This is a genomic window from Bacillus sp. N13C7 (assembly GCF_026790065.1).
Classification (GTDB): domain Bacteria; phylum Bacillota; class Bacilli; order Bacillales; family Bacillaceae; genus Bacillus.
This window is the reverse complement of record NZ_JALAMO010000007.1, coordinates 702,038-751,631: the sequence shown is the minus strand read 5'-3', so window position 1 is coordinate 751,631 and position 49,594 is coordinate 702,038. Positions and strand designations below refer to the sequence as shown.

Genomic DNA, 49,594 nt, shown 5'->3' with positions numbered 1-49,594 from the left:
TACTTGACAGGGATAAGACCAAAGCCGGTCTTTTTTATCTTTCCCTCCCCTTTTTTTCTCTCATCCACGTTATTTTTTTCTGGTCTAAATTTTAAATTGACAAACACTTGAAACAGGAGTAAATTCTTGAGTGTTCAATTTCATAAAGTCTCTTTTACCGCTTAATCAAACACGAACGGGGGAACCAACGATTGGCTGTTTTATTAACAGCATTGGGGGTGAATCTTACTAGGTAAGAGGGGGTACTCTGAATCCCTAATCCGACAGCTAACCTCGTAGGCGTATACAGAGAGGAGGTCTATTATCGGCCATTCTTTGCAATGGCCTTTTTTGCTTCAAAAACGTTAATTCACTAAGGGAGTTATGAACATTGGGAAGAATTAAAAATAAGCAATTTGCCGTAATCGGGCTGGGCAGGTTTGGCGGAAGCATTTGCAAAGAGCTGCACAGAATGGGCCACGAGGTCCTTGCGATTGATATAAACGAGGAAAAGGTAAATGCGTATGCTTCTTACGCAACTCATGCGGTAATTGCCAATGCCACCGAAGAAAACGAATTGCTTTCATTAGGAATACGCAATTTTGAATATGTGATTGTTGCCATTGGAGCGAATATTCAAGCAAGCACGCTGACCACCCTTTTATTAAAGGAGTTTGATATTCCGAATATTTGGGTGAAGGCTCAAAACTATTATCATCATAAGGTGCTTGAAAAAATCGGTGCTGACCGCATTATTCACCCTGAAAAGGATATGGGCGTCAAAATCGCACAAAGCCTTTCTGATGAAAATGTTTTGAATTACATTGATTTATCTGATGAGTACAGTATTGTCGAGCTGCTGGCAACGCGCAAGCTAGATTCAAAGTCGATTATTGATTTGAACGTAAGAGCAAAATACGGCTGTACGATCCTGGCCATTAAACATCATGGAGATATTCGTCTATCCCCATCACCTGAAGACATCATTCACGAACAAGATTGCCTGGTGATCATGGGACACAAAAAGGATATTAAACGTTTTGAAAACGAAGGGATGTAGACAAAGGTGACACTGCAAAAGGATAAAGTGATCAAATGGGTTCGGTTTACACCGCCTCAAGTGCTTGCACTTGGTTTTTTTCTTACCATTATTATCGGTTCCGTGCTGTTATTGCTTCCGATTTCCACAACGAAGCCAGTGACATGGATAGATGCCCTTTTTACTGCGGCTTCCGCTACAACTGTAACAGGGCTTGCAGTTGTCGATACCGGCACACAATTTACACTTTTCGGACAAACGGTTATCATGGGGCTGATTCAGGTCGGCGGGCTTGGATTTATGACATTTGCCGTTTTAATCGTCATGATATTAGGGAAAAAAATCGGATTAAAAGAGCGAATGCTTGTCCAGGAAGCCTTAAACCAGCCGACAATTGGCGGTGTCATAGGCCTTGTCAAAGTCCTGTTTTTGTTTTCGATCAGTATTGAATTGATAGCAGCACTCATTTTATCCATCAGGCTTGTGCCTCAGTATGGCTGGTCATCCGGCTTGTTTGCCAGTCTGTTTCACGCGATATCTGCTTTTAACAATGCCGGGTTTTCGTTGTGGCCTGATAATTTGATGGGCTACGTTGGCGATCCTACAGTGAATCTTGTGATTACTTTCTTATTTATGACAGGAGGGATCGGATTTACGGTTCTGTTTGACATTATGAAAAATCGCCGATTTAAAGCTTTTTCTTTACACACAAAGCTCATGCTTACAGGAACGCTGATCTTGAATGCAATTGCTATGGTTGTGATCTTTATATTAGAGTACAGCAACCCCGGCACGCTTGGCCACCTGCATATAGGTGATAAATTATGGGCTTCCTATTTTCAGGCAGTGACGCCGAGAACCGCAGGCTTCAATTCCCTCGATTTTGGAAGCATGAGAGAAGGAACCATTGTATTCACTTTATTTTTGATGTTTATCGGAGCAGGAAGCGCATCTACGGCGAGCGGCATTAAGCTGACTACGTTTATCGTGATTTTAATGTCTGTGATTGCTTATTTGCGAGGTAAAAAAGAAACGGTTATTTTCCGCCGTTCCATTAAATATCCGATTATCATTAAAGCTTTAGCTGTCAGCGTCACCAGTTTGTTCATCGTGTTTTTAGGGATTTTTGCCCTGACTATCACAGAACAAGCGCCATTTATTCAAATTGTGTTTGAAACCTTTTCTGCATTCGGAACTGTCGGTCTTACAATGGGGCTTACTCCCGAACTGACGGCAGCTGGAAAGTGTATCATTATTGTCATCATGTTCATCGGAAGAATTGGTCCTTTAACGTTCGTTTTTTCATTTGCAAAAACAGAGCAATCAAATATTCGTTACCCTGACGGCGAAGTGTTTACGGGGTGATAACAAAAAATCCGGCGTCCAGGCGCCGGATTTTTTTATGATTCGATATGAGATTGATTTTGTCTTTTTTCCTGCTCTGCGATGATTTCGTTATCTTCCGCGTTGTCGCGGGTCACTTTTTGTGTAAGAATCGCACCGACTGCTACAAGTATCATAACGGCAATGTAATACCCTTTTTCATTGAGTTCCAGGTTATCAGCATTATAGAGTCCGATACTAAACAAAAATACTCCCGCAAAAAAAGTAAAATAAGCTAATACTGTAAAGGCAACCGTGTTTCTACGTCTATATTTCTGCACCTTTGTTCCCTCCTGAAAGCATAGTCAATAAGTGATAACTTCGTGGAATATTATACCTCAAATTCCCCGGAATGGAACAAAAAATTAAAAATACCAGTAAAAAGGGATCAGGTTGCTTCCTTTATTTCAACAGCTGAATCATCAACCCAGCCGATGAGTTTATCATTGATTTGAAATTGGTACCACACTGACTCGCCCTTCTGCTTTTTAGAAACAACCTTTATATCCTTGCCGACGTAAGATTGGGCAGAGGTCAATCTGATAGACTGATCATCAGTAGAGGGCTTGGACCATACGTCCTGAACGGCACTGTCTTTGATAGAGCCGTTTAAATCCACTGATTTCAGGGATGGGTTTACCTCATCGTACTTATCTAAATCGTATTTTTCCACAATGCCGCTGATTTTGTCAGCGTAGTCAGGGTCTGTAGCATATCCTGCTGTTTGCAAGGCGGTTGCCGCTTCCTTATAATTCTCAGCATCAAGCACCGGTTTATACTTCTTTTTATTCCACGATGTGCCGCGGACAAACAATTGGGCGTGGTCATCCATCGATTCAAAAAACGTGCTGTATTTGCGAAACTTCGCGCGAATGGTTTTTCTTTTCCCTTTTTCAAATTCATCCGTTTCCATCGTAACATGATGGCCTTTATAATTTCCTTTTACGCCAAAAAGGTTGTTGGCCTGAGCAGCAAGCTCACTGTTCCCCCAGTCTGACTCGAGAATGGCCTGAGCAATCGTAATGCTGGGGAGGACATGATATTTCTCATACAGAATTTGTGCATGTCCGGACAGGCTGTCAATAAATACTTGCTGTTCATCAATTTCTTCAGGTTCTTTCGATGTTTCAATCGGCTTTGATAAAGTTGTTGCTAAAACAAACAGGGCCAGCGGAATTGATACAATAAAAAATAGTGAAATGAAGAGTTTGCGTTTTTTTAGTTTTTTACGGGCCATGAAAACCTTCCTTTAAGTTAAAAGATTGCGAATGTAAAAGAATCTACCTTTTAGAATTTTACTTGCACTTCTAATATTTTTCAATTCTTTAGGGATATAGTCGGGAAAAGATTGCAAACAAAAAACCTTTTTCCTGATGGAAAAAGGTTTTGATCATGTATCTAATTTTGTCAGCCCGGGCTGTTTAAACTTTCTGAGTGCATTCCGATATTCTGTATCATGTATCACTTTATGAGAAAGTCCTTGTGCTGAAACGGCTGGCTTTTCCGCAGACGGTTTCGCTTTATCATGCGGTTTATGAGCAAGCTTGTGCCCCATACCAGTGGCGTTCATACAGAATGAGAGACAAACGAGCAGCACGCTCAGGACAAAAGAAATGAAGAAGAGATCATGATAAGCAGCCAGCATGGAATCCTGCAGAGAGCCGCTTTGTCTGGCAGCATCTTTTTTCGTGAAAAATCCGATGAGGATTGGCACTCCCATATAGACAAACAATCTGAAAAACTGAACAGCTGTCATTCTCTTGACCAAATCTGGCAGCGGTCCGCCCATAGCCGCTCCCATCAGCCCTGCGGCGACTGTCAGGCCTGTTCCCGCTGCAAGCATGATAAACAGTGCGGCGAACATATAAAGAGATGATCGATCCTGCATATGCAGCCATTGAAAATTCACAAACACGAGAATGAGTCCGCCGATAATACCGAGCATCCCTGGTCCGACTTTATCATAAAACAGAGCGCTCAAAATGGCAGCGATCGCCACGCCGATTAAAAGAGTCAAGTTTAGGAGAATGAGATGCGCCTGAGAAATATCATACACTTGACGGAGCAAGCCTTGAAAAGCAGACAGGCTGACAGCTACCGTGATCGTCCCTGCAGCGATGATAAATAATCCGAGCACCGGTTTTGGCAGCAGCATCAGTTTAATAGAAATAAACGGGTTTTTCACTTTATATTCCACAATCAATAAAGCAAGGAGCAAACATAATGCAATCCCGAAACCTGTCCATACATAACCTGATGAAAGCCCCCATTTTTGCAGAAAAATGAATGTAACCGCTGAGGTTGCGGCAAGGCAAACAGATAAAATGATTCCCGCACTATCGAGCGGCTGTTCTTGTTCTGCCGCCCCATGATGCTCATCATGAAGAAAGAAATAGCTCAACGCGACTCCGATCAGTGATAGTGCGCCAAAGATGCAAAACAGCCATCTCCAGTGGCCATAGCTTGTTGCAATTGTTCCTAGAATCGTACCGATGATAACAGAGCCATAAAATCCCCCGATCAGCACCAGCAGTGCATAGTTTCTGCGGTCAATCGGAAATGACAGAACAAGCATTGGAATCATAATCATTAGCATAACACCTGTAGCCGCTCCCTGTAAAAAGCGCCCTGCCGCCATCCATGCAACATCATTTGAGCATGCAAAGAGCAGTGAACCAAGTATAAAAACGGATAATGAAGTCAGATAGATCGGACGGGCACCGAATGTTTTCCTCAGCAGCGGTCCTGCCGGAACTAATAAAGCAAAGGCCATATTGCCGATCAATATTGGATTTACTGATAGGAAGCCGCTTGTTCCAACCGTCTTCTGAACAAGGCCTTGAACTGACGACAATGCTGTGTTAGACATCAATCCCGGCCCGACCGCTAAAACAGCGAGCAAAGAAATCACCCAATAATGTTTTGTCTTCATGTTGTCATTCCTTCCTATATGAATACATGCGAAACACATCATTTATTGGAACCAAAAGAAGCTAATAGATTTTGATACCATTAGCTTTCATTCTAATATTCTCCCTTTCGGGGGAAATGATATTATTTTATTATAATTATGTGAATGAATGAGCATATACTCAAACATTATTTCAAATCAATTGTGTTTTGTCAATGGAGTAAATTTCAAGCACAACATAATAAGTCTGAAAGCTTTCCCCCGATATTGTGTTTTGGAGCCAAGGGGGCTAGAACTGCACTTATGGATCTCTGCTCGTTACATCAAGCAAATTAAAGCAGGCCGTTTTACCCCTTTCAATCCACTATTCCAACTAATAAACTCGAATAAGTTGGTGATAAGACAACATTTTGGCTGCGCCGCACATTTTTTTGTGTTCACTGGGTGTTTGCCGCCTCTAAATTGTGGATGGGTAAATACCATGAATTAATCTGCGAAATACCCATTGCTAGTCAACTTTAAATCAACCGGGAGGCAAAAAAGAATGGAACTGCATGAGTGTATCCAAGACATTTTTAGCGGCTTAAAAAAACCATCGGTTAAAGATCTGACAACTTCATTAAAACAAATTCCAAACGCATCAACATTGATTCAGCCGTATATTAAGGAACCGGACCAGTACGCTTACGGCCGTAATGCGATCTTTAGAAACAACGAATTGGAAGTTATCGTTATTAACATTCCGCCACACAAGGAGACAGCAGTCCACGATCACGGTCAATCCATTGGTTGTGCAATGGTGTTAGAAGGAAAACTGCTCAATTCTATTTATCGCTCAACCGGCGATCAAGCAGAACTCTCCAATTCATACTTTGTCCACAAAGGAGAATGTCTTATCTCAACCAAAGGTTTAATTCACAAAATGTCCAATCCTGCATCTGAACGAATGGTGTCTCTTCATGTTTACTCCCCCCCTTTGGAGGACATGACGGTCTTTGAAGAACAAAGTGGTGTATTGGAAAAATCATAATTTACAGGTGAACGGTTGACTTTGACTTCGGATCATCCACAGAAGAGTTCGGCATTTTTCAAAACAAAAAAACCCTTATAGAATAAGGGTTTACAGGTATGGAGCCAAGGGGGCTCGAACCCCTGACCTCTACGCTGCCAGCGTAGCGCTCTCCCAGCTGAGCTATGGCCCCGTAAGTAACGTCATATTTATTATAGATGATTTTTTTTTGAAAAACAAGCTGTTTCCTCTTGAATGTGACAGAAAAAAATAAGGCTCCACAAGAGCCTTATTTTTCGATTTACATCATAATGAAAAGTAAAATCACACCGAGAATGATTCGGTAGATTGCAAATGGGACAAGTTTAATTTTGTTAATCAGTCTTAAGAAGAAACGGACGACAAACAATGCGACAACAAAGGCACAGATGAAACCGACGATGAAAAACGGCATCAGATCCGAGCTTAAGCTGTCCCAATGCTTCACGAGGCTTAAAAAGCTGGCTCCCATCATGATCGGCATCGCCATAATAAACGTAAAGTCGGCTGCCGCTCGGTGGTTTAATCCGAGAATAACGCCCCCGGAAATCGTTGAACCGGAGCGCGAGAAACCTGGCCAAAGGGCGAGACATTGGAATAAACCGACCCCTATCGCCTGCTTATAGGAAATGCGGTCGAGGGTGTCTGTTGCTGATTTCCGTTTATTTACCCAATCAGCAAACAGCATCAGGACTGCCCCAGCGATTAAACCGAAGGCCACAGTTTTAACGGAAAATAAATATTCATCAATGTAATCCTCAAACAAAAAGCCGAGAACAGCTGCAGGCACGAGCCCGACGGCAATTTGCGCAATGCTTAATTTATGTCCCTGTTCCTGGTCGCTTGTAATATTCTTTTTCAGACCGAGCAAATTCAAAATTCTGTCTTTAAAAACGATCGCTACTGCTAAAATGGAACCTAGCTGAATAACCACTTTGAATGAATTGGCAGCTTCTTCTGACATCAGATTGTTTGATTTCAGCCAGATATCGTCTACTATGATCATATGTCCTGTCGAAGAAACCGGCGCGTACTCTGTTAATCCTTCTACGATTCCTAAAATGGCAGCTACAAACAATTCCCATAGAGTCATGATTTTAATTCTCCCCATTAGACATTTATTTTTTACATGACGGGAGCTTTCCATAAATGGAAAGCCCGTCTTATATAACTATAAACGAAAATCACACTTTATGACCTGACGTATTTTCATTTTTTTCTTCATCGTATAAATGTGACTGCATTTTAAACCAGTCAAATAAATGTGTCGTAATGACTTTGGCAACTGCATAGCCCGGAATGGCCAGAATAATTCCAACAACACCAAACAACTTGCCGGCTGTTAACAGCAGAAAAATAATCGTAATTGGATGGATGTGAAGGTTTTTCCCCATAATTTGCGGAGAAATCAGTTTCCCTTCAATCAGCTGCACGATTGTCCATACAATGACCAGCTTAAGCAGCATGAGCGGCGATGTCACTATGGCGATGATAATCGCTGGCGTAATGGCAATCGTCGGCCCTAAATACGGAACGATGCTTGTACAAGCCGCAATGATGGCTAGCAATGAGGCATAATCCAGTCCGATAATCAAATAACCGATAAACAGCAAAAACCCGATACAAAAGCTGACAATGATTTGGCCCCTGATATAAGAGCTCAATCGATGATTCATTTCACTTAAGACTGTGTATGTCTGTTCCTTCAATCGCGTCGGCACAAACTTCAGTATGTAAACCGGCAATTTTTTTCCATCTTTCAGCAAATAAAAAAGAATAAACGGAACCGTGACGATCGAAATGATAATCTCAGTCAACGCGCCGATAAAATTTCCAACGCCGGTAAAGGTGCTGTTCACAATCGTCGCCGCCTGATCTGAAACCTTTGTTGCGAGATCAGATATATTGATGTTCATCGTTTGCTGGGTCTGATTGACAAAGTTGCTGCCGATCAGCTGTTTTGTTTGATTTTCAACGATATCCACATACCTTGGGATGTTATCGATCAAACTCATAATTTGTTCTTTTAAAAAGGGGATGATGGACACGATCGTAATCGTGATCAGCCCGATAATCAATAGATATAACAGCAAAATAGAATAGATTCTTCTGATTCTTCTTCTCTCAAGAAAATCGACGACTGGGTTTAACAGATAGAACACTATGCCTGTTAAAATGATCGGCAATGAAATCGTTTTGAGCAGAACAATAATCGGGGTGAAAATGAATGATGTTTTTGTAAAAACAAGAATATTTAAACCAATCAACAGCAGCACAAGCAAAAATAATACAAACTTATTGTCCAAGAAGAATCGCTTGAATCTGCCGCTCCATGTTTGCAACGTCTCCACTATCGTTCCTCCGTCATACTTAGTTTAATTAAATTGTACACTATCGTCCCTATAATGAAAAATAATAACCGCTAATTGCTGGAAAAACTTCCTTGCTCTATATATGTGATTTGATCTATCATGTGCTTTTCTTCTTTTTAAGCTATAATTTAGCTATATCATACAAAAGGAGCGATAAACGTGATACGATTTGCGATTATAGGAACCAACTGGATTACAGAGCGCTTTCTTGAGTCAGCAGGGGAAATCAAAGATTTTCAGCTGACAGCTGTTTATTCAAGATCAGCTGAACGCGCTGCTGAGTTTGCCGCTAAACACGGAGCTGAGCACACCTTCACAAACCTTCAGGAAATGGCGGCAAGCGACTGCTTTGATGCCGTATACATAGCCAGCCCGAATGCCTTGCACAAGGAACAAGCTGTTCTCTTTATGAACCATGGCAAGCATGTGCTTTGCGAGAAGCCGTTTGCTTCGAATGCAAAAGAAACAAAGGAGATGATTTCAGCGGCTAAGGAAAACGGCGTTGTCCTGATGGAAGCAATGAAGTCCACTTTCCTGCCGAATTTCAAAGAGCTGAAAAACCACTTACATAAAATCGGCACTGTCCGCAGATTTACCGCAAGCTACTGCCAGTACTCCTCACGGTATGATGCGTTCAGAAACGGAACCGTCTTGAATGCATTTCAGCCTGAGCTTTCCAATGGGTCATTAATGGATATCGGCGTCTATTGTATTTATCCTGCTGTCGTGCTGTTTGGTGAGCCGCGGGATGTAAAGGCGAACGGATATGCATTATCTTCCGGAGTGGATGGAGAAGGAACCGTCATTCTGTCTTACGACGGGTTCGAAGCCGTTCTAATGCATTCTAAAATCTCTACTTCCTATGCCCCGGCGGAAATTCAAGGTGAAGACGGAACGATTGTGATCGATACGATTCACCGGCCTGAACGTGTAGAAATCCGCTATCGTGACGGCCGTCTGGAGAACATTTCGATTCCCGACCCTAAACCGGCGATGTTCTATGAAGCAGAAGAATTTGTCACGCTCATAAAAGAGAATAAGCAGGAATCTGAAGAAAATACGTTTGAACGGTCTTTGATCACCGCCAAAATCATGGAAGAAGCAAGAAAGCAAATGGGAATTGTGTACCCTGCTGATCAAGCCTAAAAAAATCTGCCGCGTGCATATGCCGCGGCGGATTTTTTTATTAGACAATCGGAGTAGATGCCCTCCTTTTTAAAAGCACCTTTTGTTCATATTCTTTTATGTCATGAAGCCATGCCTCCTTTACCGGCACGCCCTGTTGCTCACAGTAGGAATCCCAGATGGCACCGAACGGATATGTTTTGAATTCCTCCATAAGGGCCAGCCTTTCTGTATAACGGCCCTCTTCCTGCAATTGTTTTAAATAGCCGTTCGGGAGAAGCAAGGCATATAATATAGCTTTGATCATATTTCTCGTCCCGATGGTCCAAGCGGCAACACGGTTAATGCTGGCATCAAAAAAATCGAGGCCGATGGCAACCTTCTCGAGAGCCTGATTGCGGACAATTTCAAGCGCGATTTCCCTCAGTTCATCATCCAGAACCACAACATGGTCGCTATCCCAGCGAACGGGACGGGATACATGCAGGGCGAGTTTGTCTGTGTAAAGCAGCATAGACGAGATTTTGTTTGATACCGTTTCAGTCGGATGGAAATGGCCTGTATCAAGTAAACAAAGCTTATGATTCGTCAAAGCATAAGCTAAATAAAATTCATGAGAGCCGACAACATATGACTCGGAACCAAGCCCGAACAGCTTGCTCTCGACCGAATCAAGATTGTGTTGTTCACTGATCTCCTCCGCGAAGATCCGATCCAGTGATTCTTTTAACTTTTTACGCGGTGTCAGCCTGTCACTCGGAATATCCTTATAGCCGTCGGGAATCCAAATATTCGTCAAGCAGGGGGTGCCTAATTCTTTCCCGAAATATTCTCCAATACGGCGGCACGCGATGCAATGCCTGATCCAAAATTCCCTGATGTTCGGATCGGGGTGTGAAAGGGTGAGTCCGTCTGCCGCTTTCTCATGCGAAAACAAGGTGGGATTAAAATCTAAACCGAGACCGAGATCTTTCGCCCATTTCACCCAGTTTTCAAAATGCTGCGGCTTCAATTCGTCTCGTTCTATCGCTTCCCCGTTTGTTTCTGCATATATCGCATGCAGGTTTACGCGGTGCTTTCCAGGAATGAGAGAAAGAGCCTTCTCCAAATCACTTCTTAATTCATCAGGGGTTTGTGCTTTGCCGGGATAATTGCCGGTTACGTCAATTCCGCCTGAAAGCTCACCCTTGTTTACCTCAAACCCTTCAATGTCGTCCCCCTGCCAGCAATGGATTGAAATGGGCACTTGCTCTAATTGCCGAAGTGCCTCTTCCACATCAACTCCCCATTTTTCATAGGCCTGTTTTGCACTGTCATAATTGGTCATATGGCTCTCTCCCTTTTTCAGTTTTTTAATCCAAATAAAAAACTTCCTTTAGATCTATAGAAACAGGGCTGAAATCCGGATTTGTTTTCATTAATGGCGACATTGATTTCCACCATCTCCGGCAAATTTCTGTGGCCGCCATCCTTCTCCACTTCTCTTCGTCCTCTATTTCTAAGTAAGCAAATAACCGGCCTGTTTCTTCATCTAAAAAAATGGAATAATGGTGCGCTCCATGAGCTTTGAGTGCTTCTGCCATTTCAGGCCAAATGTCATCATGCCGCTGTTTGTATTCATCGTATTTGTCTTGATGGACAAACATGATACTGGCTTTTCTTATCAAACCTGATCACCTCATAATCTTTTAGATAGCGCTTTCAAATCAACTTGGCAATATGACTGAATGATCGTGCTTCTGTCCATGTCTTTTGGTGTAAACACTTTGATCGGAAAAGAGTTTCTGACGGTTTCCCTTGCTTCTTTTATGTCTTTGACTTCTTTGGCAGCAATCATTTGCATCAGCACATTTCCGATAGCGGTTGCCTCTATGGGCCCTGCGTATACTGCTTTTCCGCTCATGTCTGCCGTTAATTGATTTAAGAAATCATTTTGGGCTCCGCCGCCGATGATATGAAGCTGCTGAATCGATTTTCCGGCGATCGTTTCCAGCTCTTGGATGGCTATCGCATAGATGATGGCTAAATTGCTGTAGATGCAGCAGGCAAGTTCGCCTGCAGTGCGGGGAATCTTCTGGCGGGTTTCTCTGCAATAATGTTGTATTTCCTCTATCATGCTTTCCGGATTCAGGAAACGTTCATCATTTAAGTTTATAAACTGCTGGAATGGTGCTGTTTTTCGGGCTTCTGCTGCTAGCTGCTGGAAAGAGTAATCTCCTTGTAGTTCCTTTCTTACCTCTTGTATTACCCACATGCCGATAATGTTTTTGAGAAAGCGAATGGTGTTGTTTGCGCCGCGTTCATTTGTATAATTGTTTTTTAAAGCCGAACTAGTTACTATCGGTGTTTTGCTTTCAACCCCGATTAACGACCAAGTCCCGCTGCTGATATATGCCCAGCCATCGTTGAGGCCTGGCGCTGCGATGACAGCCGAGGCAGTATCATGCGTTGCGACTGTCATCACTTTGCAAGCCGGCAGATCATAATCCGGGAACCAATCATTTCTCAGCATGCCGAGCTCACACCCTGGCTCAGTCAGCGGCGCAAATTGATGTTCTTGAATAGACACTGCTTTAAGTAATTCATGATCAAACTGTCCGGTTGAGACGTTTAAAAGCTGTGTTGTGGACGCATTTGTGATTTCTGTTACGGCTTTTCCGGTTAAACAATAGCCTAAATAATCAGGAACCATTACAATCCGATCTGTTTTCTTCAGCAGCTCTCTGTCATCTTCATACAATTGATAAATCGTGTTAAAACGCTGAAATTGTATTCCTGTTTTTTGATAGATTGTATCCTTTGACAGGATTTGTTCAAGTTTGCCCATGGTGTGTTCTGTTCTTCTATCCCGGTAGGACATCACTTCCTGCAAACGATTTCCTTTTTCATCCACCAAGACATAATCAACTGCCCAAGTATCAATGCCGACGGTGCATCGTTCATACCCAAGTGATTTCACCTTTTGCAGCCCTTGCAAGATTTGTTTTAACAAATCATCGATATCCCAAAAGCAATGTCCGTCTCTTTGAATGAAGCCGTTAGCGAATCTGTGGATCTCTTGTATGGCAAGCTTTCCTTCCTTCAGTTCACCAACCATGACCCTCCCGCTTGATGCGCCTATATCAATGGCGGTATAAATCATTCTTTCACCCTCTCTTCGGAAGGGGAACAGCTGTCACTTTCACCTTTTTGTTCTCCAGAGCTTTTACCGATGCCGGATCAAGCCCAGAATCCGTAATCAGGCGGCTGATATCTTGCAGCGAGGCGATATGTGAAAACTCGCGGTTCCCCCATTTGCTTGAATCGGCCATCAAAATGGTCTGATCAGACCTTTCAATCATCCGTTTTTTGAGCAGCGCCTGCCACTCATTTGAGTCACTCATCCCGTTGTTTACGTCAAATCCTTTACATGACAGAAAGGTTTTATTGACATGATAGGTCTCAAGCGAACGCTCAGCTAATGGGCCGGCAAATGATAATGATTTTGCCAGCAAAATGCCGCCTGTTGAAATGACTGATATGTTTTCTTTATTGCTGAGTTCAATGGCTGCCTTCATTGAGTTTGTTATGACAGTGAGCTCTATATCAGGGAGTATTTTCGCCATATACCAGGCGGTGGTGCTTGCATCGAGAATAATTCGGTCTCCGCTCTTTACATATTTGGCCGCTTCGTGAGCGATGGCTTTTTTTTCAATGACATTTGTGATTTCCCGTTCAGAAAAATGCACTTCTGATTCCTGCTGCTGAATACTGACCGCTCCCCCGTGGCTCCGGCTCAGTTTATGTTCTTTCTCAAGCTTCTCAAGGTCACGCCGAATGGTTTCTTCTGTGACAGAAAATATGTCACTTAATTCTGAAACGCGGATACTTGAACGCATATTTACTAATTCCACTATTTTTTGCTGCCGTTCTGCTACTAGCATTGGTAACGCCCTTCCTCATATGGTAATCCGTCTTATTTTTTTCTATCATAGCATACTTCTAACGCGTGAAAGCAGCAGGGACGCCGCCGTCTACCGTGAGCATGCAGCCTGTTGTCTTTTCGGCTTTAGAAGAAGCGAAGAATGCAATGGCTTCTGCAATATCCTGCGGATAAATATTGACGAGCAACGCCGTGCGTTTCCGATAATGTTCCTCCAGCTGATCTGGCTCAATCCCATACGCCGCGGCTCGTTCCTCCCGCCAGCTTGATCCCCAGATTGCTGATCCTTGAAGAACCGCATCAGGCAAAACGGAGTTGACCCGAATGCCGTATTCTCCTCCTTCTGCTGCGATGCATCTTGCCAAATGGGTTTCAAGCGCCTTAACCGAGCTGTAGGCAGAGGCGTTTTTCCCTGCATAAACCGAATTTTTTGATCCGACAAAGACCATGCTTCCCCCTCTGTTTTGCTGTTTCATCTGTTTAAATGCTTCACGGGCCACAAGAAAATAGCCTGTTCCTAACACATTCATATTAAGATTCCATTCTTTTAGACTTGTTTCGTCAAATGGGCTTGATGTGGCCAGCCCGGCATTATTGACAACGATATCAATGCCTCCGTAAGCAAGCGCCGCTTGTTCAAAGGCTGACAGTACGTCGTCTTCTTTTGTCACATCCATTTTGACAGCTATTGCCCGTCCTTCTCCGTATGCTTCGTTTATTTCCCCGGCAATTTTCTGCGCACCTTCTATATTCAGGTCAGCTGCGATCACGTGACCCCCTTCCGCTGCAAAGCGGCGGCATGCTGCACTGCCAATTCCGCCGGCTCCTCCTGTGATCAACGCTACTTTACGGGAAAATTCGGCTTCCGGCGGTGCAAGCGTGAGCTTATATAATTCTAGCGGCCAATATTCGACATGATAGGATTCATTTTCGTTTAAAGAAACAAAGCGGCCAAGAGCTGTTGACCCTTTCATGACGGCGATGGCTCTCCGGTATAAATCACCGCTCACTTTAGACATGGCATAACTTTTTCCCGTATTCACCATTCCAATGCCAGGAATCAATATCACCCGCGGGGCTGATTCAAAGATTTGATCCCCTTCCTGCTGATTGCGTGTAAAATAATCCTGATATTCTGATGCAAAACGCTCGACTCCTGATTTGATCAGATCCGCCAGCTTCTGCACATCTTGAGTTTCCGGATTCCACTCAATGTACAGCGGAACCCGCTTTGTATGAACAAGGTGATCCGGGCATGCTGCACCGATTTGCGAAAGCGCTGGCGCTTGGGCACTGTTGACAAATTCCAAGACGTCATCATGATCATCATAGGAAAGGATCATTTTCTTTTCTTCGCTTACAGCTCCTCTGATCACAGGCATGATGCCTGCCAAGATTTGTTTTCTTTGATCTTTCGGCAGGGGCTGATATCTTTTGCCGCCGAATATCTCATGCTGATTGATCCGATCGTTAATATACCGCTCAGCTTCTTGAATGATGGATATCGTTTTTTCATAACATGCTTCGGACGTCTCACCCCAAGTGACTAAGCCATGTTTCTCCATTAACACAAGCTCGGCATAGGGATTGTTCGCTACGCCTTCAGCGATCATTTTAGACAAAGTAAATCCCGGGCGTACATATGGCACCCATACAAACCGGTTTCCGTATATGTCTTCAGCGATTTGTTTTCCATTGTCAGCGCAGCAAATGCTGATAATCGCATCGGGATGGGTATGGTCAACATGATTGTATGGCAGAAAAGCGTGTAACAGCGTTTCAATTGAAGGACGGGGATGTTTGCTGTCTATCATACAATGAGACAAGTAGTCTACCATTTCTTCGTCTGACATCTGATCCCTTTCGATTAGCGGGCGGATGTCACCTAATTTCAAACCAGTAAAGTTATGCGCTTTCATTGTTGCCAGATCAGAACCGCTTCCTTTCACCCACATGACTTCTGTTTCACGCCCTCTGAAATCCTTTTCCGTTGTTTTCATAGACGTATTCCCGCCACCCCAGTTGCAGACAGTGCGATCTGACCCGATCAGATTGGACCTGTACACCAATTCCTCTACGCCTTTTTGCAGCTGTGCAGCATGTTCTGAATCCCATACTTGTTTCACCATCATGATATTCCTCCGTCCCTTTTATTTGTATCCGTTTTCATTATATATGATCTTTGTTTATTTTTGAATTCTTTTTGTTTATTTTTGTTTGCAATAAAAAAGAAAGCAGCAGATATGCCGCTTTCTCTCTCTATTATAATTCAATTTTAAATTTCTTCGTGATGTCCTGAAGTTCTTCCGCCATGTTTGCCAGCGTTTCAGCAGAAGAGCTGATTTCTTCCATGGACGCAAGCTGTTCTTCCGCCGAAGCTGCGATGTCCTGAATGCCTGCGGAGCTTTCTTTCGCCACTGCAGAAATGTCTTCAACCGCACTTGACACTTCCTGTGATCCGGCTGACAGCTGTTCCACCGTTGCGTTCAGGTTTTGCAATTCACTGGAAATTTGGGTTGCCATCTCATAGATTTGTTTGAAGCTTTCCGCTGTTTGGTCAGTAATCTGCAAGCCTTCCTTCACTTCATGATTCACAGATTGGAACATGGAAAGTGAGGTGCTGATTTCTCTGACAATCTCTTGAATTAACCCTTCAATTTCCTTGGCAGAGTCTGCTGATTGTACGGCAAGTTTTCTAACCTCTTCTGCAACTACTGAGAAGCCTCTTCCGTATTCTCCCGCTCTTGCCGCTTCAATCGCAGCATTTAATGCCAGCAGGTTGGTTTGGTCAGCAATGCCGTTAATCACATTCAAGATGCTTGTGATGTCTTGCGATTTTGTTTCAAGGCCCTTTACAACAGCCTCCGCTTTTTGAACGGATTGGTCGATTGTTTTCATTTGGCCGACTGTGTGCTCAACCAGCTTTTCTCCGCTGCCCGCTGCTTCAGAGGACTGGATCGAAGATTTCGTAATGGTTGAAGAGGCCTGAGCCACTTTTGAAATCCCGTCGTTCATTTGAGAAAGATGGTTTGAGCTTTCCTCCAGTTTCTCGCTTTGCGCCTCATTGCCATCTGAGAACTGTTCGATGGCGAGTGTAATGTGTTCAGTTGCTTTGCTCGTTTGGGCTGCGCTTGCTGTCAGCTCTTCAGAAGATGATGCAACGTTTTCTACAGACGTTTGAATGACACCAATGACAGAGCGCAATGAGGCAGACATTTCATTAAAGCTTTCGCCAAGCTGGCCAAACTCGTTTTTCGAGTGAATGTCAATCACTTCTGTGAGATCTCCGCTACTGATTTTAGCAGACGTTGAGACTAATTTTCTTAACGGCTTGGTGATGGCACGGATAATAAAGAGAATGAGTATGCCCCCGATCACAATTGACACACATAGAATGATAAGCGCTGTGTTCAGTACCGGACTTGAAGCATCTTGCAATTCACTGACAAAGTATGTCCCAGCGATTTTCCAGCCTGTCAGTTTATTAGTCGTAAAGGCCATTTTCTTTTCTTTGCCTTCGAAGGTATATTCAAAGGAGCCGTCTGCCTTAGAATATACTTGGTTTGTCCACTCGCCGGATCCAGTTGTCCCAGGCTTAATTGTTGGATGTGCGATATATTTTTTGTTGCCCGTTGTAATAAATGCAAAACCATTTTTGCCGATTTTGATTCTCTGTGAAGCAGTAAGCACTTCATCCAGATTTAAATCGAGCGCGATGACACCTGAGCCGTCTTTTAATTGTTTTGAAATGGTGACAACGATATCCCCTGTTGCTTCATCAGTATATGGTTCTGAGAAAACAGCCTGTCCTTTTTTCACAACAGCTTGTTTGTACCAGTCACGTCCTGTCGGGTCGAAGCCTTTGGGAACGCCGCTATCCGGATATTTGTAAAGCTGTTTGCTTTCGGAGGCTGCATAGATTGCTCCTACGTCGTCGTTAAGTGTTGTGTACTGCTTGAATTTCTCTTTCAGTAAGGTTTTGTTTTTCCCTTGTAATATGTCTTTATCGATTGTCTCACTATAATAATCTATTGCTTTCACTTTATCTTCCAGTTTATTTTGCAGCGTACTGTTAAGTTCTTCAACATTTCCCTTCGCGCTGTTAATCAGCTCTCTGTCTAACGCATTCCACGCTGATTGATAACTGAAATATGCTAAAACCCCAACCGGCAAAATAAGCACTGCCAGAAATGCAGCGATAAGCGGTTTGCTGATCGATGGCTGTTTGATCCATTGTATACATTTTCCCATTCTAGTTGACTCCTCCTTTAAGCTAAATCTAATATCGTCAAACTAGGATAAAAGGTTTAATAAAAAAACTAAAAAAAACACCCAAGCATATAAGCTAGGGTGTTTTTGCTAATTATTCGATTTTGAATCGTTTGGTCATATCGCGAAGCTCTTCTGCCATAGATGAAAGGGTTTCTGCTGACGAGCTGATTTCTTCCATGGAAGCAAGCTGCTCTTCGGCTGATGCCGCGATATCTTGGATATGAGCTGAGCTTTCTTTTGAAATTGATGCGATGTGCTCGGATGCGCCCGAAACTTCCTCGGAGCTCGCAGAAAGCTGCTGAACCGTCGCACTCATGTTTTGCAGTTCGCCGGCGATTTGGTTCGTCATTTCAGAAATGCGTTTGAAGCTCATTTCTGTTTTATCTGTGATGTCAAGGCCTGTCTGCACCTCTTGGTTGACAGACTGGAACATGCCGAGAGATGTATTGATTTCCTTCACAATTTCGATGATTAATCCTTCAATCTCTTTTGCTGAATCTGCTGACTGAACTGCCAGCTTTCTCACTTCTTCCGCTACAACGGAGAAGCCGCGGCCGTACTCGCCTGCACGCGCCGCTTCAATCGCTGCGTTAAGAGCGAGCAGGTTCGTCTGATCTGCGATACCGTTAATCACACGCAAAATATTGGTGATATCTTTCGACTTCGTTTCCAATCCGCGTACAACTTGTTCTGCTTCTTTTACAGACTTGTCAATGACGTTCATTTGGCCGACGGTTTGATGAACAAGCTTGCCGCCTTCACTTGCAATTTCTGTCGATTGAACAGATGAATCTGTGATCACTTCAGAAGCTTGAGCCATATTCGTCAATCCGTCATTCATTTGATAAATGTGCTCTGCTGCGGTTTCAATGTTTTCGTTTTGTTTTTCATTGCCGTTAGAAAATTGTTCAATCGCCAATGTAATATGTTCTGTTGCCTTGCTCGTTTGCGCGGCTGATGCGGTCAGCTCCTCAGAGGAAGCCGCAACATTGTCTACAGAATCCTGGATGGCGTGTATGAGAGAGCGAAGTGACGACGCCATATTGTTAAAGCTTTTACCGAGTTCGCCCAATTCATCTTTTGAACGGATATCAATGGTTTCCGTCAAATCTCCCTCACTGATCCGCTTAGAGGAACCGACGAGCTGTTTCAACGGCGTTGTAATCGACCGAATGATCAAGGTCATGACGATAATCCCTATGATAATAGCTGCGGCCAAGACAAGTAAAGCAAGGTGAAGGACAGGCTGGGCTGCCTCATGAATTTCATCCAAATACATGGTGCCGCCGATTTTCCATCCTGTTAGCTTGTTTGTGTCAAAGGCCATTTTTTTCTTATCACCATTCATGGTGTACTGAAAATCGCCTTTCTCAGCATTCAGCATCTTATCGAGCCAGTCGCCTTTCAATTCAGTCCCTGACGTTTCATTAGGATGGGCAACAACCTTTTTGTCCTTCGTCATGATAAATGCGTAGCCTTGTGTGCCGATGTTGACTTTTTTTGTTGTTTTCAGCAGATTTTCAATGGTCATGTTGATTGCGATAACACCTGAACCATCTTTTGTCTGCTGGGCGATTGTCACAACCATCGTATTTGTTGAAGCGGTTTTATAAGGGTCAGTGATCACGACTTTCCCTTTATTTGCAACCGCTTTTTTATACCAGTCGCGTTCAACCGGATTATAGCCGCTTGGCATCGGAAGATCCGGGTAGCGGGTAAAGTGTCCTTTTGTGTCGCTTGTATAAATCGATTCTACATCCTTGTTAATGCTGATATATTGTGAGAATTTCTCTGCAATGCTTGCATTGCTTTTGGCATTGTATTTTTCTTTTGTCAGCCATTCGCTGAAGTAAGCAGCACTGTTTTCTTTTTCACCGATGGTGGTGTTAATAATCTCGTTTAACTGCTGTACATTTTGCAAAGCGCTCCCCATCATCTGTTTGTCGAGTGAGCTGCTTGCCGATTCATACGCAATGGCCGCCAATATGACAACCGGTATGATGAGGATCGACAGAAAGGAAACGAGAAGCTTCCGTGTAATTGATCTTTGTTTTATGAGTTGGAGTATTTTTTTCATCATTCATTTCTCCTTTTTTATGCTACCCTTCATATCGGCAGGAAATGGGTAAATATATACAGTAAAAAAGAAGAAATTCAACAAAAGTAACTAATATCCCATTTTAGAAATAGTCATTTAGACCTATTATTTATCTACTATAAACCGTTTTGTCAGATCACGGAGTTCTTCAGACATTCTTTCAAGTGTCTGTGCTGATGAACTGATCTCCTCCATGGATGCCAGCTGTTCTTCGGCAGAGGCGGCGATATCTTGGATCCCGTCCGAGCTTTCTTTAGAAATGGCAGTGATATCATTTGAAGCAGCGGAAATTTCTTGGGCTCCCGCTGATAGTCCCTCAACCGTTGCATTCATGTTTTGCAGTTCAGAAGCAATTTGATTGGCCATGTGAGATATATGTTTGAAGCTCTGTCTTGTTTCATCTGTCATGACAAGCCCTGTTTCCACTTCTTTGTTTACGGACTGGAGCATGTTCAATGATGTGTGAATTTCTTTTACAATGTCGCTGATCAGCGATTCAATTTCTTTTGCTGAGTCAGCCGACTGTACCGCGAGTTTTCTCACTTCCTCTGCGACGACAGAGAAGCCCCGTCCGTATTCTCCCGCTCTGGCCGCTTCAATGGCAGCATTTAAAGCCAGGAGATTGGTTTGATCCGCAATGCCGTTGATCACACGCAAAATACCCGTGATATCCTTCGATTTGATTTCCAGCCCTTTCACCACTTGTTCCGCCTCTTTCACGGAATGGTCAATCGTATTCATTTGGCTGGCTGTTTTCTGTACGAGTGTCTCACCCTTGCTTGACAATTCTGTTGAGTCTGCGGATGTTTCTGTCATCACTGCGGCAGCCCGCGCCAGTTCGGCCAATCCGTCATTCATTTCATTAATTTGTTTAGTTGTCGTCTCAATTCTGTCGCTTTGGCTTTCGCTGCTGTTTGAAAATTGCTCGATGGCCATCGTAATATGCTCAGTTGCTCTGCTTGTCTGGTCGGCAGAAGCAGTCAGTTCTTCTGATGATGAAGCAACGTGTTCTACTGAATCTTTGATGCCCTGAATGAGTGAGCGGAGCGAGTGGGCCATATGATTGAAGCTCTGGCTCAAAACGCCAAGTTCATCTTTTGAATTGATTTCAATCGTTTCAGTTAGATCGCCTTCGCTGATTTTTTCAGCTGATGCGACAATACGTCTTAATGGCTTTGTGATAGACCGAATTACAAAATAAATCGCCGTTATTCCGGCTGCGATGGCAACCGCCAGAACGATAGAAGCCATGGCCAGAACTTTGCTTGCAGCATCGCGGATCTCGTCCGCATACATCGTGCCGCTGATTTTCCAGCCTGTTGTTTCACTTGTGGCATATGCCATTTTCTTCTCTTTGCCTTTGTACGTGTATTCAAAGTCGCCGCTTTTATTTTTGTAAAGCCTATCAACCCAGTCCCCTTTTAACTCTGTCCCCGCTTTTTCTCCAGAGTAGGCGATGACTTTTTTGTTCTGGCTTAAGATAAAAGCATAGCCTTCTTTTCCGATATTGATTCCTTTCGCGGTTGTGACCAGGTCATCAATTTTCATATCGATGGCGATAACACCTGATCCATCCTCCGTCTGGCGGGCGATGGTGACAACCATTTTTCCTGACGAAATAGATTCATAAGGTTCAGTGACGATTGTTTTGCCTTTGTTGGCCATTGCTTCTTTGTACCAATCCCGTTCCAAAGCATTAAAGTCACTCGGCATGTCTGCATACGGATAACGTGTGAAATCTCCGTTTTTGCTGCTGGAAAATACCGCAGCAACACTATCATTCATTTGGATGAATTGCTTAAATTCCTGTTTCAGCTCGGTTTTCTTTTTCTCCTTAAACTTATCTGCTGTAGCCCAATCGCTAAAAAATGAGAGGCTTTTTTCAGTCGTGCTGATTTTATCATCAATAATATTGTCTAAAATTTGAACATTTTCCTTTGCGCTTTGCGTCATCTGTACATCAAGAGAGGCAACTGCTGATTGATAAGCGCTTACCGAAAGGACGGTAATGGGAACCATTAAGATCAGCAGGAAAGAAATAATAAGTCTCCTGGCAATTGATGACCTGCGAATAGTATTGAGCGTTTTTTTCATTTCCTTTTGAACCTTCTTTCAATAATTTACAAATTATATCGGCGCTTCTTCCTTTATATTACATTGAAAATGAAGGTAAAAATGAAAAATAGTTCTAAATTCACCGGATGAGATAGGACTTTATTATTATTTACCATATACAAAAACAGCGCCTTGATAAGCGCTGTTTTTCTGCTTTTATTCGATTTTAAATTGCTTTGTGAGATCACGAAGCTCCTCTGCCATCTGCGCAAGAGTGGTCGCTGATGAACTGATTTCTTCCATAGAGGCAAGCTGCTCCTCAGCTGAGGCGGCAATGTCTTGGATGCTTGCCGAGCTTTCTTTCGACACATCGGCAATGCCGCTGACTGCCGCTGAAACATGCTGTGAACGATCTGACAGCTGTTCGACTGTTGAATTCATCGTCTGCAATTTGCCGGCAATATCGTTTGTCATACTGAAAATGCTCTGGAAGCTTTCTTTTGTATTGTCTGTGACAACAAGTCCAGACTGTACTTCCTGATTCACTGCTTGAAACATATGAAGAGAGGTTTCGATTTCTGCCACGATTTCTTGGATCAGCTTTTCGATTTCTTTTGCTGAATCAGCAGATTGAACTGCCAGCTTGCGCACTTCCTCCGCTACGACAGAGAAGCCGCGCCCTGATTCTCCGGCACGCGCCGCTTCAATGGCTGCGTTTAATGCCAGCAGATTTGTTTGGTCAGCGATGCCGTTTATGACTCTTAAAATGCTTGTGATGTCTTTTGATTTTCCTTCTAAACCTTTGACTACTGATTCTGCCTGCTGAACTGATTGATTAATCGAGTTCATTTGTCCGACTGTCTGCTGGACGAACTTTTCACCCGCTCCGGCAATTTCCGTTGATTGGATAGACGCCTTTGTAATAGCTGATGATGTTTGTGAGACCTGCTGGAGCCCTTCATTCATTAAGTTCAACTGATGGGAGCTCGATTCAACTTTCTCGCTTTGCTCCTCGTTTCCATTTGAGAACTGCTCAATCGCCATCGTAATATGCTCGGTGGCTTTACTTGTCTGTCCTGCAGATGCAGTGAGCTGTTCGGACGATGCAGCCACATTGTTCACTGAGTCCTGGATAGTGCTGATCAATGAGCGGAGAGATTGTGCCATTTCATTGAAGCTATCCCCTAGTTCTCCAAGCTCATCCTTCGAACGGATTTCGATCGTTTCTGTCAGATCTCCGCTGCTGATTGTTTTCGATGATTGAACGAGACGTTTTAACGGTTTTGTAATCGAACGAACAATAAACAGAATTAAAAATCCGCCTGCCGCAATGGAAGCAATCAACACAATCATGCCTGTTATCAGAACAGACTTTGAGGCATCCTTGATTTCACTTATATACATTGTGCCGGCGATTTTCCATCCAGTCAGTTCATTTGTTGTATAGGTCATCTTTTTATCTTCGTTACCCAGAGTGTACTGGAAGTCACCGCTGTCTTTGGCATACATTTTGGCAACCCAGTCTCCTGACAGCTTTTCTCCAGCCTTATGATTCTGGTGGGCGACATAGGTTTTGTTTTTCGTTGCAATGAAAACATAGCCTTCTTTTCCAACCTTGATTTGTTTCATCTGTTCTAACAATTTATCAATGGTAATATCCATGGCGACAACACCAGATCCGTCCTTCAGCTTCTGGGCTATGGTAATGACCATGCTACCGTCACTCGCAGCTACGTAAGGATCTGTCACGACAATTTCACCGCCGGCCTTCATCGCATCTTGATACCAAGAGCGTTGCCTTGGATCGTAACCATCAGGCAATTGTTCTTTGGGCGCTTGTATGTAGGTGCCGTTTTCTGCGCCTCCATAAATTCTGGCTACTCCTTGATTGATAGATACGTATTGTGAAAACTTCGCTTTGATCTCTTCTTGATTAGACTTTCCCTTAAACGCAGAGCCTTTAAGAGATTCACTGAAAAAGGTAACTGCTTTCGCTTTTGCTCCCAAGTCATTTGTAACAGTTGTATTAAATGTATCGACACTGTTTTTCGCATTGCCGATGATTTCCTGATCCAGCTTTCCGCTGGCGCTTCGGTAAGAACTAAATTCCAATATAAGAATAGGGATAATAAGAATCGCAATAAATGAGACGATTAATTTCCTTGAAATAGACGGTTTCTTCAGCCAATTGATAAAAGTCTTCATGTCCAGTTTCTCCTTCGGGTTTGATACAGTATATATCGGCTGCTTAAAAAAGTTTTAAAATAAAAAATGGAAGAAGTTCTTTTTCGGCTGTCTTCTGTTTTTTTTAGCTTTCATTGCCCAAGCCCTTTGCATATCTTATAAAAAACAAGGGGGGCTAAAGATGATTATTGTATCCGGACAATTGCTCCGTCCCCAAGATATTGAAAACTGGAAGATTGATAAGAATTTGAATCCGCTGTTAAAAGAGATGATTGAGACGCCCGTTCAGTTTGATTACCATTCAATTGCTGAACTGATGTTTGAGCTGAACCTGCGGATGAATATCGTGGCTGCGGCAAAAACGCTGCACAAAAGCGGAGCGAAGTTTGCCACTTTTTTAAAAACATACGGGAATACAGCGTATTGGAGGGTTTCACCGGAGGGCGCCTTAGAATTGAAATATCGAATGCCGCCTTCAAAAGCGATTCGGGATATCGCAGAAAACGGCCCGTTTTACGCGTTTGAATGTGCGACCGCCATTGTTGTGATTTATTATCTGGCCTTGATTGATACAATCGGGGAAGAAAAATTTGATGCCAACTTTGATAGGATTATTTTATATGACTGGCATTATGAGAAATTGCCGATCTATACGGAAACAGGACATCACTTTTTCCTCGGAGATTGTTTGTATTTTAAGAATCCCGAATTTGATCCGCAAAAAGCGCAGTGGAGAGGCGAAAATGTGATTTTACTGGGAGAAGATAAATATTTTGCCCATGGTCTTGGAATCTTAAGCGGACAGCAAATTATTGATAAGCTGAATTCGTTTAGAAGAAAAGGAGCCGTACAGAAAGCCTACCTTCTGTCTCAGGCGACCAGACTGGATGTTCCGTCTCTTTACCGCGTCGTCCGCTAAAAGCTCCACCGCCTATTTCCGGGGCGATGGGGTTTCAAATGCTTTTCGTTTTCGATAAAAAGGGGCTGTGCCGAAATACTGGTTCGCAGCCCACTCCATTTTTTCAAGGTCATTTCTTGTCACGATTGGATCTAAGCTGCTCCATTTGATAAAGCGGACAAAATAGTAGCCTTTGATAGGAGCCATTGTAACTTTTGAATGAGGCCAGCCTTCAAATACAAACTCAATTTTCCCTCTTTTTTTATAAGAATATTGAAGAATGTTCATCATCTGTCACCTCTGTTTATCAAGTTACGTTCGGCAAAGCTCGGCTAACAGCATTTTCACATCAGCGGGCCCGTTAAGCATTCCGGCAGATTGCCCGGCCCATAGAGACATGTACCCGGAATTCTTTTCCTTGGCTGCGTGTTTTTTCATCGGCTTTGTTAACGTGTGTTGCACTGGCTAAGGAAGCGCATTTGCTTCCTTAGCCTGGTGCTCTTTTCATCCATTGATTGACTATACCCCTTAGCAGGCTCTCCTGAAAACAATGCAGTGAGGCACGTGTCTGTTCCCACGTCTGCACACTTCAGATGCTTCAACACTCTTCACACATGAGAAACGGCGTCTGCCGCCTGGGCATCAAAGACATAAGGCCAAGTGCGGATTCCCCGCTGACCGGCAGAAAAGAACCGCGGCGGCCTCCCGCTTCCGCTTCCTTGCAGTGCGATGATATCCATTCCGCGTTTTTCAAGCAGGACCGCTTCCTGCGGATAGCGAGCAGCCATTTTTCTTTAACGCTTGAATGCTTTCATCCAATCCGTCATAAAAATCCTCCTGTTACCCCATGATTTTGATATAGCAAGTCCGTGTACGCGGGCCATCAAATTCACAAAAATAAATGCCCTGCCACGTTCCAAGAATCAGCCGGCCGTTTTCAATAATGACATGCTGTGAAGCTCCGACCGTACTCGACTTCATATGTGCTGCTGTATTGCCCTCCATATGGCGGTCCAGCTCGTGTTCCCATGGATACACCTCATCAAACCTTCTGAGCATATCTTTTTTAACATCGGGATCGGCATTTTCATTAATTGTAATGCCCGCAGTCGTATGCGGACAGTAAATCAGCGCAGCACCGCTCGTCACACCTGTTTCTTGAAGAAACGCTTCCACCTCGCGGGTGATCTCAATCATTTCATCTCGTTTATTTGTTATGATTTGTAATGTTTTCAGCATTTGTTTCTCCTTTCATTTGTCCGCTTCATTTGCTAATTCGTTCTGTGTTCTTTTTTTCCTGTTAAACTGCTCATATAAACCTGATAAAAACAAAAAACTCCAGTCTCTGGCTGGAGTTGATCACCATACATATATTCTTGCTTCATACGGCTTTAACAGTACTGATGTGATGTGCTTGTGGGGCTCTGTTTCCACATTTGACAATACGAGTGCGTCTGATGACAATGGCAATCCGGCATGCTTGAAAAAGGCCGGCGTTCCTGTCAGATTGGCTGCAATCAGTGCAGTATGGTCATTGCTCTTCCGAAGATATGCAAAGATTTGCTGATCTTCCGGTAACATAAGCTCGTATGTCCCATCGATAAAAACATTGTATGTTTGGCGCAGCTTGATCAAGCTTTTGTAAAAATGGTAAACGGATGTTTTGTCGTTTTTTTGCGCCTCGGCATTCAGCCACTTGTAATTCTCATTGATTCCGATCCACGGTTTGGCCTCAGAAAATCCAGCGTATGGATCAGCATTCCATTGCATTGGCGTTCGTGAATTGTCTCTTCCCTTTTTCCAGACAATCTTCATTACATCCTCGTGTGACGCGCCTTTCGCCGTTTTTGTTTCATACAGGCGTTTCATGGCAACATCATCATAGTCCTCAATAGAAGGAAATGCCACGTTTGTCATCCCAAGTTCCTGTCCCTGATAAATAAACGGTGTGCCTTTCATGAGAAAATAAACAGCGGCAAGCGCTTTTGCACTTTCTTTCAGGTACACTCCATCGTCTCCCCACACAGAAACTGAACGGGGCTGGTCGTGGTTTTCCATAAACAGAGCATTCCAGCCGATCCCTTCAAGACTGTCCTGCCACTCTGTTAGGATTCGTTTGAAGGAAGCGATATCAATGCTTTCATTGATCTCTACATCCCACAGGCCGAGATGCTCAAATTGAAAAATCATGCTGAAGATGCCGTTTTTTTCTCCAGCCCAATCAGCCGCTTCCTTTGCAGATACACCGTTTGCCTCACCGACTGTCATAATCGGATAGCTGGAAAATGTGTTTGCCTCCAGCTCTGTTAAAAAATCCATAATGCCCTCAGCATTCATATGAAAGGGATAAGAAGGCACGCAGTCCAGCCCTTTTGGATTCGGCAGATCAGGAAGCCCTTCTTTTTTCTTAATATGCGTAATCGCATCCACCCGAAATCCGTCAATGCCTTTATCAAGCCACCAATTGATCATGTCATAAACGGCATTTCTCACCTTTTCATTTTCCCAATTCAAATCAGGCTGTTTTTTATCAAAAAGGTGAAGATAATACTGGCTTGTCTTTTGATCATACTGCCAAGCCGGCCCGCCGAAAATACTTTCCCAATTGTTAGGCGCTTTCCCGTTCTTGCCATCCTTCCAAATATACCAGTCGCGCTTTTCGGAGTGTATAGATGAACGAGATTCGATGAACCATGGGTGTTCGTCGCTTGTATGGTTCACAACAAGATCCATAATCAGCTTCATGCCCAGCTTATGAATGTCATCAAGCAGCTGGTCGAAATCAGCCATCGTGCCAAAATCGCTTAGTATGTTTTGGTAATCCCTGATATCATAGCCGTTATCAGCATTGGGTGAATCATACAGCGGGCAAATCCAGATCACATCAGCGCCCAGCTCTTTTATGTAGGGAAGCTTGGATCTGATCCCCTGAATATCCCCGATTCCGTCGCCATTTGAATCTTTAAAACTGCGGGGGTAAATTTGGTAGACAACCGCTTCCTTCCACCAAGCCTTTTTCATACTGCCACTCCCTCCTAACTGTCCCGGTCTGTATATCTTATGTAGAAAAAAGGCTTCACAGCATTGCTTTTTCAGAAAACGCACCTGCCGCAATAAAAAAACAGCCGCTCACTCTTCGGCTGCTTTTTATTAAAAGTCGGTTTTTTTAATTTCTACAAAACGGATGTGATGATCTTCGGCGTCGAGGATTTTAAATTCACAACCCTCTGCGTGTATCACATCTCCTGCTTTCAGCTCCATTTTTTGGGTCAGAAGCCAGCCTGCAATCGTATCAATTTCTTCATTTTCAATGGCAATGTCGAGCAGATCGTTTACTTCGTCTATAAGCGCTTTTCCATCCATTACATAATGGTGCTCGCCTTTTCTCAAAATGTGCGGTGCTTCGTCCTGATCATATTCATCGCGGATTTCCCCGACGATTTCCTCGATAATATCCTCAACAGTGACAAGGCCCGCCGTTCCCCCGTATTCATCTACGAGAATCGCCATGTGAATCCGCTCCTTTTGCATGCGGATCAAAAGCTGCTGAACAGGAATGCTTTCAATGACCCTGATGACGGGCCTCATGATCTGCTTCAGCTTGATCGGCTGGCCGAGAAAATAGGCTTTAAACATGTCTTTGCTGTTGATGATCCCTAAAATATGATCCTTGTCATCCTTGATGACAGGGTAGCGAGTATACCGTTCATTAATAATGTGATGAATCGCTTCTTCAAGCGACTGCTCCAAAGAAATGACCGCAATTTCTGTCCGCGGAATCATAATCTCTCTTGCTACCCGGTTGTCGAATTCAAAAATCTTATTCACATAGCGGAATTCAGACTGATTGATTTCTCCCTTTTCATAGCTTTCTGACAGGATCAGCCTCAGTTCCTCTTCGCTGATAACAACCTCATGCTCCTTCACTGAATGAAAGCCAAACAATTTCACAAGAAAGCTTGCAGAGCCGTTCAATGTTTTAATAAACGGATATGTGATTTTATAAAACCAGATCAGCGGCTTTGCAATCCATAAACTGACAGCTTCAGCCTTTTGAATGGAAACCGTTTTCGGGGCAAGCTCACCCATCACCACATGCAAAAAAGTGACGATGATAAATGCAACTACAAATGTGACAATGTGGTTAATTGGTTCCGGCATGCCTGTCATTGTAAATAAGGGATGAAGCATACGTTCAAATGTCGGTTCACCAAGCCATCCGAGGCCGAGAGCTGTAATGGTAATCCCGAGCTGGCAGGCTGATAAATACTCGTCTAGATTGGAGATGATTTTATGCGCGGCAAGCGCCCGGCTGTCACCGCTTTCGATGAGCTGATTGATTTTTGAGCCTCTGATTTTGACGATCGCAAATTCCGCTGCAACAAAAACAGCCGTAATGCCAATCAAAACAAAAATGGCGATCAATTGTAAAATAAGCAAAAAAAGCCCTTACCATAAAAATGGTAAGGGGCCACCTCCTTAACGTTAATTCTCATTACGACCGTTTAAGAAGATCATCACAAAGCGAAGAAGCTCAAACAGGGAAACCAGGGCGGCGGCCACATACGTTAAGGCAGCGGCGCTCAGCACTTTATTTACCCCATTTTCTTCATTGTTTCGGATGAATCCTTCTGACACAATAATCTGCTTCGCGCGTGAACTGGCATTGAATTCGACAGGCAGTGTAATCAGCTGGAAAAAGACAGCTGCTGAAAACAGAATGATGCCAAGCCCGATGAGATTCAGGCTGCCGAGAAGCATGCCTCCTAAGAAAAGCATAGGAGCTACACCGGATGCAAAATTCACAACTGGGAAGATTTTGTGTCTCAGCACAAGCGCACCATATGACTCCTGATGCTGCAAGGCATGTCCGACTTCATGGGAAGCTACGGATATGGCGGAAATTGAGCGGCCGTAATAGACCGGCTCAGATAAACGCACCACCCGTCTTGTCGGGTCGTAATGGTCTGTTAAAGTACCTCTTACCGGTTCGACCGGCACGTCGTAAAGACCGTTTATATCTAAAATCCGTCTTGCCGTTTCTGCCCCTGTACGTCCGCTTGAGGCTTCCACTTTTGAATATTTATCAAAGTTGCTCTTCACTTTAAATTGTGCCCAAAACGACAATCCCAATGCGGCTATTGTTAAAAATATAAACAGCATTTTTTCATCATCCTTTGTTCATGATCATTTCTCTATTACGATTATTTTAATGAGTTTTCTTTCCCGTGTACAGGAATGCGCTTTTTCTTCCGGCTCGGAGCACACAATCCAATCAGCAGAAAGAACAAACCTGCTGAAAACAAATAAAAGGTGAAGCTGCCGACCAGCTCTTTCAGAAAATGAAGCCAAGAGAAGCTGCCGGAAAAGTGATTATAGGAATTCAAATCGAAAATAAACAAAATCACTCCAGATGCCGCCAGCTGCGTACCGATCAAAACCACGATCGTTCTTTGAAAGATCGTCATCTTTTTCATCCTTTTTGTTTTAGTTTATGGAGAAATCCGTTTTTATATGTTTTGTTCATTTTTTGAAAAACATCAACCGAAGTGGGACATACTGTTAGAAAAAGTACGGGTGTGATGGAAGCTATGAAAGTGACGAGTGAGGAAAAGGAACAGCTGAGCACAGCAATCGACCGAATGAATGAAGGACTGGACGCATTTATCCAGCTTTACAATGAGTCGGAAATCGATGAGCCGCTTATTCAGCTGGATGATGATACAGCCGATTTAATGAAGCAGGCCCGGGATATGTACGGCCAGGAAAAGCTGAATGAGAAATTAAATACCATTATTAAGCAGATATTATCCATCTCTTTATCCGAAGAAGGAGAAAAAGAATGAAATCAAATCGGATATTTATTGCATGGCTGAGGTGGCCGTTATTTATCCGAATCGGGATAATTATTTTATGTCTGATTCTTTTGTTCGGCCAAATCATTTATGTGCTTGAGCCAAAGCAGTTCACTTCGGTATTTGAAGGCATTTGGTGGGCTGTTGTTACGGTTTCAACAGTCGGATACGGTGACTATGTGCCGCACACACCGCTGGGGCAGGCAGCCGGAATTCTGCTGATTTTAAGCGGAGCAAGCTTTGTCACTGCATATTTTGCCACATTATCAGCGGCAGCATTCAGCAGGCAGCACCGCTACATCGAAGGAAAAGTTGCTTACAAAGGGCGGGGCCACATCATTATGATCGGGTGGAATGAAAAAACAAACCGTCTGCTGAAGGAGCTGCAGCTTATGGCCCCTTCCAAGACGGTTGTGCTGATTGATGAATCTTTAAAAGAAGGCCCGCTTATCGAAAACGTCCATTTCATACGCGGGCACGCCGCCGATGATGAGACATTGAAACGGGCCAATGTTGCTGAAGCGGAGTCAGTGATGGTGACAGCCGATCAGTATAAAAGTGAAACTGAAGCAGATATGCTGTCAGTGCTGACTCTTTTATCTGTTAAAGGGCTTAATCCCCTTGCTTACTGCATCGTTGAAATTTTGACTGACCGGTTTGTCATTAACGCAGAGCGGGCAGGCGCCAATCAAATCATCGGAACATCAGAATTTATCAGCCGGGCGATGCTGCAGCATTACCAAATCAAATTACGGCCGTCTAAGCATAATGAAATCAACCTGACACTTCAACAGCATGTGAGGCTTCTACCTGTTCCTGATGACCTAAAGGGAGCCGCTTATAAGGCGTGTGTCCTCTATTTCCTTGACCAGAATACAACAATTATCGGCATACAAAAAGAGGAAGGGCCGATGATCTCCCCTCCTCTTACATATAAAGTGCTCGAAACAGACCGATTTCTTGCGATCTAATGCAGCAGAATATCCTCCAATTCTTTCACAAGGGAGGCGCCGATATCCAAATACGCCGGATCAATTTCCGCATCACGCCTCTCCGGCTCGGAAAATTGATTAAACAGTGATTGGAACGGCCCTCCCTTGGCATTGTCATCAAGATCCGCTTGAAACACCTGCCTCAGCATAAATGGCGTCCCGATCCGCACGGCCGCCCCGCGTTCATCGAGACTGCCCTGTACCGCATTGACAGGAATCCTTAAAAACAAATAGCCGTCTCTATCATCAATCTTATAATCAAAGTAGCCATGATCGTATTCCCAGCCGCCGTTTATCACATAACCGAGCGGCTTCATCACTTGTTCCAGCTCTTGCAGCAGAAAAGACTGCCCATCTATCGCGGAAGGTATTGTAATCATCAAAATGCCCCTTTTTTCACTTATCCTGTCCCGCCCATCAAGACTTCATTCAGGGGCGCACTACATGGAAATCGTTGTTTCTTTCGTGCGTCCAACAGAAAAGAAAGCGCATTCAATTATGAAGTAAACAGCCATTGCCGCTGCAAGCTCTGCAACCGATTCCCATGAAACATATACAACTGCAGCATACAGTCCTAATTTAGTAAGCAGAGTATGAGATCGTTTTAGATGCAAAATCCGGTGTACCGCATCGGTAAAAAGCGCAAGCGGCAAACCAATGAGAAGAAAGGCGTGGATGAAAAAGTGCGACAGCGTACCGCCGAAGCTTGAAGACAACTCTGTATTCACGGTATCAAAGTAAATAAGGACGCTTAAAACAGCTGCAGAAAAAACGGCAATGATGAAATGTTTAATCATTTGTTTCATGAACATCAGCACCTTTCTGATTTTATAAAAAGCCGACCGGCAAGTGCCAGTCAGCTTTTCCACATTAATCTTCCAGACGTTTTTCAAGCTCTGCTTTTTTCTCTTCAAAGCCAGGTTTGCCAAGCAACGCAAACATATTGACTTTATACGCTTCTACTCCAGGCTGGTCAAATGGATTGACGCCAAGGAGATAACCGCTCATCGCGCAGGCTTTTTCGAAGAAATATACAAGGTATCCAAAAGTATATGCATTCAGCTCAGGAATGTTGACGATTAAGTTCGGAACATTTCCGTCTGTATGGGCAAGCATCGTGCCCTGGAACGCTTTCTTGTTCACGAAATCAACCGTTTTACCGGCTAAATAGTTTAAGCCGTCGAGATCGTTATCCGCTTCCTCGATTGTCAGTTCATGTTTAGGTTTCTCTACGTTCAGCACTGTTTCGAATAAATCTCTGCGGCCTTCTTGTACATACTGGCCTAAAGAGTGAAGATCTGTAGAATAGTTAGCGGAAGAAGGATATATGCCCTTCTCATCTTTCCCTTCACTTTCTCCGAACAGCTGCTTCCACCATTCCGCAAAGTATTGAAGCGCCGGCTCATAGTTAATGAGCATTTCGATGGTTTTGCCCTTATTATAAAGTACATTGCGAACAACCGCATATTGGTATGCAGGGTTATCTTCCAGTTCAGATGTTGCAAAATCTTTGCTTGCATCCAAGGCGCCTTTCATCATCTCGTCAATGTTAACGCCGCTTACAGCAATCGGCAATAGGCCTACAGCTGTTAATACAGAATAACGGCCGCCGACATCATCAGGGATAACGAATGACTCGAAGCCTTCTTCGTTAGAAAGCGTTTTTAATGCGCCGCGCTCTTTATCAGTTGTTGCGTAAATCCGCGCTTTCGCTTCTTCTTTGCCGTATTTCTCTTCAAGAATCTTGCGGAAAATGCGGAAAGCGATTGCAGGTTCAGTTGTCGTACCTGATTTAGAAATCACATTAATAGAGAAGTCCACATCTTCGAGAAGATCCATAACATCTCTCATATAAGATGAACTGATGTTGTTTCCGATGAAAATCACTTGCGGATTGCCGCGTTTTGCTTTTGGCAATGTATTATAAAATGCGTGATTAAGCGCTTCAATCGCAGCCCGCGCCCCGAGGTATGAACCGCCGATGCCGACAACAAGCAATACATCTGAGTCAGATTTGATTTTTTCCGCGCTTTTTTTGATGCGCGCGAATTCTTCTTTATCATAATGTTCAGGGAGGTCCACCCAGCCTAGAAAATCGCTGCCAGCGCCTGTTTTTTCATGAATATTATGGTGTGCTGTTTTTACAAAGTCCCGCAGGTATGTAAGTTCATGTTCGTTGAAGAAAGTCAACGCTTTTGAGTAGTCAAAGCGTACATGCGTCATTGCTTGTCCCTCCATAACGGTATAATGTTTTCATCTTTCACTTTATATGAACTTATCTGTGAAATCAAGTCAAGAAGAAAGGGCGGAATGACTGGATTCCGCCCTTTGGGATTATAGAGACGCGCGAAGGATGGCTAACACGTCATCTTTGTTCAGTTTTTGGAAGTTGCCGAAGCCGCCGTGTTCCATTTCTTTGGCTGCGATATCAGCAATCAGCTCCAGCTTTTCTTCTCCGATATTGTAATCGGCAAGACGGGAAGGCGCGCCGAGGCTTGTCCAGAATGCAGACAGCTTGTCGATTCCTTCAAGCGCAATTTCTTTATCTGTTTTGCCTTCTGTATCAATGTCAAACATGTTGAGCATGAGGTTTTTAAAGCGGCCTACATTTGTATCAAGCGTATATCTCATCCAGTTCGGGAACAGGATCGCCAGTCCCCCTGCATGCGGAATATCATATACAGCTGAAACGGCGTGTTCCATTGTATGAGTAGCCCAGTCGCCAAAGTAGCCCATTTGGAGCGTACCGTTTAAAGCGATTGTGCCTGCATACAAAATCGTTTCACGAAGCTCGTAATTTTCCAGATCTTCAAGAAGCTTTGGAGCTGTTTCGATAACCGTCTGCAGAACCGCAAAGCACATTCTGTCCTGAAGCGGTGTATTTTCAACATTATGAAAGTATTGCTCGAATACGTGGCTCATCATGTCCACCATGCCGTATACGGTTTGATTTTCTGGGACAGTGAACGTATTTACAGGATCTAAAATAGAAAAGCGAGGATGAGTCACATTGCTGCCCCATACATATTTTTCGTTTGTTTCCCAGTTTGTAATTACGGAATCCGGGTTCATTTCAGAGCCAGTCGCAGCAAGGGTTAAAACAGTGCCAAATGGCAGCGCATCCTCTGCTGTGACTTTTTTGCTGAAGATGTCCCAAGCATCGCCGTCGTATTTGGCGCCGGCAGCAATTGCTTTTGTACAGTCAATAACACTTCCGCCGCCGACTGCAAGCAGAAAATCAATGTGATGGTTTCTGCATAGCTCTATGCCTTTTTCCACTGTCGCAAGACGCGGGTTCGGCTCTACACCTGACAGCTCATGGACAACAGCGCCCTCTTCTTTTAAAATGCTCGTGACTTGATCATATAGGCCGTTGCGTTTAATGCTTCCGCCGCCGTATACGAGCAGCACGTTCTTGCCGTATTGCTTTATTTCTTTTTTTAATTGTTCAATCTGGCCTTTTCCGAAGATCAGCTTCGTCGGATTATAATAAGTGAAATTTTCCATTGTAAAACCTCCAAATGATGCTGTAAAAAAACAGATTTCCCATTGTAACACAGGTTGACTAAAAGAAAAAGGGAAGCAGCCCTGCGGCTATTTCCCCTTTTTTTATAGAGATGCTTTTAAAATGGCAAGCACATCTTCTTTATTGAGTGATTTAAACTGGCCGAATGTACCGTTAGCCATAGCCTTGTCAGCAATTGTGTCAAGCTGCTCATCATTAATGTCATAATCAGCAAGACGGTTCGGAGCGCCAAGGCTTGTCCAGAATGCAGACAGCTTATCGATACCTTCACGTGCAATTTCTTCATCTGTTTTGCCTGCTTCTTCAACATCAAACACGCGAACTGCAAGCTGTTTCATGCGGGCAGGATTTTCAGACAATGTATGTCTCATCCAGTTCGGGAACAGAATCGCCAGTCCCCCTGCATGCGGAATGTCATAAACAGCAGATACTGCATGTTCAATATTATGAGTTGCCCAATCCCCTCTTGCACCCATAGAAAGCATGCCGTTTAATGCGATTGTTCCTGTGTACAGGATCGTTTCACGCAGTTCGTAATTTTCGAGATCATTAATCAGCTTAGGCGCTGTTTCAATGACTGTACGCAGAAGTGACTCACACATACGGTCCTGATACGGCGTATTTGATACATGATGGAAGTATTGTTCGAATACGTGGCTCATCATGTCAACCATACCGTAAATCGTGTGGTTTTTAGGAACGGTGAACGTATTCACTGGATCTAGAATAGAGAATTTAGGGAATACGAGCGGGCTGCCCCAGCCGTATTTTTCTTTTGTTTCCCAGTTTGTAATAACAGAGCCTGAGTTCATTTCAGAGCCAGTCGCGGCAAGAGTCAATACGGTTCCGAATGGCAGAGCATCCGTCGGCTGATGTTTTTTCGTGACGATATCCCACGCATCACCATCATACTTCGCTCCTGCGGCAATCGCTTTTGTACAGTCGATGACACTTCCGCCGCCGACAGCCAGCAAGAAATCAATGTTGTGTTCTTTACAGATGGCAACACCTTTATTAACAGTCGACACACGCGGATTCGGTTCTACGCCTGCTAGTTCATGTACGGTCACTCCGGCTTTATTCAGCTGTTCAATGACTTGATCATACAGGCCGCTGCGTTTAATGCTGCCGCCTCCGTAGACAAGCAATACGTTTTTCCCGTAAGGTTTGAGTTCCTCCGGAAGTCTTTCCACTTCCCCGCGCCCGAAAATTAATTTGGTCGGGTTCCAGTATGTAAAGTTTTGCATGACATCTCCTCCTTAGATTTTTTATTATGCAGAATGTCTTCACTACATGTAAAGCAATCAGCTCTCACCGGTCAGCATATCGCATGGTTTTATATGGCGGGGTGCTGGGAAAGAAACTGATAAAGACGAGGGCAAACAAGTTCCCCCTCAATATGGAGAATGCATGTATAGATTCTCCAATATGTCACAATCTATAACTGTTTTAATAATTCATGGAGGAGGTAGCAGAATATGAGTACCATTCAGAGAATTTGTCTTGTATTAACCATCATTGGCGCTATTAACTGGGGACTGATCGGATTTTTCCAATTTGACTTAGTAGCGGCCATTTTCGGCGGCCAAGGGTCAGCCCTTTCCCGCATCATTTACGGACTTGTCGGAATCGCCGGTTTAATCAACCTCGGCCTGCTGTTTAAGCCAAACGAGGAAAGATCACGTGAAGAGGCAGCAAACCCTGAAATGCGATAGGATCAAAAAGCACCGAACATTCTGTCCGGTGCTTCATTCGTTGTCAGGTCTGCGCGCCGGTGCTCACGAATTGTACATTCGCTGTGCTCCAATGCTGCCCTTCCTAAACTTCATTCGTTGAAAACAGGAAAACAAAAGCACCGGGCATTCCTGCCCGGTGCTTTTTTCATGCTTATTTTTTGATAAGGTCTTTGCGGTTGGACATTTCGATCCACTCTTCAAGCTTATCTTTTAATGTGTTGAAACCTTGTGGTGTAGAAGCTTCTTCGCTTACTTGCGCAGCTTTAGGTTTTCTTGGTTTGCTTTCTTTTTTCTCAGGCGCAGCTTGTGTCGCACGAATTGAAAGGCTGATTTTTCCTTTTTCTTCATCAACAGCTAGTACTTTTACTTGTACTTCGTCGCCAACTGATAGGTGCTCGTTGATATCTTTTACGAAACCGTGAGTCACTTCAGAAATGTGTACTAAACCTTGAGTTTCTTCATCTAATGCAACAAACGCACCATACGCTTGTAATCCTGTAACTTTACCAGTGTAAACACTGCCCACTTCAAATTTTGCTGCCATTCATAACAACTCCTAAGTTAAATTAAATATCTGTTTATACGCAATTTAAAATTATATCACACATGTCTCATTTCCGCAAAGAAAACTTTTTATGAAAAATGAGGTTTATGTACAGCAAAAAGGGGTAAACTGAAAATACCAAAGGCTTTCTAGTATTCCCCCCTTTTATTGGATGCGAACAAAAGGTTCGTATCTTTTTTTATGTTGTTTTATGCAGGAAGCGTTTTATTCTGACCAACGCTTCTTGAAGCTGCTCGATGGAGGTTGCGTATGAACAGCGGATGTATCCTTCACCGCTCGGGCCAAACACACTTCCCGGAACAACAGCCACTTTTTCCTGCGTCAGAAGCTCTTCGGCAAACTGCTCCGAGCTCATTCCTGTGCTTTTGATCGATGGAAAAGCATAGAAAGCGCCTCCCGGATGATGACAGCTGAGTCCGATTTCATTGAGCGATTCTACAAACAGATTCCGTCTTCTTCGATAGCTTTTTTTCATTTTTTCTACGTCTTCCATGCCGTTCTTCAGGCCTTCCAAGGCGGCAAACTGCGCCATTGCCGGCGCACACATCATTGCATACTGGTGAATTTTGAGCATTGCATTACGAAGCACCGATGGCGCTGCGGCAAAACCGAGTCTCCAGCCCGTCATCGCAAACGCTTTTGAAAATCCTGAGATGACAACCGTCCGTTCCTTCATTCCCGGTAATGCCGCTATGCTTGTAAATTCCTCATCATATGTCAGCTCCGCGTAGATCTCGTCTGCTAAGACAATTACATCATGTTTTTTGGCAAACTCGGCAATTTCATTCAGCTCTTCCTTCGAATAAACCGAACCTGTCGGATTCGATGGCGAGCAGATGAGAATCGCTTTTGTTTTTTCAGTGACAGCCGCTTCAAAATCCTCTGCCGTTGCTTTAAATCCTTTGTCTGCTGTTGTATGGACATGAACCGGAATGCCGCCTGCCAAAGAAACAAGCGCATCGTACGCCACAAAACACGGCTCAGGTATGATGACTTCCTCACCCGGATTCACAATGGCGCGGATCGCAATATCTAAGGCCTGGCTTGCCCCTACTGTCACAATCAGCTCATTGTCAGACGAATAGCGAAGGTCAAATCTGCTGCTTAAATAACGGCTGATTTCCTCGCGCAATGAGTATAAACCGGCATTTGCAGTGTATGACGTATACCCTTGTTCAAGAGAGAGAATGCTTGCTTCACGGACATTCCATGCGGTAACAAAGTCTGGTTCACCAACACCTAAGGAAATGACACCTTCCATCGTTGCCGCCAAATCAAAGAATTTGCGGATGCCGGACGGCTTTATTTGTTGTACATAGTCAGATAAATACGAAGTCATTTACGGTGACACCACGATTCTTTTGTCGTCGTCTCCTGTTTCAAACACTTTGCCGTCATGCTTGTATTTTTTCAGGATAAAATGGGTTGTCGTAGATACTACTGAATCAAGCGTGGACAGTTTATCTGAAACAAAACGCGCTACATCAGACATCGAATTGCCGCGAATCACGACAGACAAATCGTACACGCCTGACATCAGGTAAACGGATTCAACCTCTTGGAACCGGTAAATCCGTTCCGCCACTTCATCAAAACCGACTCCCCGCTTCGGCGTTACTTTGACGTCAATCATGGCTGTAACGCCCTCATGTCCGTCGACTTTTCGCCAGTCAATCATAGCGGAATAATCGATGATAACCTTTTCTTTTTCCAGTTTGTCAATAATCGTTTTTACTTCATCTACAGGGATGCCCGCCATTTTTGCGATTGTTTCTAAATCGGCGCGGCTGTTTTCGTCTAAAATTTCTAATATTTCTGTTTCTTTCTCTGTCAATTTCATTTGATTCACACCTTTGCAATGTCAAGAAATCTTCATGACATTATATCACGTTTTTTGACGAATGCTAAGAAAAAACAAGGAGAAACTTCCTCTAGAATTGACAATTTCAGGGCACAATACAGACATCTTATAAAAGGGAGTGACACAGAATGGAGGCGGTTTCACCAATAAGGCGGCTTACGGTCGATGGAGTGAATGTATACTACGAACACTATCAAAATCCGGGCAGGCAAACGCTTGTCTGTGTACACGGTTTTTTATCGTCAGCTTTCAGCTTCAGAAAAATAATCCCACTTCTCCGGGACAAGTACGACATCATCGCGCTCGATTTGCCACCTTTCGGCCAATCCGAAAAATCGAGAACATTTATCTATTCCTATCAAAACCTCGCTAAGCTTGTCATTGGGGTTTTGGAACACTTGCAGGTCAAACAGGCTGCACTTATCGGCCATTCTATGGGCGGGCAAATCTCGCTGTTTGCTGCTTTGCAAAAGCCGGAGCTTTTTTCAAAGGTTGTGCTGCTTTGCAGTTCAGGATATTTAAAACGTTCGCACCCGTCGATCGTTTTCGGGACCCACCTCCCCTATTTTCACCTTTATATCAAGCGCTGGCTCTCAAAAGAAGGCGTGATGAAAAATTTATTAAATGTTGTGCATGACAAATCGCTGATTGATGAAGAGATGATTGACGGCTATGGCAGGCCTTTTCAAGACAAGGAGATTTTCAAAGCCATGACAAGATTCATCCGCCATAGAGAAGGAGATTTAGAACCCGAGCAATTAAAGAAAATGAACAAGCCGGCTTTATTGATTTGGGGCGAGGAGGACCGGATCGTCCCTATGGAGATCGGTAAACGGCTGCACGGAGATTTGCCTGATTCCGTGCTGTACTCACTTGGCCAGACCGGCCACCTGGTGCCTGAGGAACGGCCTGAATTTGTTTCCGAACATATTGCAGCGTTTATCAAATAAAATAAACCGGTGTGGCACCGGTTTTTTTAAGGCGTGCAGGAGCTGCTGTCTTTTATGAATAAAAGCTGGCCGGCCACTTCCCGGCAGCTGTCGATCGGCAGCGTTTGTTCAAAAGATGCTTCAAATATATGCTGAATGCTTTTTGCCAACACATCGGGATCATCTTCATCATAGACGGCTTGGACAACATCAACAGCTTCCGTTTCGTAAAATTCTTCTCCATATTTAAAAGGGTCCCATGCGGAAATGATCTTGATCATTTCTCTGACCGCCTGACTTTCTTCCATATTCATCACCGCTTATAATAAATTTGCAGTTCTATTTTATCATAGTTACGCTAAGAAGATTAAACTACTTAAGGGGGTAACAGAATGAACTTTGATAAACAAGAAGAACGCCTAGGCACCCAATCGGTCAAATGGGACAAAACGGGCGAATTATTCGGCGTGACAGACGCACTCCCGATGTGGGTGGCGGATATGGATTTCCGCGCGCCGGAAGCAATAACCGAAGCATTAAAAGAACGCCTTGACCACGGAATTTTCGGTTATACGGCTCCAGATCAAAAAACGAAGGATGCTGTGTGCGGCTGGATGCAATACAGGCACGGCTGGAAGGTGAACCCCGAAAGCATTACATTCAGCCCGGGCGTTGTCACCGCTTTGAGCATGGCGGTGCAAGCTTTCACGGACCCTGAAGACCAAGTGGTTGTCCAGCCTCCTGTATATACACCTTTTTACCATATGATTGAGAAAAACGGCCGGCGTATTTTACATAATCCGCTGCAAGAAAAAGACGGCGCATATGCAATGGATTTTGAGGACTTGGAGGCGAAGCTCAGTGATCCAAGCGTTAACATGTTTATTTTATGCAATCCTCATAACCCTTCAGGGCGTTCATGGAGCAGGGAGGATTTACTGAAGCTCGGCGAATTGTGCCTGAAGCACGGCGTCACAGTTGTATCTGATGAAATCCATTCTGACTTAATGCTGTATGGACACAAGCACACGCCGTTCGCTTCTCTTTCTGATGATTTCGCTGAGATATCCGTGACATGTGCTGCGCCGAGCAAAACATTTAATATCGCCGGATTGCAGGCGTCGGCAATCATTATTCCAGATCGGCTGAAGCGCGCCAAGTTTTCCGCAAGCCTGCAGCGCAACGGCTTAGGCGGGCTGAACGCGTTTGCCGTTACTGCGATCGAAGCCGCTTACTCAAAAGGCGGCCCCTGGCTCGATAAATTGACCTCTTACCTTGAGAAAAACATGAACGAAGCTGAAGACTTTTTGAGCACCGAGCTCCCAAAAGTCAGAATGATGAAGCCGGATGCGTCTTACCTGATCTGGCTCGATTTCAGCGCTTACGGCTTGTCCGACGCGGAGCTTCAGCAAAGGATGCTGAAGAAAGGGAAAATTATTTTAGAACCCGGCACGAAGTACGGGCCCGGCGGTGAAGGATTTATGCGCCTGAACGCAGGATGCCCTCTCGCAACCTTGCAGGACGGCCTGCGCCGCATCAAAGCCGCATTAGCATAAATATGGCTATTGAACGCCTTTACGTCTTCATTCGTAAAGGCGTTCTTTATAAAGGAATTTTATATTTTACTTCTAATATTTAGTGTTATAATAGATTCATATTTTATACGAAAGGATTTCACACGAATGGAAATGCTAAAAGACTATCTCCTGCATATCTGCTTTATTTTGTTTCCTATTCTTCTCTACCAAGTGTTTTGGCTTGGAAAACCGGCAATCCTTGTGCCCAAAATAAACAGCGGGTTGGTCACGTTATTTGCCTGCGGCGCCTCCGTTCTATGCATTATATTCCCTATTCAGGAAATGGACTACATACAATACGGCCTTCAGATGATTCCCGTTATCATTTGTTTATTCTACATCAGTACTGCTTCCGGGCTTACAGTCGCCGCATCTGTCTTATGTTTTGAACTGCTGTTTTATGAACCTTCCGCAATATTTGTTTTCACTTTGCTGCCTTTTCTTATGATCATCCCAATTTTATTTCAGAAAAAATGGCCCTTCATGTCAAAAGCGAGAAAACTGCTGCTGTCTATCGTGATTGGCTGCGTAGAGATCTTCTTATTTTTCGCCTCCAGCTGGATATTTTCCACCTTGAATATTTTAAATTTTCAAAATTCAGGAATTTTATTTTATGAGGCGGCTGTTTCAGGGCTGTTCCGCTCCAGCGTTCTTCTTTTAAGCATTTATATTATCGAAAGCATCGCCGAAAATATCGCGCTGCGTTCACAGCTTATCCATTCAGAAAAAATGACAATCGTGAGTGAACTGGCAGCGAGCGTTGCTCATGAAGTCAGAAATCCGCTGACGGTTGTCCGCGGGTTTGTCCAGCTGCTTTTTAATGATGAAACCCTTCAGAACAAATCGAGTACGGATTACAAAAAGCTTGTACTGTCAGAGCTTGACCGGGCGCAAGGCATTATTACAAACTATCTCGATATGGCCAAACAGCAATTGTACGAAAAAGAGGTTTTTGATTTATCAGCTCTAATCAAAGAGACAAGCTCCCTTATGGTGTCGTATGCCAATTACAAGTCGGTAACCGTCGAGGCTGAAGCAGAGCCGGGCCTGTTTATATACGGAGACGCAACAAAACTGAAGCAGGCTGTCATCAACCTGATGAAAAACAGCATTGAAGCGGTTCCCCATGGAAATGGGATGATCCACATATCAGCCAAAAGGAGCGGCCATACGATCGTGATCAACATCTCAGATAACGGAGTCGGCATGACGGACCATCAAATGCAAAAGCTGGGCGAACCTTATTATTCATTAAAAACAAACGGAACGGGACTCGGGCTCACCGTAACCTTTTCCATTATTGAGCATCATCACGGGACGATTTCGTTTAACAGCAGGTTCCAAAAAGGCACCACGGTGACGATTAAGCTTCCCGCTGACCTTCCTCACTAGCATATCGATTAGAACTTTAATAGAATAAATGTGAGGTGATGAAAGATGAGCACGTTTGAGACAGGCTCTATCGTTAAAGGATTTTATAAAACAGGTGTATACATAGGAGAAATCACTGCTTGCAGGCCGCAGCACTACTTAGTGAAAATCAAAGCGGTTCTCACCCATCCCGCTCAGGGGGACCTTCATCATCCAAAACAGGCGGATGTGCCGTTTTTTCATGAGAGAAAAGCGCTCGCATATGGCGAACAGACCAATATTCCCCATCATATGGTGAAGCCTTATGACGGTGAAGTGCCGGATTATGCCGAGTCTTTGCGAGAGGCAGCAGCACAGCTGAGAGCCAAATTGAATGAGGATGGTTCGGAGTGGGCAAAGCGCTCCCTGAATAATCTGAACGTTTTAGAAAAAGAATATTTTAACAGGCCATAGCCCAGTCTGACAAAAGATTGGGTTTTTTTATGTCGCGCGCTTAAACAATTCGGTTAAATCAATTCTTTCACCGATTGTCGGCGGTTTTGGCTTTTCGAGATACTGCTTATCCCGCTCAACAAGTTTAAAAAGCTTATATGCTGTGAGGGCGTCATCAAGCGCTTTATGATGGGTGCCGGTTCCGGTATCTCCATACTCTTCGGCAGCTTTCCATAACCCCGTGAGTGTCCGGTCTCCAAAAAAGTTTTTGTATTCAAGCGATAAATCTCTCATTTCTCCTTTAAACGGAAAAGGGATATGATTAAACATACAGTTTTGCTTCAACACCTTCATGTCCATGTTTCCCCACGTAATAATCGTGCTGTTTTTCTCTGGATCAAGCTCATTTAGTTTGCGGATAAAATCCTCGAATTTCATCCCCTCGTCTACCTGCTTTTGGGTTATTTTCAAAAATGATTTGCAGCGTTTCGTCAGCTTAGGGAATTTTTTCGGTCTGACATAGCTTGAAAACGTCTCAACTACTTCATCATCAACCGACTTTACAATTCCAGCTTCAATGATTTCCGGGAAAAAGTTTTGCGGACTGTACTTTCCTTCAGGCATCGTAAATTCGAAATCAATAATGAGTAAGCTGTTTGTCGCCACTTTTTTACACCTGCCTTTCCTCCGATCAGAAAATGCTATCTTTATAGTATATCAATTCCCCCGCTTGACCTTTCTTCATTTTCTAAAAATAATGAATTCTCCCAGCCGCTTTGTTTCTTTTAAATCGTGAATCGTTTCTTTATAATTAGTAAGGAACCCGAAATAATAAGAAGGTGATGTTATTTCTATCCGCAAGAAAAATTTTGTCATTGTGTGGCTGGCGAATTTCTTTGTATCAGCCAGCACAACGATGATCGTTCCTTTTCTCTCCTTATACATTGAGACGCTCAGCACTTTTTCAAACGGCTTTGTGCAAAGATGGAGCGGCTATGTGTTCGGGATTACTTTTCTCATGGCGTTTTTGGTATCCCCTTTTTGGGGGCGGTTCGGAGACAAACACGGATACAAGAAAATCCTTATGGCAACCGGCACGGGCATTGCCCTCAGCATTCTTTTAATGGGCTTTGTTACATCGGTGTACCAATTGTTTTTTCTGCGTATGGCAATGGGTCTTGTAACCGGATTCATCCCGACGTCTTTAGCAATGATTTCGGCACAGACTCCGAAGAGCACAGCCGGTAAAACCCTTGGCACGCTGCAAATGGGGCAAGTGTCCGGGAGCTTGTTCGGCCCGCTTTTGGGCGGCATGCTTGCTGATCGTTTCGGCTTTACGTATACCTTTTTTATCACATCCTTTGTGATTTTCTCATCTGTTCTTCTCGTATTATTCGGTGTCAAAGAACAGCCTCTTGCAGAGAAGACAGCCAAACGCACGTCTTACACGAGAAAGGAAGTGCTCTCCTATATTTTTCACCAGCCGGCGCTTTGGGTCATGATGCTGTTAACCATGCTGATCCAAACAGGCAATTTCAGCATCCAGCCGTTGCTCGCTTTATATGTAAATGAGCTGCACGGCCCTGTCAATCTTGCCTTTTTCTCCGGCATGGCATTTTCTGCGACGGGACTCGGGAGTTTGCTGCTGGCTAGAAAATGGGGAGACCTGGGAGACCGCTACGGCCACCGCCGCATTTTAATCGGACTTTTGCTCGCCGCTTCTTTCTTTTTTATTCCGCAGGCGCTCGCGTCCTCACTCAGCGTGCTCCTTGTGTTCAGATTTTTATTCGGAATGGCGATGGGCGGCTTGCTGCCATGCATCACGGCAGCGATCCGCGTTCAGGCTCCCGGCAGCATCCAAGGAGAGGTTCTCGGCTACAACGTCAGCTTTCGCTTTTTAGGAAATGTGCTAGGGCCTCTTCTCGGCGGAATCATATCGAGCCATTTTACAATTTCGGCTGCCTTTTATGTCACAGCATTTCTCTTTTTCGCCGGCGCCTGCCTGCTTTGGATCATGCAGAAATTCCGAAAAGATTCTTATGCCAAAGCAAGCTGATTCTCCGAAAAAACTAAGGAATCTTCTAAATTTAACCTTCTCGTAAACTCAAAAGAATGGTACGATATGGCTAGAATTTAGGAGAAAAGAGAGTGACCATGTTACGAAAAATAATCGGATGGATTTTGCTCCTTTGCATAATCCCATTGTTTGCATTTACAGTTATCGCTTCCGGAAAAGAAGTAAAACAAATGAAGTCCCTGGATCAGGTGCTTGATAAAAATATTGATCTGAAAGAGATCAGCCTTGTTCAGAACAGCTACATGTATGACAGGGACGGCACCCTTGTCTCGGAAATCGTCAGCGATCATGAAAACCGCGTGCTCGTTCCATTTGACAAGATTCCTGAGGAAGTCAAACAGATTTTCTTAACGTCTGAGGACCGCCATTTTTACGAGCATAAGGGCTTTGACTTTATGGGAATGGTGCGGGCAGCTGCTTCTAACGTAAAAGACAAGAAAATTGACCAGGGCGCCAGCACCATCACACAGCAGCTTTCAAGAAACTTGTATTTAAGCCACGAGCGCTCCTTCAGCCGTAAGCTGACTGAGCTCGCGTATTCCTATCAGCTGGAGAAAAAGTATACGAAAGATGAAATTCTTGAAGCTTACTTAAATACGATTTATTTTAACAATGGCGTTTACGGCGTCGGTTCAGCAGCTGAATTCTATTTCAACAAACCGCTGAAATCTCTCACAGTGGGAGAAATGGCGTTTATCTGCGCTATCCCTAATAACCCTACATTATATGATCCTCTCAAACATTTTGACTACACGAAAAGCCGTCAAGAACGTTTGCTTAAAGGGTTAAAAAATGCCGGAGTCATTACGGACAAAGAGCTGAAAAAGGCCGTAAAACAAAAAATCAAACTGGATGTTGAAAAAAGAGAAGACAAATATCCAGACTACGTTTCCTACGTCAATGATGAATTCACCCAGCTGGTGTCTGAATCAGAAGGTTTTGATAAACGCCTTCAAAAAGCATCAGGAAAACAAAAAGAAAAGATCGAGAACGAGCTGTCCGCAAGAGTCAGCACGCTGATGAAAGACGGCGTGAAAATTTATACTGCGCTTGATCCGTACATGCAAAATCAAGTTGTGGCACAAATGAATTCCAAACTCCCGTATGCAAACGTACAGGGCGGAGCAGCTGTGATTAATCACCAGACGCATCAAATCATTGCTCTATCCGGCGGGAAAAACTATCAAAAGTATGATTTTAACCGTGCCTATCAGGCATACAGACAGCCGGGTTCATCCATTAAGCCGCTTCTTGATTACGGCCCTTATATTGAACAGACCGGCGCGACAACAAGCAGCACTATAGATGCCAGCAAGTTTTGCAGCAGAGATTACTGTCCGCAAAACTACAATAACCGCACGTATGGCACAGTAACGCTAGATACCGCGTTTAAAAATTCATATAATACACCGGCGATCAGAATGCTAGACCGTGTGGGCATCCAAAAAGCATTCAGTTACATTGAGCCGTATCATTTTACCAAGCTTGTCGACAGCGATTATCTTCTCCCGGCGGCGCTTGGCGGATTTACAAACGGCATGACGCCTCTTGAGATGACAAAGGCGTATACAACTTTCGGCAACAGCGGAAGCTACACGCCAAGCCATGCGATTACAAAGGTGACAGATTTTAAGGGAAAAACGCTTTATAAATGGAATGATAAGCCGACTCAAATATTCAGCGTTCGCACGAACATGCAGCTGAAAAAACTGATGTCTTCCGTTGTGAAAAGCGGAACAGGAAAAAAAGCGTATTTCAAGGCGCCTTACATCGGCGGTAAAACAGGAACATCAAATGATTATCACGATATGTGGTTTGTCGGCCTGACAGATACGTATACAATGGGTGTCTGGGTCGGAAAGGATACACCGAGCAGCGTTGAATATCTGCACAGCATCAGCCCTCAGCTTTCTATCTGGAAAGGAACGCTGCAAGCGGCTTATTAATTGGATCGGAGGGGATCTGGCGTGACATCAGAACAAATTCCAAATCGCGTTTTGCTGTTTGACGGCGTATGCAATTTATGCAACGGCGCCGTACAATTTATCATTAAGCGTGATCCAGACGGACTGATTTCTTTCACATCGCTGCAGTCGGAAACCGGACAGAGCCTGCTGAAAAAAAGCAGCCTCCCGACTGATCAGTTTGACAGCTTTGTCTTTATTGAAGACGGCCAAGTTTACACAAAGTCAACTGCGGCCATTAAGGTTTTCAGGCATCTGCGGGGCCCATGGCGGCTCTTCGTCCTGTTTTTCGCAGTGCCTAAGCCCCTGAGAGATGCGGTCTATTCTTTTATTGCCAGAAACCGCTATAAGTGGTTTGGCAAAAAAAATGAATGTATGCTCCCCTCCCCTTCTATTAAAAAAAGATTTTTACCATAAACGAAAAAAATGGCTAGGAACCTAGCCATTACAGATTGTTGACAACATCCTAAAACGGCATCGTTTTAGGATGTTGTTATTTTTACAGCGTAATTGAAAACCCTTGAAGTCTAGGAAGAGCGAGCATCAGAGCTGACCTTTCACAGAATGTGATGACAGCGGTGTTAAGCAATTAACCGCCGTTCTAGCACCGGAGTTCAGGATGACAACGAATGCAGGGGTTTGCCGATACGCTAAAAATGGCTAGCTTACACAGGTAAGCTAGCCATTATGCTATTATAAAGCTTGATAAATATGAACAGAATACCGATAACAAAGGTAAACCAAAACAGCAGTTCCAATAGAATGAATCCGATTAATGACATAAGAGAAAGCGTCGAATAAATCCGGTATACGATAAACACAAAGTAAGCAAGCGTGACAACCGCAAACCAGATCACAATCCAGATGGCATTTTGCAAGAGCACAAAGGATAGAATCCCGCCGCCTAAATAAACCATGGAGCCCATTCTGATTTTTTTCAGGTTGTTTCCTTCCGGATCGTTAGCAAAAAACAGCAATGACAGTTCTGTCACGGTATTTGCAATTAATTTCAGAGCGGACAGGACCATAAAGTATAAAAGTGCAAAGGCAGCAAATAACGCAAGCCTGATCCCTTTCTCTGAAAAATAATCGAGCATTCCATCATACATTCCAAATGAAGACAGCATCTTCAACGCATAAAGTGAAGTTGAAATGGATAAAGACGAACTAAAAAGCAGGATCGCAATCAGCGGAAAGTATCCTGTCAAATAAGTATTTTTCATATAAAAAAGTCCCTTTCTATAATCTACCTCATTTATTATGGAGGACTTAAAACACATTGACAAGATAAATTATTCCATTTTTTCTCCTTTTTACGAATTACGATCCCAAATCTTCACAAAGCAGCTTTTTGAGAGTAAAGTAGTACGCAGGAATCATAAAACGTAAGGAAGTTTACTATGAAAAAAACATTGAAACTGCA

49 protein-coding genes, 1 tRNA gene, 1 pseudogene and 1 riboswitch (1 of these 52 only partly in view) are annotated in these 49,594 nt (G+C 43.8%); of the genes and pseudogenes, 16 read left to right on the top strand and 35 right to left on the bottom strand.

From position 1 onward, the window contains the following. Positions 1 to 148 precede the first annotated feature (148 nt). Positions 149 to 298: riboswitch (cyclic di-AMP (ydaO/yuaA leader) on the top strand. 72 nt (positions 299 to 370) lie between these two features. Further along, positions 371 to 1,039, top strand: coding sequence for a potassium uptake protein KtrA (ktrA, locus tag MOB98_RS11925; RefSeq protein WP_268359348.1), 669 nt, complete (start codon positions 371 to 373; stop codon positions 1,037 to 1,039). Positions 1,040 to 1,045: 6 nt separating this feature from the next. Then, on the top strand, positions 1,046 to 2,383 hold the full coding sequence (gene ktrB / locus MOB98_RS11920) for a Ktr system potassium transporter KtrB (protein WP_268359343.1): 1,338 nt from the start codon (positions 1,046 to 1,048) through the stop codon (positions 2,381 to 2,383). A gap of 35 nt (positions 2,384 to 2,418) precedes the next feature. Here the strand turns inward: ktrB and MOB98_RS11915 are convergent, their stop codons facing one another. From MOB98_RS11915 to MOB98_RS11905, 3 genes are all read right to left on the bottom strand, one after another. Beyond that, positions 2,419 to 2,682 carry a YiaA/YiaB family inner membrane protein gene (locus MOB98_RS11915; protein WP_003222348.1) on the bottom strand — a complete coding sequence of 88 codons (264 nt, stop codon included), beginning with the start codon at positions 2,680 to 2,682 and terminating at the stop codon, positions 2,419 to 2,421. A 107-nt stretch (positions 2,683 to 2,789) separates the two neighbouring features. Next, positions 2,790 to 3,638, bottom strand: coding sequence for an exo-glucosaminidase LytG (gene lytG / locus MOB98_RS11910; RefSeq protein WP_268359340.1), 849 nt, complete (start codon positions 3,636 to 3,638; stop codon positions 2,790 to 2,792). Between the two features lie 153 nt (positions 3,639 to 3,791). Beyond that, on the bottom strand, positions 3,792 to 5,333 hold the full coding sequence (locus tag MOB98_RS11905) for an MFS transporter (RefSeq protein WP_268359338.1): 1,542 nt from the start codon (positions 5,331 to 5,333) through the stop codon (positions 3,792 to 3,794). A gap of 523 nt (positions 5,334 to 5,856) precedes the next feature. Between MOB98_RS11905 and MOB98_RS11900 the strand changes: the two genes are divergently transcribed. Continuing rightward, positions 5,857 to 6,342, top strand: a complete 486-nt coding sequence (locus MOB98_RS11900) for a cysteine dioxygenase (protein ID WP_268359335.1) — start codon at positions 5,857 to 5,859, stop codon at positions 6,340 to 6,342. Positions 6,343 to 6,441: 99 nt separating this feature from the next. On the opposite strand, the gene MOB98_RS11895 is transcribed toward MOB98_RS11900, so the two are convergent. The 3 genes from MOB98_RS11895 to MOB98_RS11885 all read right to left on the bottom strand — a co-directional run bounded on the left by MOB98_RS11895 (position 6,442) and on the right by MOB98_RS11885 (position 8,711). Further along, positions 6,442 to 6,514, bottom strand: a tRNA-Ala gene (locus MOB98_RS11895). Positions 6,515 to 6,622: 108 nt separating this feature from the next. After that, complete coding sequence (locus tag MOB98_RS11890; RefSeq protein ID WP_268359333.1) at positions 6,623 to 7,453, bottom strand: undecaprenyl-diphosphate phosphatase; 831 nt, start codon at positions 7,451 to 7,453, stop codon at positions 6,623 to 6,625. Positions 7,454 to 7,544: 91 nt separating this feature from the next. Further along, entirely contained in the window at positions 7,545 to 8,711 is a 1,167-nt protein-coding gene (locus tag MOB98_RS11885) for an AI-2E family transporter (protein ID WP_268359330.1), read from the bottom strand. 180 nt (positions 8,712 to 8,891) lie between these two features. Here MOB98_RS11885 and MOB98_RS11880 point away from each other — a divergent pair, with 180 nt between their 5' ends. Further along, positions 8,892 to 9,878 (top strand): Gfo/Idh/MocA family protein, encoded by a 987-nt coding sequence (locus MOB98_RS11880; protein WP_268367163.1) that lies wholly within the window; start codon positions 8,892 to 8,894, stop codon positions 9,876 to 9,878. A 40-nt stretch (positions 9,879 to 9,918) separates the two neighbouring features. Here the strand turns inward: MOB98_RS11880 and rhaA are convergent, their stop codons facing one another. The 10 genes and pseudogenes from rhaA to mcpB all read right to left on the bottom strand — a co-directional run bounded on the left by rhaA (position 9,919) and on the right by mcpB (position 24,409). Further along, positions 9,919 to 11,184 carry an L-rhamnose isomerase gene (gene rhaA / locus MOB98_RS11875; protein WP_268359328.1) on the bottom strand — a complete coding sequence of 422 codons (1,266 nt, stop codon included), beginning with the start codon at positions 11,182 to 11,184 and terminating at the stop codon, positions 9,919 to 9,921. A 25-nt stretch (positions 11,185 to 11,209) separates the two neighbouring features. After that, positions 11,210 to 11,524, bottom strand: a complete 315-nt coding sequence (gene rhaM, locus MOB98_RS11870) for an L-rhamnose mutarotase (RefSeq protein WP_268359326.1) — start codon at positions 11,522 to 11,524, stop codon at positions 11,210 to 11,212. Positions 11,525 to 11,535: 11 nt separating this feature from the next. After that, entirely contained in the window at positions 11,536 to 12,999 is a 1,464-nt protein-coding gene (gene rhaB / locus MOB98_RS11865) for a rhamnulokinase (protein ID WP_268359324.1), read from the bottom strand. Positions 13,000 to 13,003: 4 nt separating this feature from the next. Continuing rightward, the gene (gene rhaR / locus MOB98_RS11860) at positions 13,004 to 13,780 is read right to left on the bottom strand and encodes a rhamnose catabolism operon transcriptional regulator RhaR (RefSeq protein ID WP_268359322.1); all 777 of its coding nucleotides are present in this window, start codon (positions 13,778 to 13,780) and stop codon (positions 13,004 to 13,006) included. Between the two features lie 58 nt (positions 13,781 to 13,838). Continuing rightward, positions 13,839 to 15,908, bottom strand: a complete 2,070-nt coding sequence (locus MOB98_RS11855) for a bifunctional aldolase/short-chain dehydrogenase (RefSeq protein ID WP_268359352.1) — start codon at positions 15,906 to 15,908, stop codon at positions 13,839 to 13,841. Between the two features lie 133 nt (positions 15,909 to 16,041). Next, positions 16,042 to 18,030 (bottom strand): methyl-accepting chemotaxis protein TlpB, encoded by a 1,989-nt coding sequence (tlpB, locus tag MOB98_RS11850; protein ID WP_268359320.1) that lies wholly within the window; start codon positions 18,028 to 18,030, stop codon positions 16,042 to 16,044. Positions 18,031 to 18,142: 112 nt separating this feature from the next. Further along, entirely contained in the window at positions 18,143 to 19,093 is a 951-nt protein-coding gene (locus MOB98_RS20890) for a methyl-accepting chemotaxis protein (protein WP_369877620.1), read from the bottom strand. Next, positions 19,088 to 19,984 (bottom strand): annotated as a pseudogene (mcpA, locus tag MOB98_RS20885) (methyl-accepting chemotaxis protein); the annotation flags it as partial. The gene MOB98_RS20890 and the pseudogene mcpA, both read right to left, overlap by 6 nt. A 270-nt stretch (positions 19,985 to 20,254) precedes the next feature. After that, positions 20,255 to 22,243, bottom strand: coding sequence for a methyl-accepting chemotaxis protein (locus tag MOB98_RS11840; RefSeq protein WP_268359317.1), 1,989 nt, complete (start codon positions 22,241 to 22,243; stop codon positions 20,255 to 20,257). A 177-nt stretch (positions 22,244 to 22,420) separates the two neighbouring features. Further along, the gene (mcpB, locus tag MOB98_RS11835; protein WP_268359315.1) at positions 22,421 to 24,409 is read right to left on the bottom strand and encodes a methyl-accepting chemotaxis protein McpB; all 1,989 of its coding nucleotides are present in this window, start codon (positions 24,407 to 24,409) and stop codon (positions 22,421 to 22,423) included. A 160-nt stretch (positions 24,410 to 24,569) separates the two neighbouring features. On the opposite strand from mcpB, the gene MOB98_RS11830 reads away from it, so the two are divergent. Next, positions 24,570 to 25,307 (top strand): protein-glutamine gamma-glutamyltransferase, encoded by a 738-nt coding sequence (locus MOB98_RS11830; RefSeq protein WP_268359313.1) that lies wholly within the window; start codon positions 24,570 to 24,572, stop codon positions 25,305 to 25,307. Between the two features lie 12 nt (positions 25,308 to 25,319). Here MOB98_RS11830 and MOB98_RS11825 read toward each other — a convergent pair whose 3' ends face one another. The 7 genes from MOB98_RS11825 to MOB98_RS11795 all read right to left on the bottom strand — a co-directional run bounded on the left by MOB98_RS11825 (position 25,320) and on the right by MOB98_RS11795 (position 30,754). Next, entirely contained in the window at positions 25,320 to 25,574 is a 255-nt protein-coding gene (locus tag MOB98_RS11825; RefSeq protein WP_268359312.1) for a hypothetical protein, read from the bottom strand. A gap of 320 nt (positions 25,575 to 25,894) precedes the next feature. After that, complete coding sequence (locus MOB98_RS20880) at positions 25,895 to 26,074, bottom strand: hypothetical protein (RefSeq protein WP_268359310.1); 180 nt, start codon at positions 26,072 to 26,074, stop codon at positions 25,895 to 25,897. A 52-nt stretch (positions 26,075 to 26,126) separates the two neighbouring features. Further along, a complete protein-coding gene (locus MOB98_RS11815) occupies positions 26,127 to 26,525 on the bottom strand; it encodes a secondary thiamine-phosphate synthase enzyme YjbQ (protein WP_268359307.1) in 399 nt (132 codons plus the stop codon). 120 nt (positions 26,526 to 26,645) lie between these two features. After that, on the bottom strand, positions 26,646 to 28,307 hold the full coding sequence (locus tag MOB98_RS11810) for a glycoside hydrolase family 13 protein (RefSeq protein ID WP_268359305.1): 1,662 nt from the start codon (positions 28,305 to 28,307) through the stop codon (positions 26,646 to 26,648). A gap of 129 nt (positions 28,308 to 28,436) precedes the next feature. Next, a complete protein-coding gene (locus MOB98_RS11805) occupies positions 28,437 to 29,726 on the bottom strand; it encodes a hemolysin family protein (RefSeq protein WP_268359304.1) in 1,290 nt (429 codons plus the stop codon). Between the two features lie 45 nt (positions 29,727 to 29,771). Then, entirely contained in the window at positions 29,772 to 30,449 is a 678-nt protein-coding gene (locus MOB98_RS11800; protein WP_268359302.1) for a zinc metallopeptidase, read from the bottom strand. A 41-nt stretch (positions 30,450 to 30,490) separates the two neighbouring features. Then, positions 30,491 to 30,754, bottom strand: coding sequence for a hypothetical protein (locus MOB98_RS11795; RefSeq protein WP_128740678.1), 264 nt, complete (start codon positions 30,752 to 30,754; stop codon positions 30,491 to 30,493). A gap of 123 nt (positions 30,755 to 30,877) precedes the next feature. On the opposite strand from MOB98_RS11795, the gene MOB98_RS11790 reads away from it, so the two are divergent. Both MOB98_RS11790 and MOB98_RS11785 read left to right on the top strand, forming a co-directional pair. Next, positions 30,878 to 31,132 (top strand): protein mistic, encoded by a 255-nt coding sequence (locus MOB98_RS11790; RefSeq protein WP_080474835.1) that lies wholly within the window; start codon positions 30,878 to 30,880, stop codon positions 31,130 to 31,132. After that, a complete protein-coding gene (locus tag MOB98_RS11785) occupies positions 31,129 to 32,112 on the top strand; it encodes a potassium channel family protein (RefSeq protein WP_268359301.1) in 984 nt (327 codons plus the stop codon). The genes MOB98_RS11790 and MOB98_RS11785 overlap by 4 nt, the downstream gene beginning before the upstream one ends. Here the strand turns inward: MOB98_RS11785 and MOB98_RS11780 are convergent. The 5 genes from MOB98_RS11780 to MOB98_RS11760 all read right to left on the bottom strand — a co-directional run bounded on the left by MOB98_RS11780 (position 32,109) and on the right by MOB98_RS11760 (position 36,906). Further along, positions 32,109 to 32,513, bottom strand: a complete 405-nt coding sequence (locus MOB98_RS11780; protein ID WP_268359299.1) for a YugN-like family protein — start codon at positions 32,511 to 32,513, stop codon at positions 32,109 to 32,111. The genes MOB98_RS11785 and MOB98_RS11780 overlap by 4 nt on opposite strands. Positions 32,514 to 32,573: 60 nt before the next feature. After that, on the bottom strand, positions 32,574 to 32,945 hold the full coding sequence (locus MOB98_RS11775) for a hypothetical protein (protein WP_268359350.1): 372 nt from the start codon (positions 32,943 to 32,945) through the stop codon (positions 32,574 to 32,576). 58 nt (positions 32,946 to 33,003) lie between these two features. Next, on the bottom strand, positions 33,004 to 34,356 hold the full coding sequence (locus MOB98_RS11770; RefSeq protein WP_268359298.1) for a glucose-6-phosphate isomerase: 1,353 nt from the start codon (positions 34,354 to 34,356) through the stop codon (positions 33,004 to 33,006). Positions 34,357 to 34,467: 111 nt separating this feature from the next. Then, positions 34,468 to 35,640 carry an iron-containing alcohol dehydrogenase gene (locus tag MOB98_RS11765; RefSeq protein ID WP_268359297.1) on the bottom strand — a complete coding sequence of 391 codons (1,173 nt, stop codon included), beginning with the start codon at positions 35,638 to 35,640 and terminating at the stop codon, positions 34,468 to 34,470. 102 nt (positions 35,641 to 35,742) lie between these two features. Next, entirely contained in the window at positions 35,743 to 36,906 is a 1,164-nt protein-coding gene (locus MOB98_RS11760) for an iron-containing alcohol dehydrogenase (protein WP_268359296.1), read from the bottom strand. Between the two features lie 231 nt (positions 36,907 to 37,137). On the opposite strand from MOB98_RS11760, the gene MOB98_RS11755 reads away from it, so the two are divergent. After that, the gene (locus MOB98_RS11755; RefSeq protein WP_003220771.1) at positions 37,138 to 37,374 is read left to right on the top strand and encodes a DUF378 domain-containing protein; all 237 of its coding nucleotides are present in this window, start codon (positions 37,138 to 37,140) and stop codon (positions 37,372 to 37,374) included. Between the two features lie 172 nt (positions 37,375 to 37,546). Here the strand turns inward: MOB98_RS11755 and yugI are convergent, their stop codons facing one another. From yugI to MOB98_RS11740, 3 genes are all read right to left on the bottom strand, one after another. Beyond that, positions 37,547 to 37,939: a S1 domain-containing post-transcriptional regulator GSP13 gene (yugI, locus tag MOB98_RS11750; protein ID WP_003228864.1), complete on the bottom strand. Its 393-nt coding sequence runs from the start codon at positions 37,937 to 37,939 to the stop codon at positions 37,547 to 37,549. Between the two features lie 199 nt (positions 37,940 to 38,138). Continuing rightward, entirely contained in the window at positions 38,139 to 39,299 is a 1,161-nt protein-coding gene (locus tag MOB98_RS11745; RefSeq protein WP_268359294.1) for an aminotransferase, read from the bottom strand. Continuing rightward, positions 39,300 to 39,800 carry an Lrp/AsnC family transcriptional regulator gene (locus tag MOB98_RS11740; RefSeq protein WP_268359292.1) on the bottom strand — a complete coding sequence of 167 codons (501 nt, stop codon included), beginning with the start codon at positions 39,798 to 39,800 and terminating at the stop codon, positions 39,300 to 39,302. Positions 39,801 to 39,949: 149 nt separating this feature from the next. Between MOB98_RS11740 and MOB98_RS11735 the strand changes: the two genes are divergently transcribed. Continuing rightward, on the top strand, positions 39,950 to 40,771 hold the full coding sequence (locus MOB98_RS11735) for an alpha/beta fold hydrolase (protein WP_268359291.1): 822 nt from the start codon (positions 39,950 to 39,952) through the stop codon (positions 40,769 to 40,771). 26 nt (positions 40,772 to 40,797) lie between these two features. Here the strand turns inward: MOB98_RS11735 and MOB98_RS11730 are convergent, their stop codons facing one another. Further along, the gene (locus MOB98_RS11730; RefSeq protein ID WP_268359290.1) at positions 40,798 to 41,058 is read right to left on the bottom strand and encodes a YugE family protein; all 261 of its coding nucleotides are present in this window, start codon (positions 41,056 to 41,058) and stop codon (positions 40,798 to 40,800) included. A gap of 84 nt (positions 41,059 to 41,142) precedes the next feature. Between MOB98_RS11730 and patB the strand changes: the two genes are divergently transcribed. The 3 genes from patB to kapB all read left to right on the top strand — a co-directional run bounded on the left by patB (position 41,143) and on the right by kapB (position 44,151). Then, a complete protein-coding gene (gene patB, locus MOB98_RS11725) occupies positions 41,143 to 42,306 on the top strand; it encodes a cystathionine beta-lyase PatB (protein WP_268359288.1) in 1,164 nt (387 codons plus the stop codon). A 126-nt stretch (positions 42,307 to 42,432) separates the two neighbouring features. Further along, complete coding sequence (kinB, locus tag MOB98_RS11720) at positions 42,433 to 43,719, top strand: sporulation sensor histidine kinase KinB (protein ID WP_268359287.1); 1,287 nt, start codon at positions 42,433 to 42,435, stop codon at positions 43,717 to 43,719. Positions 43,720 to 43,764: 45 nt separating this feature from the next. Beyond that, entirely contained in the window at positions 43,765 to 44,151 is a 387-nt protein-coding gene (gene kapB, locus MOB98_RS11715; protein ID WP_268359285.1) for a kinase-associated lipoprotein KapB, read from the top strand. A gap of 27 nt (positions 44,152 to 44,178) precedes the next feature. Here the strand turns inward: kapB and kapD are convergent, their stop codons facing one another. Together kapD and MOB98_RS11705 are read right to left on the bottom strand one after the other, a co-directional pair. Further along, positions 44,179 to 44,796 carry a 3'-5' exonuclease KapD gene (gene kapD / locus MOB98_RS11710; protein WP_268359284.1) on the bottom strand — a complete coding sequence of 206 codons (618 nt, stop codon included), beginning with the start codon at positions 44,794 to 44,796 and terminating at the stop codon, positions 44,179 to 44,181. A gap of 75 nt (positions 44,797 to 44,871) precedes the next feature. Next, positions 44,872 to 45,075 carry a hypothetical protein gene (locus MOB98_RS11705; RefSeq protein ID WP_268359283.1) on the bottom strand — a complete coding sequence of 68 codons (204 nt, stop codon included), beginning with the start codon at positions 45,073 to 45,075 and terminating at the stop codon, positions 44,872 to 44,874. Here MOB98_RS11705 and MOB98_RS11700 point away from each other — a divergent pair. From MOB98_RS11700 to MOB98_RS11690, 3 genes are all read left to right on the top strand, one after another. Continuing rightward, positions 44,978 to 46,186 (top strand): multidrug efflux MFS transporter, encoded by a 1,209-nt coding sequence (locus tag MOB98_RS11700; RefSeq protein WP_419900974.1) that lies wholly within the window; start codon positions 44,978 to 44,980, stop codon positions 46,184 to 46,186. The two genes, MOB98_RS11705 and MOB98_RS11700, sit on opposite strands and share 98 nt — an antisense overlap. Positions 46,187 to 46,278: 92 nt before the next feature. Beyond that, complete coding sequence (locus MOB98_RS11695) at positions 46,279 to 48,153, top strand: transglycosylase domain-containing protein (RefSeq protein WP_268359279.1); 1,875 nt, start codon at positions 46,279 to 46,281, stop codon at positions 48,151 to 48,153. Between the two features lie 21 nt (positions 48,154 to 48,174). Beyond that, positions 48,175 to 48,588, top strand: coding sequence for a thiol-disulfide oxidoreductase DCC family protein (locus MOB98_RS11690; protein ID WP_268359277.1), 414 nt, complete (start codon positions 48,175 to 48,177; stop codon positions 48,586 to 48,588). Positions 48,589 to 48,836: 248 nt separating this feature from the next. Here MOB98_RS11690 and MOB98_RS11685 read toward each other — a convergent pair whose 3' ends face one another. After that, the gene (locus MOB98_RS11685) at positions 48,837 to 49,394 is read right to left on the bottom strand and encodes a YufK family protein (protein WP_268359276.1); all 558 of its coding nucleotides are present in this window, start codon (positions 49,392 to 49,394) and stop codon (positions 48,837 to 48,839) included. Between the two features lie 177 nt (positions 49,395 to 49,571). On the opposite strand from MOB98_RS11685, the gene maeL reads away from it, so the two are divergent. Beyond that, positions 49,572 to 49,594, top strand: the 5' portion of a protein-coding gene (gene maeL, locus MOB98_RS11680; protein ID WP_268359274.1) for a two-component system sensor histidine kinase MaeL. The gene runs 1,579 nt beyond the window's last position; 23 of the gene's 1,602 nt are visible here — the first part of the coding sequence; its start codon is at positions 49,572 to 49,574; the stop codon falls past the right edge of the window.

Coding starts and splice junctions, on each gene's coding strand:
- yugI (WP_003228864.1), bottom strand. CDS start 37,939: ATGGCAGCAAAATTTGAAGTGGGCAGTGTTTACACTGGTAAAGTTACA.
- MOB98_RS11730 (WP_268359290.1), bottom strand. CDS start 41,058: ATGGAAGAAAGTCAGGCGGTCAGAGAAATGATCAAGATCATTTCCGCA.
- MOB98_RS11745 (WP_268359294.1), bottom strand. CDS start 39,299: ATGACTTCGTATTTATCTGACTATGTACAACAAATAAAGCCGTCCGGC.
- MOB98_RS20880 (WP_268359310.1), bottom strand. CDS start 26,074: ATGGCTGCTCGCTATCCGCAGGAAGCGGTCCTGCTTGAAAAACGCGGA.
- MOB98_RS11830 (WP_268359313.1), top strand. CDS start 24,570: ATGATTATTGTATCCGGACAATTGCTCCGTCCCCAAGATATTGAAAAC.
- MOB98_RS20890 (WP_369877620.1), bottom strand. CDS start 19,093: ATGGCGTCGTCACTTCGCTCTCTCATACACGCCATCCAGGATTCTGTA.
- MOB98_RS11790 (WP_080474835.1), top strand. CDS start 30,878: ATGAAAGTGACGAGTGAGGAAAAGGAACAGCTGAGCACAGCAATCGAC.
- MOB98_RS11770 (WP_268359298.1), bottom strand. CDS start 34,356: ATGACGCATGTACGCTTTGACTACTCAAAAGCGTTGACTTTCTTCAAC.
- MOB98_RS11760 (WP_268359296.1), bottom strand. CDS start 36,906: ATGCAAAACTTTACATACTGGAACCCGACCAAATTAATTTTCGGGCGC.
- MOB98_RS11685 (WP_268359276.1), bottom strand. CDS start 49,394: ATGAAAAATACTTATTTGACAGGATACTTTCCGCTGATTGCGATCCTG.
- patB (WP_268359288.1), top strand. CDS start 41,143: ATGAACTTTGATAAACAAGAAGAACGCCTAGGCACCCAATCGGTCAAA.
- MOB98_RS11890 (WP_268359333.1), bottom strand. CDS start 7,453: ATGACTCTATGGGAATTGTTTGTAGCTGCCATTTTAGGAATCGTAGAA.
- lytG (WP_268359340.1), bottom strand. CDS start 3,638: ATGGCCCGTAAAAAACTAAAAAAACGCAAACTCTTCATTTCACTATTT.
- rhaA (WP_268359328.1), bottom strand. CDS start 11,184: ATGACCAATTATGACAGTGCAAAACAGGCCTATGAAAAATGGGGAGTT.
- rhaB (WP_268359324.1), bottom strand. CDS start 12,999: ATGATTTATACCGCCATTGATATAGGCGCATCAAGCGGGAGGGTCATG.
- MOB98_RS11815 (WP_268359307.1), bottom strand. CDS start 26,525: ATGCTGAAAACATTACAAATCATAACAAATAAACGAGATGAAATGATT.
- MOB98_RS11840 (WP_268359317.1), bottom strand. CDS start 22,243: ATGAAAAAAACGCTCAATACTATTCGCAGGTCATCAATTGCCAGGAGA.
- MOB98_RS11825 (WP_268359312.1), bottom strand. CDS start 25,574: ATGAACATTCTTCAATATTCTTATAAAAAAAGAGGGAAAATTGAGTTT.
- MOB98_RS11775 (WP_268359350.1), bottom strand. CDS start 32,945: ATGTTCATGAAACAAATGATTAAACATTTCATCATTGCCGTTTTTTCT.
- kinB (WP_268359287.1), top strand. CDS start 42,433: ATGGAAATGCTAAAAGACTATCTCCTGCATATCTGCTTTATTTTGTTT.
- MOB98_RS11735 (WP_268359291.1), top strand. CDS start 39,950: ATGGAGGCGGTTTCACCAATAAGGCGGCTTACGGTCGATGGAGTGAAT.
- MOB98_RS11810 (WP_268359305.1), bottom strand. CDS start 28,307: ATGAAAAAGGCTTGGTGGAAGGAAGCGGTTGTCTACCAAATTTACCCC.
- MOB98_RS11755 (WP_003220771.1), top strand. CDS start 37,138: ATGAGTACCATTCAGAGAATTTGTCTTGTATTAACCATCATTGGCGCT.
- MOB98_RS11765 (WP_268359297.1), bottom strand. CDS start 35,640: ATGGAAAATTTCACTTATTATAATCCGACGAAGCTGATCTTCGGAAAA.
- kapB (WP_268359285.1), top strand. CDS start 43,765: ATGAGCACGTTTGAGACAGGCTCTATCGTTAAAGGATTTTATAAAACA.
- MOB98_RS11905 (WP_268359338.1), bottom strand. CDS start 5,333: ATGAAGACAAAACATTATTGGGTGATTTCTTTGCTCGCTGTTTTAGCG.
- MOB98_RS11900 (WP_268359335.1), top strand. CDS start 5,857: ATGGAACTGCATGAGTGTATCCAAGACATTTTTAGCGGCTTAAAAAAA.
- tlpB (WP_268359320.1), bottom strand. CDS start 18,030: ATGGGAAAATGTATACAATGGATCAAACAGCCATCGATCAGCAAACCG.
- MOB98_RS11795 (WP_128740678.1), bottom strand. CDS start 30,754: ATGACGATCTTTCAAAGAACGATCGTGGTTTTGATCGGTACGCAGCTG.
- mcpB (WP_268359315.1), bottom strand. CDS start 24,409: ATGAAGACTTTTATCAATTGGCTGAAGAAACCGTCTATTTCAAGGAAA.
- MOB98_RS11855 (WP_268359352.1), bottom strand. CDS start 15,908: ATGGTGAAACAAGTATGGGATTCAGAACATGCTGCACAGCTGCAAAAA.
- MOB98_RS11740 (WP_268359292.1), bottom strand. CDS start 39,800: ATGAAATTGACAGAGAAAGAAACAGAAATATTAGAAATTTTAGACGAA.
- MOB98_RS11800 (WP_268359302.1), bottom strand. CDS start 30,449: ATGCTGTTTATATTTTTAACAATAGCCGCATTGGGATTGTCGTTTTGG.
- MOB98_RS11780 (WP_268359299.1), bottom strand. CDS start 32,513: ATGATTACAATACCTTCCGCGATAGATGGGCAGTCTTTTCTGCTGCAA.
- rhaR (WP_268359322.1), bottom strand. CDS start 13,780: ATGCTAGTAGCAGAACGGCAGCAAAAAATAGTGGAATTAGTAAATATG.
- MOB98_RS11785 (WP_268359301.1), top strand. CDS start 31,129: ATGAAATCAAATCGGATATTTATTGCATGGCTGAGGTGGCCGTTATTT.
- MOB98_RS11705 (WP_268359283.1), bottom strand. CDS start 45,075: ATGTATAAGGAGAGAAAAGGAACGATCATCGTTGTGCTGGCTGATACA.